Annotated in this window: 45 protein-coding genes (1 of these 45 running past the window's edge); 21 read left to right on the forward strand and 24 right to left on the reverse strand. The window is 71.5% G+C overall.

What is annotated here, in order from left to right:
- Both AB0N81_RS35075 and AB0N81_RS35080 read left to right on the forward strand, forming a co-directional pair.
- Positions 1 to 158 carry the 3' portion of an amino acid adenylation domain-containing protein gene (locus AB0N81_RS35075; protein WP_365365670.1) on the forward strand. Its footprint begins 9,829 nt before the window's first position, so only the last 158 of its 9,987 coding nucleotides appear in the window; its start codon lies beyond the left edge, outside the window; the stop codon is at positions 156 to 158.
- Positions 155 to 1,555 carry an MDR family MFS transporter gene (locus AB0N81_RS35080; protein WP_365365672.1) on the forward strand — a complete coding sequence of 467 codons (1,401 nt, stop codon included), beginning with the start codon at positions 155 to 157 and terminating at the stop codon, positions 1,553 to 1,555. Before AB0N81_RS35075 ends, AB0N81_RS35080 begins: the two co-directional genes overlap by 4 nt.
- 34 nt (positions 1,556 to 1,589) lie before the next feature.
- On the opposite strand, the gene AB0N81_RS35085 is transcribed toward AB0N81_RS35080, so the two are convergent.
- From AB0N81_RS35085 to AB0N81_RS35100, 4 genes are all read right to left on the reverse strand, one after another.
- The gene (locus AB0N81_RS35085; protein WP_365365674.1) at positions 1,590 to 3,110 is read right to left on the reverse strand and encodes a catalase; all 1,521 of its coding nucleotides are present in this window, start codon (positions 3,108 to 3,110) and stop codon (positions 1,590 to 1,592) included.
- 194 nt (positions 3,111 to 3,304) lie between these two features.
- Positions 3,305 to 4,888, reverse strand: coding sequence for an FMN-binding glutamate synthase family protein (locus tag AB0N81_RS35090; protein ID WP_365365676.1), 1,584 nt, complete (start codon positions 4,886 to 4,888; stop codon positions 3,305 to 3,307).
- A complete protein-coding gene (locus AB0N81_RS35095; RefSeq protein WP_365365678.1) occupies positions 4,885 to 5,469 on the reverse strand; it encodes an isochorismatase family cysteine hydrolase in 585 nt (194 codons plus the stop codon). The genes AB0N81_RS35090 and AB0N81_RS35095 overlap by 4 nt, the downstream gene beginning before the upstream one ends.
- A complete protein-coding gene (locus AB0N81_RS35100) occupies positions 5,466 to 6,650 on the reverse strand; it encodes an alcohol dehydrogenase catalytic domain-containing protein (protein WP_365365680.1) in 1,185 nt (394 codons plus the stop codon). The genes AB0N81_RS35095 and AB0N81_RS35100 overlap by 4 nt, the downstream gene beginning before the upstream one ends.
- 348 nt (positions 6,651 to 6,998) lie before the next feature.
- Here AB0N81_RS35100 and AB0N81_RS35105 point away from each other — a divergent pair, with 348 nt between their 5' ends.
- Both AB0N81_RS35105 and AB0N81_RS35110 read left to right on the forward strand, forming a co-directional pair.
- The gene (locus tag AB0N81_RS35105) at positions 6,999 to 8,375 is read left to right on the forward strand and encodes an FAD-dependent monooxygenase (protein ID WP_365365682.1); all 1,377 of its coding nucleotides are present in this window, start codon (positions 6,999 to 7,001) and stop codon (positions 8,373 to 8,375) included.
- A gap of 133 nt (positions 8,376 to 8,508) precedes the next feature.
- Positions 8,509 to 12,216: an ABC transporter ATP-binding protein gene (locus AB0N81_RS35110; RefSeq protein ID WP_365365684.1), complete on the forward strand. Its 3,708-nt coding sequence runs from the start codon at positions 8,509 to 8,511 to the stop codon at positions 12,214 to 12,216.
- A gap of 94 nt (positions 12,217 to 12,310) precedes the next feature.
- Here the strand turns inward: AB0N81_RS35110 and AB0N81_RS35115 are convergent, their stop codons facing one another.
- Both AB0N81_RS35115 and AB0N81_RS35120 read right to left on the reverse strand, forming a co-directional pair.
- The gene (locus AB0N81_RS35115) at positions 12,311 to 12,913 is read right to left on the reverse strand and encodes a hypothetical protein (protein ID WP_365365686.1); all 603 of its coding nucleotides are present in this window, start codon (positions 12,911 to 12,913) and stop codon (positions 12,311 to 12,313) included.
- Positions 12,910 to 13,560, reverse strand: coding sequence for a hypothetical protein (locus AB0N81_RS35120; protein ID WP_365365688.1), 651 nt, complete (start codon positions 13,558 to 13,560; stop codon positions 12,910 to 12,912). Before AB0N81_RS35120 ends, AB0N81_RS35115 begins: the two co-directional genes overlap by 4 nt.
- A 291-nt stretch (positions 13,561 to 13,851) precedes the next feature.
- Here AB0N81_RS35120 and AB0N81_RS35125 point away from each other — a divergent pair, with 291 nt between their 5' ends.
- Entirely contained in the window at positions 13,852 to 15,285 is a 1,434-nt protein-coding gene (locus AB0N81_RS35125; RefSeq protein WP_365365690.1) for a helix-turn-helix transcriptional regulator, read from the forward strand.
- Positions 15,286 to 15,298: 13 nt separating this feature from the next.
- Here AB0N81_RS35125 and AB0N81_RS35130 read toward each other — a convergent pair whose 3' ends face one another.
- The gene (locus AB0N81_RS35130; RefSeq protein WP_365365692.1) at positions 15,299 to 15,928 is read right to left on the reverse strand and encodes an alpha-ketoglutarate-dependent dioxygenase AlkB; all 630 of its coding nucleotides are present in this window, start codon (positions 15,926 to 15,928) and stop codon (positions 15,299 to 15,301) included.
- A gap of 98 nt (positions 15,929 to 16,026) precedes the next feature.
- The gene (locus AB0N81_RS35135) at positions 16,027 to 16,287 is read right to left on the reverse strand and encodes a GlsB/YeaQ/YmgE family stress response membrane protein (RefSeq protein ID WP_365365694.1); all 261 of its coding nucleotides are present in this window, start codon (positions 16,285 to 16,287) and stop codon (positions 16,027 to 16,029) included.
- Positions 16,288 to 16,475: 188 nt separating this feature from the next.
- On the opposite strand from AB0N81_RS35135, the gene AB0N81_RS35140 reads away from it, so the two are divergent.
- The 5 genes from AB0N81_RS35140 (at position 16,476) to AB0N81_RS35160 (ending at position 22,333) form a co-directional block, all read left to right on the forward strand.
- Entirely contained in the window at positions 16,476 to 18,530 is a 2,055-nt protein-coding gene (locus AB0N81_RS35140; protein ID WP_365365696.1) for a SpoIIE family protein phosphatase, read from the forward strand.
- A 41-nt stretch (positions 18,531 to 18,571) separates the two neighbouring features.
- The gene (locus tag AB0N81_RS35145; protein WP_365365698.1) at positions 18,572 to 18,928 is read left to right on the forward strand and encodes a hypothetical protein; all 357 of its coding nucleotides are present in this window, start codon (positions 18,572 to 18,574) and stop codon (positions 18,926 to 18,928) included.
- Positions 18,929 to 19,108: 180 nt separating this feature from the next.
- The gene (locus AB0N81_RS35150) at positions 19,109 to 19,705 is read left to right on the forward strand and encodes an NAD(P)H-dependent oxidoreductase (RefSeq protein ID WP_365365700.1); all 597 of its coding nucleotides are present in this window, start codon (positions 19,109 to 19,111) and stop codon (positions 19,703 to 19,705) included.
- Between the two features lie 156 nt (positions 19,706 to 19,861).
- Entirely contained in the window at positions 19,862 to 20,869 is a 1,008-nt protein-coding gene (locus AB0N81_RS35155; protein ID WP_365365702.1) for a phospholipase, read from the forward strand.
- Positions 20,870 to 20,941: 72 nt separating this feature from the next.
- The gene (locus AB0N81_RS35160; RefSeq protein WP_365365703.1) at positions 20,942 to 22,333 is read left to right on the forward strand and encodes a hydrolase; all 1,392 of its coding nucleotides are present in this window, start codon (positions 20,942 to 20,944) and stop codon (positions 22,331 to 22,333) included.
- 35 nt (positions 22,334 to 22,368) lie between these two features.
- On the opposite strand, the gene AB0N81_RS35165 is transcribed toward AB0N81_RS35160, so the two are convergent.
- The 7 genes from AB0N81_RS35165 to AB0N81_RS35195 all read right to left on the reverse strand — a co-directional run bounded on the left by AB0N81_RS35165 (position 22,369) and on the right by AB0N81_RS35195 (position 30,376).
- A complete protein-coding gene (locus AB0N81_RS35165) occupies positions 22,369 to 23,019 on the reverse strand; it encodes a response regulator transcription factor (RefSeq protein ID WP_365365705.1) in 651 nt (216 codons plus the stop codon).
- Positions 23,020 to 23,110: 91 nt separating this feature from the next.
- A complete protein-coding gene (locus AB0N81_RS35170; protein WP_365365707.1) occupies positions 23,111 to 23,857 on the reverse strand; it encodes a VCBS repeat-containing protein in 747 nt (248 codons plus the stop codon).
- 424 nt (positions 23,858 to 24,281) lie between these two features.
- Positions 24,282 to 25,697 (reverse strand): cellulose binding domain-containing protein, encoded by a 1,416-nt coding sequence (locus tag AB0N81_RS35175; protein ID WP_365365709.1) that lies wholly within the window; start codon positions 25,695 to 25,697, stop codon positions 24,282 to 24,284.
- Positions 25,694 to 27,259: a beta-N-acetylhexosaminidase gene (locus AB0N81_RS35180; protein WP_365365711.1), complete on the reverse strand. Its 1,566-nt coding sequence runs from the start codon at positions 27,257 to 27,259 to the stop codon at positions 25,694 to 25,696. The genes AB0N81_RS35175 and AB0N81_RS35180 overlap by 4 nt, the downstream gene beginning before the upstream one ends.
- Before the next feature lie 46 nt (positions 27,260 to 27,305).
- Entirely contained in the window at positions 27,306 to 28,142 is an 837-nt protein-coding gene (locus tag AB0N81_RS35185) for a carbohydrate ABC transporter permease (protein ID WP_365365713.1), read from the reverse strand.
- Positions 28,139 to 29,104 carry a sugar ABC transporter permease gene (locus tag AB0N81_RS35190; protein WP_365365715.1) on the reverse strand — a complete coding sequence of 322 codons (966 nt, stop codon included), beginning with the start codon at positions 29,102 to 29,104 and terminating at the stop codon, positions 28,139 to 28,141. Before AB0N81_RS35190 ends, AB0N81_RS35185 begins: the two co-directional genes overlap by 4 nt.
- A gap of 12 nt (positions 29,105 to 29,116) precedes the next feature.
- Complete coding sequence (locus tag AB0N81_RS35195) at positions 29,117 to 30,376, reverse strand: extracellular solute-binding protein (RefSeq protein ID WP_365365717.1); 1,260 nt, start codon at positions 30,374 to 30,376, stop codon at positions 29,117 to 29,119.
- A gap of 186 nt (positions 30,377 to 30,562) precedes the next feature.
- On the opposite strand from AB0N81_RS35195, the gene AB0N81_RS35200 reads away from it, so the two are divergent.
- Both AB0N81_RS35200 and AB0N81_RS35205 read left to right on the forward strand, forming a co-directional pair.
- Complete coding sequence (locus tag AB0N81_RS35200) at positions 30,563 to 31,414, forward strand: GntR family transcriptional regulator (RefSeq protein ID WP_365365719.1); 852 nt, start codon at positions 30,563 to 30,565, stop codon at positions 31,412 to 31,414.
- A gap of 35 nt (positions 31,415 to 31,449) precedes the next feature.
- Complete coding sequence (locus tag AB0N81_RS35205; RefSeq protein WP_365365721.1) at positions 31,450 to 31,890, forward strand: OsmC family protein; 441 nt, start codon at positions 31,450 to 31,452, stop codon at positions 31,888 to 31,890.
- A gap of 14 nt (positions 31,891 to 31,904) precedes the next feature.
- On the opposite strand, the gene AB0N81_RS35210 is transcribed toward AB0N81_RS35205, so the two are convergent.
- Positions 31,905 to 34,913 (reverse strand): family 16 glycoside hydrolase, encoded by a 3,009-nt coding sequence (locus AB0N81_RS35210; protein WP_365365763.1) that lies wholly within the window; start codon positions 34,911 to 34,913, stop codon positions 31,905 to 31,907.
- Positions 34,914 to 35,165: 252 nt separating this feature from the next.
- On the opposite strand from AB0N81_RS35210, the gene AB0N81_RS35215 reads away from it, so the two are divergent.
- Positions 35,166 to 35,837: a M15 family metallopeptidase gene (locus tag AB0N81_RS35215; protein WP_365365723.1), complete on the forward strand. Its 672-nt coding sequence runs from the start codon at positions 35,166 to 35,168 to the stop codon at positions 35,835 to 35,837.
- 15 nt (positions 35,838 to 35,852) lie between these two features.
- On the opposite strand, the gene AB0N81_RS35220 is transcribed toward AB0N81_RS35215, so the two are convergent.
- From AB0N81_RS35220 to AB0N81_RS35230, 3 genes are all read right to left on the reverse strand, one after another.
- Complete coding sequence (locus AB0N81_RS35220; RefSeq protein ID WP_365365725.1) at positions 35,853 to 36,992, reverse strand: PQQ-dependent sugar dehydrogenase; 1,140 nt, start codon at positions 36,990 to 36,992, stop codon at positions 35,853 to 35,855.
- Positions 36,993 to 37,162: 170 nt separating this feature from the next.
- Complete coding sequence (locus AB0N81_RS35225) at positions 37,163 to 37,387, reverse strand: DUF5133 domain-containing protein (RefSeq protein WP_365365765.1); 225 nt, start codon at positions 37,385 to 37,387, stop codon at positions 37,163 to 37,165.
- A 91-nt stretch (positions 37,388 to 37,478) separates the two neighbouring features.
- On the reverse strand, positions 37,479 to 38,024 hold the full coding sequence (locus AB0N81_RS35230) for a DUF1360 domain-containing protein (protein WP_365365727.1): 546 nt from the start codon (positions 38,022 to 38,024) through the stop codon (positions 37,479 to 37,481).
- 305 nt (positions 38,025 to 38,329) lie between these two features.
- Between AB0N81_RS35230 and AB0N81_RS35235 the strand changes: the two genes are divergently transcribed.
- Positions 38,330 to 39,970, forward strand: a complete 1,641-nt coding sequence (locus AB0N81_RS35235) for a catalase (protein WP_365365767.1) — start codon at positions 38,330 to 38,332, stop codon at positions 39,968 to 39,970.
- On the opposite strand, the gene AB0N81_RS35240 is transcribed toward AB0N81_RS35235, so the two are convergent.
- Positions 39,960 to 40,715: a TetR/AcrR family transcriptional regulator gene (locus AB0N81_RS35240; RefSeq protein ID WP_365365729.1), complete on the reverse strand. Its 756-nt coding sequence runs from the start codon at positions 40,713 to 40,715 to the stop codon at positions 39,960 to 39,962. The genes AB0N81_RS35235 and AB0N81_RS35240 overlap by 11 nt on opposite strands.
- Positions 40,716 to 40,856: 141 nt before the next feature.
- Here AB0N81_RS35240 and AB0N81_RS35245 point away from each other — a divergent pair, with 141 nt between their 5' ends.
- Positions 40,857 to 43,088 (forward strand): MMPL family transporter, encoded by a 2,232-nt coding sequence (locus tag AB0N81_RS35245; protein WP_365365731.1) that lies wholly within the window; start codon positions 40,857 to 40,859, stop codon positions 43,086 to 43,088.
- A 34-nt stretch (positions 43,089 to 43,122) separates the two neighbouring features.
- On the opposite strand, the gene AB0N81_RS35250 is transcribed toward AB0N81_RS35245, so the two are convergent.
- Positions 43,123 to 43,914, reverse strand: coding sequence for a restriction endonuclease (locus AB0N81_RS35250; protein ID WP_365365733.1), 792 nt, complete (start codon positions 43,912 to 43,914; stop codon positions 43,123 to 43,125).
- A gap of 64 nt (positions 43,915 to 43,978) precedes the next feature.
- Positions 43,979 to 46,447 carry a SpoIIE family protein phosphatase gene (locus AB0N81_RS35255; protein ID WP_365365735.1) on the reverse strand — a complete coding sequence of 823 codons (2,469 nt, stop codon included), beginning with the start codon at positions 46,445 to 46,447 and terminating at the stop codon, positions 43,979 to 43,981.
- A 231-nt stretch (positions 46,448 to 46,678) separates the two neighbouring features.
- Here AB0N81_RS35255 and AB0N81_RS35260 point away from each other — a divergent pair, with 231 nt between their 5' ends.
- The 3 genes from AB0N81_RS35260 to AB0N81_RS35270 all read left to right on the forward strand — a co-directional run bounded on the left by AB0N81_RS35260 (position 46,679) and on the right by AB0N81_RS35270 (position 49,291).
- Positions 46,679 to 47,896, forward strand: a complete 1,218-nt coding sequence (locus tag AB0N81_RS35260) for a S1 family peptidase (RefSeq protein ID WP_365365737.1) — start codon at positions 46,679 to 46,681, stop codon at positions 47,894 to 47,896.
- 103 nt (positions 47,897 to 47,999) lie between these two features.
- On the forward strand, positions 48,000 to 48,362 hold the full coding sequence (locus tag AB0N81_RS35265; protein ID WP_365365739.1) for an STAS domain-containing protein: 363 nt from the start codon (positions 48,000 to 48,002) through the stop codon (positions 48,360 to 48,362).
- A complete protein-coding gene (locus AB0N81_RS35270) occupies positions 48,359 to 49,291 on the forward strand; it encodes an anti-sigma factor RsbA family regulatory protein (protein ID WP_365365741.1) in 933 nt (310 codons plus the stop codon). The genes AB0N81_RS35265 and AB0N81_RS35270 overlap by 4 nt, the downstream gene beginning before the upstream one ends.
- A gap of 142 nt (positions 49,292 to 49,433) precedes the next feature.
- Here AB0N81_RS35270 and AB0N81_RS35275 read toward each other — a convergent pair whose 3' ends face one another.
- Positions 49,434 to 49,937 (reverse strand): metallophosphoesterase, encoded by a 504-nt coding sequence (locus AB0N81_RS35275; protein WP_365365743.1) that lies wholly within the window; start codon positions 49,935 to 49,937, stop codon positions 49,434 to 49,436.
- A 72-nt stretch (positions 49,938 to 50,009) separates the two neighbouring features.
- A complete protein-coding gene (locus AB0N81_RS35280) occupies positions 50,010 to 50,480 on the reverse strand; it encodes an MSMEG_6728 family protein (protein WP_365365745.1) in 471 nt (156 codons plus the stop codon).
- A gap of 629 nt (positions 50,481 to 51,109) precedes the next feature.
- Between AB0N81_RS35280 and AB0N81_RS35285 the strand changes: the two genes are divergently transcribed.
- The 3 genes from AB0N81_RS35285 to AB0N81_RS35295 all read left to right on the forward strand — a co-directional run.
- Complete coding sequence (locus tag AB0N81_RS35285; RefSeq protein WP_365365747.1) at positions 51,110 to 52,081, forward strand: ACP S-malonyltransferase; 972 nt, start codon at positions 51,110 to 51,112, stop codon at positions 52,079 to 52,081.
- Position 52,082: 1 nt separating this feature from the next.
- Positions 52,083 to 53,189 (forward strand): arylcarboxylate reductase, encoded by a 1,107-nt coding sequence (locus tag AB0N81_RS35290; RefSeq protein ID WP_365365749.1) that lies wholly within the window; start codon positions 52,083 to 52,085, stop codon positions 53,187 to 53,189.
- Between the two features lie 152 nt (positions 53,190 to 53,341).
- The coding region (locus AB0N81_RS35295) for a beta-ketoacyl synthase N-terminal-like domain-containing protein (protein ID WP_365365751.1) at positions 53,342 to 56,083 on the forward strand (2,742 nt) is incomplete at its 3' end.

Raw genomic sequence — 56,083 nt, forward strand, 5'->3', positions numbered from 1 at the left:
CCCTGACGGTCATGCCGGACGGCGACGGCTGGACCGGTGTGCTCGCGCACCGGGCCGGGGTGGCCGTCGACGGACTCGCCGACGAACTCGTCGATCTGCTCCGCTCCCTGGGCAAGCGCCTCGACGACGACGTCCGCGACCTCCTGGAGGGCCGATGACCAACGACGTCGCGCCGCCCGCCGAGCGGGTGGACGGACAGCTGCTGCGCATCGCGTTCATCCTGGTGCTCGGCACCTTCATGGCCACACTGGACGCCACCATCGTCAGCGTCGGCATCGACCGTCTCACCGACGAGTTCGACGCCTCCGTCGCCGACATCCAGTGGGTGAGCACCGCCTACCTGCTGGCCGTCGTCGCCGCCGTGCCCGCGTCCGGCTGGCTGGCCGACCGGTTCGGCGGCCGGCGGACGTGGCTCGCCGCCGTGGGCGTGTTCCTGCTCGGCTCGGTGCTCTGCGCACTTGCCTGGTCGGCGACCAGCCTCATCGTGTTCCGGGTGGTCCAGGGCCTCGGCGGCGGGCTCCTGCCCGCGACCGGCCAGGCGCTGCTCGCCCGCATCGCGGGACGCGACAGGACGGGCCGCGTGATCAGCGTCGTCGCGGTCGTCCCGCTCCTGTCGCCGGTGTTCGGCCCGCTCGTCGGCGGCTCCATCCTCGGCGTGGCGTCCTGGCAGTGGCTGTTCCTGGTCAATCTGCCGATCGGCGCGGTCGCGGTGCTGCTGGCCCGCCGCCACGTGCCCGTCGTGCCGCCGTCGGCCCGGCGGACCGCGTTCGACCTGCGGGGAGCCGCCCTGCTCTCGCCCGGCCTCGCCGTGCTGGTGTACGGGCTGACGGAGGTCGCGCACGGCCGTACCCTGCCGGCCGTGCTCGGTGTGGCGGCGGGCGTCGCGATGCTGGCCGGCTTCACCGTGCACGGGCTGCGCACCCGCGGCACGCCGCTGGTGGACCCGCGCCTGTTCACCCGGCCGCCCTTCGGGGCGGCCGCCCTCGCCCTGCTCGTCCTCGGCGCTTCGGTGTTCGGCACGACGTTCCTGCTGCCGCTGTACTTCCAGACCGGCCGCGGCCTCACGGCATGGGAGGCCGGGCTGCTGCTCGCGCCGCAGGGCCTGGGGGCGGCGGCCGGCTCGGTGCTGGTCAACCGCACCATCGACAAGGTGGCGCCGCGGACCCTGGTCGTCACCGGCATCGCGCTGATCCTCGCGGGCACGGTCCCGTTCACCCAGCTCGGCCACGAGCCGCCGGACGCGCTGATCATCGCCGCGCTCGCGGTCCGCGGCGTCGGCATGGCGATGATCGGCGCGCCCGTGATGAACATCGTCTACAGCCGCATCGAGCCCGAACACCTCCCCCGTGCGTCAGGAGCGCTCAACCTGCTCAACACGGTGGGAGGTTCGGTCGGCACGGCCATCCTCGCGGTGGTCCTCCAGGACCGGCTGTCCGCCCGGGGCCCGGACATCCCCTCGGCGTTCGCCGATACCTTCTGGTGGGTGCTCGGCTTCTGCCTGCTCGCCGCCGCGGGCGCGACGAGGCTGCCCAGGACCCGGGCGAAGAGGCCGTGACAGGGGAGGAGGCCAGGCCTCCTCCCGCATGGGATCAGGCCTTCTCCTGCATGCTGCTCCGGGCCGGGTTGGCCTGCTCCGCGGCCTTCGGGTCCTTCTCGTTCGCCTTGGCGCGCACGCCCTGCTCGATGCGTTCACCGATCGACTTGTCGATGTTCGACCAGTACTCGAAGGCCCTGACGAGCACGGGTTCGCTCACGCCGTTGAGCAGGTGCCCGACGACGTTGTCCACGAGCCGGTCGCGGGCGGCGTCGTCGAGGACCTCGCGCACCATCGTGCCCGGCTGGCCCCAGTCGTCGTCCTCGGCGTGGTCGACGTAGGCGGCGCGGGTGATGTCGCCGTCCGCGTGCCAGCTGGGCGGGGCGTAGCGGCTCGTGTCGGCTGCCGGGCCGCCCTTGGAGTTCGGCGCGTAGACCGGATCCACCGTCTTGCGGATGGCCATGGCCCCGTCCTTGGAGTACGTGTGGACGGGCACGACGGGAGCGTTGACGGGCAGCTGCTGGTAGTTGGCGCCGATCCGGTAGCGGTGGGAGTCGGCGTAGGAGAACAGGCGCGCCAGCAGCATCCGGTCGGGGCTGGGGCCGATGCCGGGGACGAGGTTGTTCGGCTGGAACGCGGCCTGCTCGATCTCGGCGTGGTTGTCCGTGGGATTGCGGTCCAGGGTCATCCTGCCGACCTTGATCAGCGGGTAGTCGCCGTGCGGCCACACCTTGGTCAGGTCGAAGGGGTTGAAGCGGTAGGTGGCCGCGTCCTCGTACGGCATGATCTGCACGTACAGCGTCCAGCTCGGGTAGTCCCCGTCACGGATGTGCTCGAAGAGGTCCCGGGTGTGGTAGTCCGTGTCGGCCGCGGCCATCTGGTCGGCCTCGTGCTGCGTGAAGTTCTCGACGCCCTGGTCGGTCTTGAAGTGGTACTTCACCCAGCACTTCTCGCCCTGCGCGTTGATCCACATGTAGGTGTGCGAGGTGTAGCCGTTCATGTGGCGCCAGGTGCGCGGGATGCCCCGGTCGCCCATGAGCCAGGTGACCTGGTGGGCGGACTCGGGGGAGAGGGTCCAGAAGTCCCACTGCATGTCGTGGTCGCGGAGGTTGTTGTCCGCGCGGCGTTTCTGGGAGCGGATGAAGTGCTGGAACTTCATCGGGTCCTTCACGAAGAAGACCGGGGTGTTGTTCCCGACCATGTCGTAGTTGCCCTCACTGGTGTAGAACTTCACCGCGAAGCCGCGCGGGTCGCGCCAGGTGTCCGGGCTCCCGCGCTCACCGGCGACGGTGGAGAACCGGATGAGGAGATCGGTCCGCGTGCCGGGCTGGAAGACCGCGGCCTTCGTGTAGGCACTGACGTCCTCGGTGACTTCGAAGTGGCCGAAGGCGCCGCTGCCCTTGGCGTGCGGCTGCCGTTCGGGGATGCGTTCCCGGTTGAACTGCGCCATCTGTTCGATCAGGTACGAGTCCTGGAGGAGGATCGGTCCACCGGCGCCAACCGTGAGCGAGTGTTCGTCGCTCTCGACCGGAACGCCGGCATCGTTGGTGGTCGCCTTACGCGTGACGTCGTCCATGAGCTGTGTATGCCTTTCGGTGAGTGACGTTCCGGTATGAAGCCTCAAGGCCATCCTGCGCTCTCTTCCCCGAGGCGGCTGTTCGATCGTCGTCGTTCGAAGTCCGGGTGCCCTGCCCGGCACCGGCGATACGTGGCGAGCCTCCTGTTTCCGGCGGCACGGCTTCCAAACACGCCGGGCGGACATGGCGGCCGTCAGCCGGTGAAGGTGTCCGGATCCGCCGCGTGCCAGTCGGCGGCCCAGCTCGGGGGCGGCGCCGCGAGCAGTTCGCCTGGGGAGAGCCACTCGTACAGGTCGGCGTAGGAGCGGAACCTGCCGCGGTCCTCGCGCCGCCGCAGCAGGTGCGGGCCCAGCTCGGAGGTGTCGCGCACCCCCATTGCGGCCATGATCTGCAGCGCGCTGTGGACCGTGGCCTTCTGGAAGCGCGTGACGCGCGCGGCCTTGTCCACGACGTCGAGGGCGCGGGCCCGGTGCGGGTCCTGGGTGGTGACACCGGTCGGGCAGCGGTTGGTGTGGCAGCGCTGGGCCTGGATGCAGCCGACGGCGAACATCATCGCGCGGGCCGCGTTGGTGTAGTCGGCGCCCATGGCGAGCCGCTTGACGATGTCGGAGCCGGTCGCCACCTTGCCGCTGGCACCGAGGCGGATGCGGTCCCGCAGCCCCGCGCCGGTCAGGGCGCTGTGCACGGTGACGAGGCCGTCGGTGAGCGGCATGCCGAGGTGGTCGGCGAACTCCAGCGGTGCCGCGCCCGTGCCGCCCTCCGCGCCGTCCACCACGATGAAGTCGGGGGTGATCCCTTCCGCCGTCATCGCCTTGCACACGGCGAGGAACTGGACGCGGGACCCGGGGCACAATTTGAAGCCGACCGGCTTGCCGCCGGTCAGCTCCCGCAGCCGGGCGAGGAACCGGACGAGTTCGCGAGGGGTGGAGAAGACGCGGTGGTACGGCGGTGAGACGACGGTCTCGCCCTGCGGTACGCCGCGTACGGAGGCGATCTCGTCGTTGACCTTGCTGCCGGGCAGCACACCCCCGATGCCGGGTTTCGCGCCCTGCGACAGTTTCAGCGACACGCAGCGCACGGCGGGGTGGGCGGCCTTCTCGGCGAACTGCCGTGCGTCGAAGTCGCCGTCCCGGGTGCGGCAGCCGAAGTAGCCGGTGCCGATCTCCCAGACCAGATCGCCGCCGGGCCGCAGGTGGTAGTCGGACAGGCCGCCCTCCCCGGTGTCGTGCGCGAAACCGCCCCTGGCCGCTCCTTCGTTGAGAGCCAGGACGGCGTTGGCGGAGAGGGAGCCGAAACTCATCGCGGAGACGTTGAGGAGGGCCATGTCGTACGGCTCGGCGCAGTCGGGGCCGCCGACGCGGACCCGCGGCGGTTCGTCGCGCACCTCCACCGGCGCCATGGACGGCACGAGGAACTCGTAACCGCGGTCGTCCATGTCGCGCTCGCTGCCGAAGGGCTCCTCGGCGGCGACGCCCTTGGCCCGTTCGTAGACGATGCTGCGGGTGTCACGGTCGTAGGGCCTGCCGTCGTAGTTGCGCTCCACGAAGTACTGCTGCAGTTCGGGGCGCAGCGCTTCCATGAGGAACCGCAGATGGCCGAGAACGGGGTAGTTGCGAAGCACCGAGTGCCGCCTCTGGACGAGGTCGTACACACCGGTCAGCGCCACGGCCGCCAGCGGGGCCGCGGCGAACCACCACCATGGGGACACCAGGAGGGCGAGCAGCACACCGCCCGCCGCGCAGGCCGTCAGCAGGCCCACCGTTGCGTAACGCGTCATGATCCTTTTACTTGCGTGGGCCGTCGGGGGAACACGACCTCGCTGCCACGGGAGATGCGGGCGCCCAGATTGATCCGCATCATCTCCAGGGCGGCCTCGGCGAGGTGCGGATGGATGTGGGCGACCGCGTCCTCCACCACCGTCACGTCGAGATGCCGGATGTGGGCGTCCAGCGCGGAGTACAGCACGCACTGCTCGGTCACCTGGCCGCACAGCGTCACGTGCTGGACTCCCAGCTCCCACAGGAGATAGGCGAGCGGGGTCTCGTAGAAGATCGAATGGCGGGCCTTCACCACGAACAGCGAGTCGTCGTCCGGACGGATCGGCTCGACCAGGTCCGCGTGCGGACCCGCCATGGCGGCGTCGACCAGTTCTCCGTGGTGGGAGCGCCACTGGCCGAAGTTGTCGTTGACGTAGATCACCGGGACGCCGTGCGCGCGGGCCGCGGTGAGCAGGTCCGCCACCACCGGCACGGCCTTGCGTGCCGAGGGCAGCAGAAGCTCCGCGTCCCGGTGGTCGTACGTATTGATCATGTCGATCACGACCAGGGCACAGGGCGTGTCGTCGCGCCCCTCGGTCATGGCTTCAACAGCGTCTTGATCATGCCGTCCTCCTTGGCCTGGAACGTCGCGTAGGCCGCGGGCGCCTCCTGGAGCGGCAGGTGGTGCGTGGCGAAGGTGTCGACGCCCAGCGGATCGTCGTCCGTGAGGTGGGGGCGGATGTCCTCGACCCAGCGCCACACGTTGGCCTGTCCCATGCGCAGCTGGATCTGCTTGTCGAACATCGTCAGCAGCGGCATCGGGCTTGCCGCGCCGCCGTAGACACCGCTGATCGAGAGGGTGCCGCCGCGCCGGACCGCGTCGATCCCCGCGAGCAGTGCGCCGAGGCGGTCGACGCCTGCCTTCTCCATCAGCGGGCGGGCGAGTTTGTCGGGCAGGAGTCCGGTCGCCCACTGGGCGGCCTTCGCCACAGGGGCGCCGTGCGCCTCGAGGCCGACCGCGTCGATCACGGCGTCCGTGCCGCGGCCCTGGGTGAGCTCGCGTACGGCGTCTCCCAGGTCCTTCTCGTGGTGGCGCAGATCGATGACGGTGGTGCCGTTCCGCCGGGCGCGGTCGAGGCGGGCGTCCACGAGGTCGACGCCGATGACCAGCTCCGCCCCGCGCAGCCGCGCGATGCGGGTGGCCATGTCGCCGATGGGGCCGAGGCCGAGCACGGTGACGCTGCCGCCGGGCGGGATGTCGGCGTACTCCACGGCCTGCCAGGCCGTGGGCAGCACGTCGGACAGGTACACGAACCGGTCGTCCGGAGGCCCCTCGGGCACCTTGATGGGCAAGGTGTTACCGAAGGGAACACGCAGGAGCTCGGCCTGCCCGCCGGGCACCTGCCCGTACAGCTTGGTGTAGCCGAACAGGGAGGCTCCGCTGCCCATGGACGTGACCTGCGTCGTCTCGCACTGCGACTGCAGCCCCTTGCGGCACATCCAGCACGTGTTGCACGAGACGTTGAACGGAATCACCACGCGGTCGCCTACGGCCAACTCGGTGACGTCGGGGCCCTTCTCCGCCACGACACCCATGGCCTCGTGGCCCAGGATGTCACCGGCGTCGAGGAACGGCCCGAACACCTCGTAGAGGTGGAGGTCCGAGCCGCAGATGCCCGTCGACGTGACCTGGACGATCACGTCGTCCGGCTTCTCGATACGGGGATCGGGGACTTCGTCGACGCGTACGTCGCGTTTCCCTTGCCATGTCAGAGCGCGCATGGAGACGTACCTTCCTTGCTGGGTGAACGGCCGCGTCGGCTCAGCGCTCGCCGCCGCGCCGGGAGGCGGACCTCGGGTCCTTGCGATTCGGTCCTGCGGGCATGATGTGCTCTCTCGTCCGGCCTGCTTCTGGCGGTGCGGGCTGCTCCCAGGCTGCCCACACAGTGCGCCGGCCCGCCACATGGGCGGCGGCCCGTGACGTGTACCCGAGATCGCCGGCGTAAGACCCGGGGCACTGGATCAGTGCCGGACACGTGCTTCCGTGCGCTCCCCGGAGGGCCTTGAGAATCGCGGTGGCACCCGGTGGAGTGACGTGGACCTGAGCTTGCCGAGAGGAATGGGACGGCCATGACCGAGAAGCAGCACAGCCCGTCGCCAGGGGCCCGCTGGGAGCGTGCCGTCGTCGTCGGTGGCGGGTACGCCGGGCTCGTGACGGCGCGGGTCCTGGCCGATCACTTCACGGAGGTGCTGGTCCTCGAACGCGACCCGGTGCGCCCGGACACCGGCGTGCACCCCCACATTCCGCAGGGCCACCACGCGCACGCACTGCTCGCCCGGGGCGGCGACGTGCTGGAGAAGCTCTTCCCGGGGCTCCGCGCGGAGCTCGCGGACCTGGGCGCACCCGTCTTCGACTACGGCGAACGCATCAACTTCCTGCTGCCGACCGGCTACGCGCCCGCGGCCCGGGTCGGCGTCGCCGTCCAGACGTTCACGCGCGACGAGCTCGAACGACGGCTGCGACAGCGGGTGTCGGCCCTCCCGTCCGTGCGCGTGCTCGCGTCGACCCGCTGCGAGACCGTGACGGGGAGCGCCCCCGGCCGTCTGGACCGGGTCCGCTACCGCACCGAGGGCGCCGACGAGCCCGTCGAGGTCACCGCCGACCTGGTCGTCGACTCCTCGGGCCGCACCACGTCCGTCGACCGCTGGCTCACCGAGGCCAGGCTGCCGCCGTCCGCCAAGACCGTCATCAAGGCGAAGATCACCTACACCTCCGCCTGCTACGAACGCCCGCCCCAGGACCGCCAGGACTTCGACGTCGCCTACCAGATGGCCTTCGCCCCCGACGTCACCCGCGGCGGTGTCGTGCTGGCCGTGGAACACCATCGCTGGATGTGCTCGCTGTTCGGCGTCGACGAGCACGTGCCGCCCACCGACGACGACGGCTACCTCGACTTCGCCCACACCCTCGGCAACCCCCGCCTCGCCGAACAGATCAAGCGCGGCACCCGGCAAGGCCAGGTGCACCGCTACACCAACCCCGGCAACGAATGGCGCCTGCACCACAAGAACCCCCGCTGGCCCGAACGCCTGGTCGCGGTCGGCGACGCGCTCTGCGTGTTCAACCCGGTGTACGGACAAGGACTCACGGTCGCCGCGCTCGAAGCGGAGCTGCTCGGCCGGCTGCTGGGCCGCCACCGCGCCGAGGCGTCCGGACTCGACGGCCTCAGCCGTGCCTACCAACGCGCCGCGGCCCGTGCCATCCAGGTCCCCTGGACCATGGCCACCAGCTCGGACCTCATGTGGGCGCCCGCCGGGCAGCCGCTGCCCGCGCGCTTCGCCCACTGGTACAACCAGCACGTATTCGCGCTCGCCGTGCACGACCCGGACGTGTGGGCACGGTTCGTACGGGTCCTGAACATGACGGCCCCGCCCTCGCTGCTGTTCCGTCCGGCCCTGCTCGCCAAGGTGGCACGCCGCGTGCTCACACGCCGCCGCACCGCCTGAGACGCCCGCCGCAGCGCTGATACGGGCACCGCGACCGGCACTGTCCGGTCGCGGCCGGGACCGTCACCCGGCCGCCCGCCTCCTCTGTGAGCATCGGCCCCCCAACGGTGGGGCGCGGGTCGAGGAGGCCGGTATGCGTACGTGGCAGGAGTGGGCGGCAGCGGTACGGCTGCTGTGGCGAGCCGGCCCCCGGCACACGGTCGTCCTCGCGGTGGTCATCGTCTGCGAGGCGCTCACCGGCCCGTTCGTCGTGGTCGCCACCGGGCGGCTGGTGGGCGCGCTGCCCGGAGCCGTGGCGGCGGGAGCCGGGTCCCCCGAGGCCCGCCGCGTCCTGTCCGCCCTCACCGCGTTCGGCGCGCTGATCCTTCTCCGCACGGGACTGCGCGCCCTGGACAGCGGACTCGCGGCGGTGCTGAGGCTGCGCGCGGCCAGTGCGGTTCAGGACAGGGCCGTCGCGGCCGGGACCGGCCCGGACGGCGTCGGACACCTCGAAGAACCGGGCTACGCCGATACGTTGCGGCTGGTCACCGAGCCGGGCACCCGGCCGGACCAGCTCGCCACCCTGCTCCCCGGGATCGTGCGCCCCAGGCTCGAAGGACTCGGCCTGCTCGTCCTGCTGGCGCCGCTGGCATGGTGGGCGCCACCGCTGCTCGCACTCGCGGCGGTGCTGACCTACCGCTCCTACCTGCGCCTGGCGCGGAACGTGCACGGCAGCATGGAGGCGGCGAGCGCGGTGATCCGCGAGGCGGCCTATCTGCGTTCCCTGGCCGTGGACCCCGAACCCGCCAAGGAGACAAGGGTGTTCGGGCTCGGCGACTGGCTCGCCGACCGCATGACGGCCGTCTGGCGGTCGGGCATGGCCGGGGTCTGGGCCACGCGCGGCAGAGCGGCGCGCCGGGCCGGTGGCGCGGTGGCGTTCGTGGTGCTCGCCGAGGGTGCGGTCCTCGGATACGCGGCCTTCGCCGCCGCACACGGCGACCTGGACCTCACCCGGCTCGTGATCAGCGCCCAGGCGGCGCTCGCCGTGCCCGCCCTCGGCTGGGTCGGCGACGACGACCTCATGGTGCGGGACGCACTGCTGGGGCTGCGGTCGCTCACCGCGCTGGAACTGCGGGGCACCGCGGGCGACGACGGGAGGCCGGCACCGGAGGTCCGCCGCGGCATCGCCTTCGAATCCGTGGACTTCACCTATCCCGGCACGGACGACCCCGTCCTGCGCGGACTCGATCTGGAGATCCCCGCGGGCACGTCCGTGGCGCTCGTCGGCGCGAACGGTTCCGGCAAGACGACACTGATCAAACTCCTGACGCGCCTGTACGAGCCGGACGCCGGGCGCGTGACGGCGGACGGCACGGATGTGCGGGAGTGCGGCGCGCGGCAGTGGCGGCGCCACATCTCCGTCGTCTTCCAGGACTTCGTGAAGTACCCCCTGACACTGCGCGACAACGTGGCGATCGGCGCACCGGACCTCGGCGACGACTCCCGCGAACCGGAGCGCGCCCTGGAACACGCCCTGGAACACGCCCTGGAACTGGCCGACGGTACCGAGCTGCTCCGTACGCTCCCGGCGGGCTGGGACACCGTGCTCTCCCGGCAGTTCACGGGCGGCGCCGACCTGTCCGCGGGCCAGTGGCAGCGGGTCGCGCTCGCCCGCGCGCTGCTCGCCGCGCGGGCGGGGTCCGTGCTCGTCCTGGACGAACCCACCGCCCACCTCGACGCACGGGCGGAGGCCGCCTTCTTCGACCGGTTCCTGACGGTGAGCGGGGGCGCCACCACGCTCCTGGTCTCGCACCGCTTCTCGGGCGTGCGCAGGGCAGACCTCATCCATGTCCTGGACGGCGGACGGATCGTGGAGAGCGGTACGCACGACGCGCTGATGGCGCTGGGCGGCACGTACGCCCGGATGTACCGGCTACAGGCGGACCGCTTCAGCGACGTGGGCGTAGAGGCTGATCCGGACACGGCGGCCCAGCTTGCCGTGCCCGCCGACGACACACGGCCGCCAAGGCGCGAAGCTCCGCAGAGCCCGGCCGAGGCCGACACCCCAGGGACTCCCGGACGCGGCGGGCGCGGAGTGCCCGGCGCGCTGCGCACCCTCGTCGTCGGGTCCTTCCGGGAGTCCTGGCGGCTCGCCGTGCTCGGGCTGCTGCTCGTGCCCGCCGCGGCAGGACTCGCGGCCCTGCAGGCCCTCTGGCTGCGGTCCATGGCCGAAGGCGCGCAAGAAGGCATCCTGGGGACCACGATGACGGCGGCGCTCCTGCTCGTCGTGAGCCTCGGAGTGTGGGAGGCCGTCGAACTGGCGGCCGTCGGGGCCAGGATCGGGCTCAGTGAGCGGGTGGGTTTCGCCTTCGACCGGCTGCTGGCCCGGCTCGCCGCCGGCATCCCCGGACTGCGCCACCAGGAGTCGCCCGCGTTCCAGGACCGGCTCCACCTGCTGCGCGACCGCACCCTGGCCATGGGCGCCCTGCTCAACTGGGTGCTCAACCTGCTCGAACAGCTCGGCGGTTTCCTGGTGACCGCCGTGCTCCTCGCCACCGTCCACCCCGCCCTGCTGGTCCTGCCGCTCGTCGGGGCACTCGCCATGCGCCTTCAGATCTCCGCCCGCGGCGTCATCGCCCGCTCCCAGGACGCCACGGCCGCCGACTACCGCCTCGCCGCGCGCCTCGCCGACCTGGCCACCTCACCGGCGGCGGGCAAGGAGCTGCGTGTCTACGACGCCGGGCCCGAACTGCGCTCCAGGGTAGGCGTGTTACGGCATCGCGCGGACCTGGTGAAGACACGGGCGCAGTGGCGGGTCGCCGCGATCGGCGGCGCGGCCGGGCTGCTCAACTCGCTCGGCCTGATCGGCGCGGTCGCCTTCGTCGCGCACCTCGCGGTGACCGGCCGTACCGGTCTCGGCGCGGTCCTGCTCGCCGTCGTCCTGGCCGGGCGTTTCGCCGGGCACGTCGCCGGACTCGTACAGGCGACGGGAGCTGTCGTCGAACTCCTGCAGAGCGCCGAACGGCTGCGGTGGCTGCAGGCGTACGCGGAACGGGCGGGACTCACCGCCACGGCGGCAGTGCCCTCGGAGCTGCGGCAGGGCATCGCCGTCGAGGGGCTCTCCTTCCGCTACCCGGGCACCACCGCGGCCGCGCTGCACGACGTCGAGCTGCGGCTGCCGGCCCGGGGAGTGGTGGCCCTGGTCGGCGAGAACGGTTCCGGGAAGTCCACGCTGGTCAAGCTGTTGTGCCGGATGTACGAGCCGACAAGGGGCCGGATCGCCGTCGACGGGACCGGCCTCGACACCCTGGACCCGGACCGGTGGCGCGAACGGCTCGGCGCCGCGTTCGAGGACTTCGTACGCTTCGAGTTCACGGTGCGCGAGACGGTCGGCGTCGGCGACCTGCCGCGGCTCGCCGACGAGCGGGCGGTCCTCGGAGCCCTGGGCCGGGCCGGCGCCGCCGACCTGCCCGGAGCGCTGCCGGGCGGCCTCGGCACCCGATTGGGCAGCCGCTGGGAGCACGGGACGGACCTGTCGACGGGGCAGTGGCAGAAGCTGGCGGTCGCGCGGGCCCTGATGCGTCCGGCGCCCCTGCTGCGCATCCTGGACGAGCCGACCGCGTCCCTCGACGCGGAGACCGAGCACCTCGTCTTCGAGCGGTACATCGAGGCCGCGCGCCGCCCCGGCCCCGGCACTGTCACACTGCTGGTCTCGCACCGCTTCTCGACCGTGCGCGGCGCCGACCTCATCGTCGTCCTCGACCACGGACGGGTCGCCGAGACCGGCAGCCACGAGGAACTGCTCGCCCGGCGCGGCCTCTACGCGCAGATGTACGGACTCCAGGCGCGCGCCTACCGGTGACCTCGCCGACCGGTGACGAGAACGCGGAAGGAGCGCCGGCCCGGGGCCGGCGCTCCTTCGTTCTGCTGACGGACGGTGTGCCGCGTACGGACGGCTACGCGGCGGAGCCCGGCGGCACCAGCCACGCCGGGTCCCGCGGCTCCACCTTGTTGGCGAAGGCCACGAACTGGGCGTACGCGGCCAGGTCGGCCATCGCGGACTGGATTCGCAGCAACGCGGAGTCCGACTCCGGGCCGTCCACCCGCTCCAGCCAGTCACCGATGAGAGAGGCCACGGCCACGGTGCGGCCGCGCATGTCGCGGCAGATGCCGGCCGGGCCGCCCTTCGCGGCCTGCCGGGCGAACGCCTGCCACAGTTCGGCCGCGTGCGGCACCTGACCCAGGCCGGTGCCCGACCGGTAGAGCCGGTCGTAGTCGAGCCTGCGGTACCACGAGGCGGACTCCTCGGTGAGGGTGCCCGTGGCGAGGATGTCGCCCACCTGGGCCAGCATCCGGGCGGCGTTGTCGAGCCGGTCCCGCGCCGCCGCGGCGTACACCGCGGAGCCGGCCATGGCGTCGCCGTGCTCGGCGAGTTCGAGCGCCCGGCACAGCTCGCTGGTGGCCGCGGTCAGCTCGGTGCCCGCGGTCCGCGCGAGGTCCTTCTTGTCGCGCAGATCGTCCTCGCCGAGGGCGAGCATCTTGTTGCAGACGGCGCTCATGTCCGGTTGCTCCTTCCGTGTCCGGCGCCGGCGACGGCACTGGGGGTCGTACCGAGGATGTTGATGACAGCCAGCGCCTGACCGTAGATCCGGATGCGGTCGAAGGCGGTGAGGAACTGCCAGGCCAGGCGCTGCCAGTCGGCCGGGTGCGCTTCCGCGGCCCGGGCCGAGAAGTCGTCGAGATCCGCGGAGAACCCCGTCAGCGCGGTCACGAAGTGGCCGTACGCCGCCTCGTCCCCGCCCGCTTCGTAACGCAGCGCCAGGGTCTCGACGTCGGTCTCGTCCAGCTGGACGAGGTCGGACTCCCGGGCGGCGCCGAGCGTCTCGCGCACCGGGGCGGTCCCGCCGCCCGCGACCCGCAGCCGCTCGTCGTGGACCGGGTAGAAGCCCAGCTCCTGGGCGATGCGGTGCGAGGTGCGGTACTCCACCAGCGCGGCCCGGACCGCGGCGGCGGCGCAGCGTACCCGCAGGGCGGCCTGGCGCTGGTCGTTCAGCTCCAGGTCGGCGTGCATCAGGTGCAGCTCGCCGCCCGCCCGCATGAAGTGGGCCGAACCGGTGGCGATGGGGCCGTCCACGCGCTCGTAGAGGGACTGTTCGGCGATGCTGCCGTCAGGCAGGCCGGGTGCTTTGTTGCAGACCCTGCTCATATAGGTCGTGTCTCCTTCGTGCTCCGATGTGGGTCGTGCGGTGTATCGGTCGTGCCGTGTTCGACGCCCGGTGTGGTGTTCCGGTGGGAAACCCGGGGAACCGCACCAAACCGGCGGGCGGCATTCCACGAATGCCGTAGTGACGGCCGATGCGGTGCCCGGTCGCCGGACCGCGGGACCCGGGCGGTAGCTGGATGCTCGCAACGCGTTCCTGAGGCGGCCCTCGAAATCGGGCACCACCGGACAGATCCGGATGACCTCGGCCAGGCGACGGTCAGGAGGCAGCGAAGAGTGACGGGGGCAACGGGGGTTGCGGGGGCGGCGGGACATCCGCCGGACGGGGAACCGAGGGAGGCGGCGGCAGGCGTCGGCCCGCTCGATTCCGTGGACACGGCCGACGCGCTGGCCGCGCTGCTGCGGCAGCTGCGCCGACGGGCCGCGCGCAGGAACGGGGGAGCGCAGCTCACCTACCGGCAGCTGTCGGCGCGGACGGGCTGGGCGCACGGGGTCATCGGCGACTACTTCGCGGGCAAGACGCTGCCGCCGACGGACCGCTTCGACACACTGGTCCAGCTGCTGGGCGCCACCGGCCGCGAGCTGCGCCTCCTCGCGACTGCCCGCGACCGGGTGGAGGAGGCGCGCCGCTCCCGCCCGGTGGCCCACGGCCGCACGGACGACACCGGCCCCGCGCCGCCCGTGCCCCGCCAGTTGCCACCGGACATCGCCGAACTGCCGGGACGCGCCGGGGAGTTGGCGGCGCTCGACGTGCTCCGTCCCGGACCGCGGGGCGGCGGGCCCGTCGTGGTCGCGCTCGACGGCCCCGGTGGTGTCGGCAAGTCGGCGCTCGCCGTGCACGCGGCCCATCGGCTCGGCGAGCGGTTCCCCGACGGCCAGCTCTACGCCGACCTGCGGGGCTCGCACCGCGACGAGCGACCCGTGCCGCCGGCCGTCGTGCTGCGGCGGTTCCTCGGTGCGCTCGGCGCCCCGAGGCCGTACACGGGCAGCGCGGCGGACGCGGCGGCGGCCTACCGGACCCTGCTCACCGAACGGCGGGTGCTGATCGTCCTGGACAACGCCGCGGACGCGGCCCAGGTGCGGCCCCTGCTGCCCGCGGCGCACGGCTGCGCGGTCCTCGTCACCAGCCTCGGCGTCCTCGCCACCCTGAACGGCGCGGTCCACCTCCACCTCGCGCCCCTCGCAATCCCGGCCTCCGTCGCGGTGCTCGGCCTCTGGGCCGGGCCCGGGCGGCTCGCCGCCGAACGGGGCGCCGCCGAGTCGATCGCGCGCCACTGCGGGCACCTGCCGCTGGCCCTGCGCATCGCGGGCGCCCGGCTGGCGGCACGGCCGCGGTGGCCGGTGCGGGAACTCGCCGACCGGCTGGCCGACCCCGCGCGGCGGCTGGCGGAACTGTCCTTCGCCGACCTGGACATGCACGCGGCCCTGGAGGCGGGCCACCGGGATCTGCTGGCGCGCGGCGCCACCGGCCGGGCGGCGGCTCTCGCGCTTCCCCTGCTGGCCGCGGAGCAGGGCGAGCTGACGGTGGCGGAGGCGGCGGCGACGACCGGCGGGGCGGTGCCGGCGACCGAGGTGATCCTGGAACAGCTGGTCGACGTGCAGCTCCTGGAGTCACGCGCCCCGGGCCGCTACCGCTTCCACCCGCTCACCCGGCTGTTCGCCCTCGGGGTGTCGCCGGGGAAGACGGCCGGCGCCCGCGTGTGCCGCTGACGTGCGCCGCGCGTCAGCGCACCCCGTGCGGCCGGAACTGGATGCTGATGCGCCCGCCGGTCGCGCGGGCCGACTTGGGAATGGCGTGCTCCCAGGTGCGCTGGCAGGACCCGCCCATCACGATGAGGTCGCCGTGTCCGAGCGGGTGTCGCACGGTCTCGCCGCCCCGGCGCGGGCGCAGCAGCAGGTCGCGGGGTGCTCCCACGGAGAGGATGGCGACCATCGTGTTCTCGCGGGCGCCCCGGCCGATGCGGTCGCCGTGCCAGGCCACGCTGTCGCGCCCGTCGCGGTAGTGGCACAGGCCCGCCGTCGTGAACGCTTCGCCGAGCTCGGCGGCGTAGTGCGCGGAGAGGGCCTGCCGGGCCTCGTCGAGCACGGGGTGGGGCAGTGGTTCGCCGGACCGGTAGAAGGCGAGCAGGCGCGGGACGTCCACGACCCTCTCGTACATCTGGCGGCGTTCGGCCTTCCACGGGACGTCCACGGCCAGCCGTTCGAACAGGACGTCGGCGCCGCCGAGCCAGCCCGGCAGGAGGTCGATCCACGCGCCGTCGCCGAGGACCGTCCTGCGGATTTTGTCGAGGGAGCCCAGGCGCACGTCGTCGCCCTGATCGAAGAGCGATCCCTGGAGCTGGTGCGTTGCCATGCGGCCACTGTACCCGCGATTCGAACGCTTGAGCTAATGCGAAAAAACGGGAGTGCGCCCCGTGCTGGGGCGCACTCCCGTTGCCGTCGCCGTCGCTGTCACCGCTTCCCGGTGAACAGGCGGTAGGCGAACAGAACGATCACAGAGCCGATGATGGCGGCGATCCAGGTCGACAGGTGGAAGAACCCGTTGATCGAATGGACGCCGAAGATCACCTTGCCCAGCCAGCCACCGATCAGCCCGCCCACGATGCCGATCACCATGGTCACCAGGCAGCCCCCCGGGTCCCTGCCGGGAGTGAGGGCCTTGGCGATGGCTCCCGCGATCAGACCGATCAGGATCCAGGCGATGATGCCCACGAGACGTTCCTTTCCTTGTGCGCGGATCGGCTCTGGATGATCAGGCCGACACCAGAGCGAATGTCCCTTGGAGGGCGTCTCACACAGGACCAAGGTCATGTTTGGCCGGGACGAAAGGCGGGAGCGGGTCCGGCGGGCGAGTGGCGCGCACGGAGCTTATGGTGGCCGAGCGGCCAACGGAGACAGCCATGACGTCAGCCAAGAAGCCCCCCGTCGACAAGCCCCCCGTCGACCTGGAACAGCGCCTGCTCCTGACCGGCGTGGGCAGCTTCGACTGGGACCTGGAGACCGGCGCGCTCACCCTCGACGCCGGCTCCCTCGCGGTGCTCGACCTGCGTCCCGACGAATTCGACGGCCGCGTCACCTCGCTGCAGGGACGTATCCCGCCCGAGGAGGCCGTACGCATCAACTACGCGGTCACGGAGGCCGCCGCCAACGGCGAGGACCTGTACGGCGTCTACTTCCGGGCCCGGCACCGCGACGGCACGATCCACCTCGGTCACGCACGTGGACACATCCGCCGCGACGACGAGGGCCGGGCCGTGCGCGTACTCGGCATCCTGCGGACGGCCTCGGACGACGGATCGGAACTCGCGGCCATAGACCCCAGGGAGGAACGCCGTCAGGGCATCGCCCTGATGGTGCAGGGCACCACGGAAGCCCTCTCCCGGGCGGTCACGGTCGACGACGTGGTCGCCGTGCTGTCCGGCGCGAGCGGCCTCGACCGGTTCGCCGCCGACGGCCTCGTCCTCGGCCTGGTCGAGGGCGAGAACCTGAAGCTGATCGCGCTCGTGGGCCAGACGATGCAGGCCCTCGACGAACTCAAGCTGCACAAGTTCGACCAGTCGCTGCCGCTGGCCGAGGCCGTCATGACCCGCCAGCCCCGCTTCGTCGGCTCGCTGCCCGACCTCGCGCGGCACTTCACCCGTCTGCGGCCCTACATGGAGCACATGAGACTGGACTCGGCGGCGTTCCTGCCGCTGGTCGCCCAGGACCGCGCCATCGGCGGGCTCGCGCTCTTCTACCGAGGCCGCAAGGACTTCACCGACGCCGACCGCAACCTCTGCATCGGCCTGTCCGGGATCGTCGCCCAGTCGCTGCAGCGCGCCATGCTCTTCGACGAGGAACGCGACCTCGCCAAGAGCCTCCAGGCCACGATGCTGCCGCGCGGCATCCCCGACGTCCCGGACTCCGAGGTCGCCGTCCGCTACCACGCGGCCTGGGGCGGACGGGAGGTCGGCGGCGACTTCTACGACGTGGTCACCCTGCCCCGCGGGCGCATCGGCCTGGTCGTCGGCGACGTACAGGGCCACGACACCCACGCCGCGGCCATCATGGGCCAGCTGCGCATCGCCCTGCGGGCCTTCGCCGGCGAGGGCCACCCGCCCGGCACCGTGCTCTCCCGCGCCTCCCGGTTCCTCGCCGAGCTGGACACCGAACGGTTCGCCACCTGCACCTACGCGCAGTTCGACCCGGCCACCGGCATCGTGCGCGCCGTCCGGGCCGGACACCTGCCCCCGCTCGTGCGGCACGTGGACCGCAGAGTGGGCGTGCCACGGGTCCCCGGCGGGCTGCCGCTCGGGATCGCCACCGACTTCGGCATGGAGGACTACCCCGAAGTGCGGCTCGACCTCGTGCCGGGCGAGACCATGGTGATCTGCACGGACGGGCTCGTGGAGGACGCCGGCCTCGACCTCGACACCGGCATCCGGAACCTCGCCGAGGTGATGCGCACCGGCCCCGAGACGGCCGAGGAGCTGGCGGACCATCTCTCACGCGCGCTGTGGGAGAGATGGGGCACCGGTGACGACGTGGCGCTCCTGGTGCTGCGCCGCCTCCCCGACCCCGGCACCCCCCAGGAGCCGCGCATCCACAGGTACGTCCACCAGGCCGACCCCGAAGGACTCGCCGACGCGCGCGCGGCGCTGCGGGAACACCTCGCGGCGTGGGAATTCGGCGAGATCGCCGACAACGTCGAGGTGGCGGCCGGCGAACTCCTCGTCAACGCCCTCGTCCACACCGACGCGGGCGCCATCCTGACGCTCGAAGTGCTCTCTGGCCCGCCACGCCGCGTCCGCCTGTCGGTGAGCGACCGCTCCAGCGCCCGCCCCCGCAAGAGAGCCCCGGGGGAGACCGCCACCTCAGGCCGCGGACTGCTCCTGGTGGAGGCGGTCGCCTCGCGCTGGGGCGTCGAGCCGCGCGGCGAGGGCAAAGCCGTCTGGTGCGACTTCGCCGCGCCGTGAACCTGACCGACCCGGCAGCTCCTGCGTCTAGGCTTCGCCGTATGGAGCAGCGCGAGATCATTCAACGAGTCGTCGGGATCCTGACCGAGTCCCTCGAGATGCGCCGGCAGGTACGCGAGAACCCGGACGGGGAGATCGAGAACAGCGGCGCGGTCGGCGCGATGCTCGAGGAGATGCTGCCGCGCATCGAACTCCCCGCCGAAGCGACACCCATCGAGGTCGCCGCGGTGGTGGGCCAGGAACTGGGGCCCGTCATCGAGCAGATCACGTCCGCCTTCGCCTTCTCCTTCGCGCAGCTCGCCGAAGTCCATGACGAGGGCCGCACCGACGTGTCGACCGCGGACGTGCTGAGGTCCATCGCCCTGCACTTCGAGAGCGAGGAAGAGCAAGAGGACTAGAGGACTAGAGGCAGAGGAGAAGAGGAGGGGGAGAAGAGGAGGAGAAGAGCGGGCGCATCACGGGTGGGTCGCGGGGTACCCGGGGTGATCTCCGCCCCGGGCGGCCACATGGCGGCAGCGCCGACTGTGTGCGCAGCCTGGTGGCAGGTCATCTGAAGCCACTCGGAAGAAAGAAACACGATGCGCGCCCTTTCCTTGGTCTGCACCCTCAACGCGTCCCCCGAGCCCTCCAGCAGCCAGCTGCTCTCGGACCAGGTGATGCGCGAGTTCGAGAAGCTCGGCGTCTCCACCGAAACCGTCCGCGTGGCCGATCACAACGTGCTCCCCGGCGTCTCCGTCGATCTGGGCGGCGACGACGCCTGGCCCCAGCTGAGGGAGAAGGTCCTCCAGGCCGACATCCTCCTCCTCGCCACACCCATCTGGCTGGGCCACCCCTCCAGCATCTGCCAGCGGGTCCTCGAACGGCTCAACGCCGAGTCGGAAACCGACGACCAGGGGCGGCCGCTCATCTTCGGGAAGGTCGCGGCGGTCGCCGTCGTCGGCAACGAGGACGGTGCGCACAAGGTCAGCGCCGACACGTTCCAGGGCCTCAACGACATCGGCTTCTCCCTCGCCCCGAACGCCGTCACCTACTGGGTGGGTGAAGCGCAGCACGGCACCGACTACAAGGACCTCGAAGCCACCCCCGAAGAGGTCGCCGAGACCACCCGGACCCTCGCCGTCAACGCCGTCCACCTCGCCACCCTGCTCAACGACCATCCCTACCCCGCCTCCTGACCGGGAAGGCGGCGGTGCGTTTCGCCTGTCACGGCGTGGGCAGGCGGTGCAGCTGAGGCCGGGTGCGGATTCGCGCACCCGGCGCGCTGCCGCTGCGGTGCCGCCTCCCCGTGGCGCGCCCGGCCCGAGCGCACCGGAACGGATGGAGAGACAACCGTGATACGTCGAGCCCGCGCCCGCTCGCACGCCAGAGCCGCCACGTTCGCCGCCGCGTGCGGTGCCCTGCTGGTGAGCGGCCTGGCCGCCCCGCCGGCCGGCGCCGCCACCGGCGAGGCGGCCGGGTCCGGCGCGCAGCAGCCGCGGACCGAGCGGCCGGTCTGGGCCGTCGCGCACCGGGTGCTGACCGTCGACGGCGTCGACAAGGCGCTCGCACACGGGGCCAACGCCGTGGAGATCGACGCCACCGCCTGGAAGAAGGGCTGGTGGGCCGATCACGACGGGTCCCCCACCAGCGCGGGCGACACCATGGCGGACATGTTCGACCGCATCGCGCAGCAGCGCCGGGCGGGCAAGAACATCAGTTTCGTCTGGCTGGACATCAAGAACCCCGACTACTGCGACAGCGGCGACACGAAGTGGCGCCACTGCTCGGCCGCCGCCCTGCGCGACCTGGCGCGCGCCAAGCTGGAGAGCGCCGGGGTGCGGGTCCTCTACGGCTTCTACGGCACCGCGGGCGGAGCCGGCTGGAAGGACGTCGGCGGCGACCTCACCGACCTCGAAGGCGTGGACATCAGCGGCGACGCCGACGAGGTCCGACGGCAGTACGGCGAGTTCGGCGGGGCCATCGCGCAGAACCAACGCGTCATGGACAAGGGCTTGTTCAACCTCGGTCTGCCGACCGTCCTCGGGAAGGTGCGGGAGCAGCTCCGGCTCGGCTCGCAGGCGCGGGACCGCGGGGAGCTGGCGCGGGTCTTCGGCTGGACCACCGCGGCGGGCGACGGCGACGCGACACGCCAACTCCTCGACGAGTCGGGCGGCGACGCCGACGGGCTGATCTACGGCCACCGCGCCTCCTGCTACCCCGACGGCAACTCCGGCGTCCGCGGCTGCGGCAAGGACGAGTCGCACGCGAAGCAGGCCCTCGCCCACATCCACGAGTTCGTCGAGGCCCACCGAGAGACCCGCCGCATGGCCACCACGGACGACGTCCCCTTCGGCAACTGAGTGCCTCATCGGGCAACCGAGTGTGCCCGGTGGGCTCCTGACAGGCGCCGCTGGCCCTCCTAGCGTCGTGACGTGAGCCTTTGGACCTCCCTGGAACCCGCATCCACGACCGTCGACCCCGGCAGCGGCACCACCGTGCGGCTGCGGGTGCGCAACACCGGCGACGTCGTCGACGCGTACCGCTTCGAACCGGTCGGTGATCTCGTCCCATGGACCACGGTGGAGCCGCAGTCGCTGCGGCTCTACCCGGGGACGACCGGCACGGTCGAGCTGACGTTCGCGCCACCGCGTACGCCGGACGCGGCCGCGGGACCGCACCCGTACGCGGTGCGGATCACGCCGACGGAGCATCCCGGAGCCGTCTGCGTCCCCGAGGGGAACGTCACCGTCACCCCGTTCACCGAGGTGCGCGCCGAACTGGTGCCGCCGACGGTGAAGGGGTGGTTCCGGGGGCGGTCCCGGCTGGCCGTGGACAACATCGGCAACACCCCGGTCACCGCTTCCCTCAGCGGCAGTGACACCGGCGACCGGCTGGGGTACGAGCTGGAGCCGGGCAACGTCCGGATCGAGCCGGGCCGGGCCGCGTTCGTGGACGCGACGCTGCGGCCCCAGCAGATCATCTGGTTCGGGGCCAAGCAGGAGCAGCCCTACTCGCTGGCTGTGCGGCGCTCCGGCGCCGAGCCGCTCGGTGTCGACGGGACCTTCCTGCAGCGCGGACTCCTGCCGAGCTGGCTGGCCGGCACCCTGGGGCTGCTTCTCGCGGTGGCCATCGCGTGCGTGACGATCTGGCTGACGTACCGTCCGCAGATGCAGACCGCGGCACGGGAGAAGCCGCAGGCAGCCGGCAAGGTCGTACCTGCGCAGCCGCCCCCTCCGTCCGAGAGCGCGCCGCCCGCGCAGAAGGAGAAGCCGAAGGAGCCGCCGAAGAAGCCCGACGAAAGCGCCCCGGAGGAGGACGCGGGCGGTGGAGACGGCGGCGGGGGAGAGGAGCCCGAGGAGACGACGGCGGCCACCGCGGTGCGCGACCTCGCCGGCAGCAGCGAGGGCCGCCACATCTGCTACCGCGCCTACGTCGACGGCGACGGCTGGCAGGACCCCGTGTGCGACGGGGAGGAGGCCGGAACCGCCGGTGGAGGCAAGGCGATCAAGGCCCTCGACGTCGCGGTGTCCGACACCCAGGGCGTCACCGGAAGCGGCGCCTATGTGGGCGAAGGCTGGCGCGAGGGCATCCCGTGGTCGGACGCGGACGACGAGGAGGACATGGTCATCGGCTCCACCGAGGACGCGGACCCCGCCATGCAGGGCTTCACCATGAAGGTCTTCGACGGCTCCGTGTGCCACGACGCCTACGTGCGGGACAGGCAGTGGATGGGCGAGGTGTGCACCGACCCCGGCGGCTGGAAGTACGGTGGCAGCCCGATGGAGCTGAACCTCCCACTGGAGGCGGTCCGCTTCACCGTGTGAGGCGCAGCGGCCCGGGGTGAGACGGAGCGGCCCGGTCAGATGTATCCCTCACGCAGCGCGTACGCCACCACGTGCGCCCGGTTGCGCAGGTGCAAGCGGGTGGTCAGGCCGTACATCACGTTCTTGACGGTGCGTTCGGAGTACGACAGTTTCGTGGCGATCTCCGCCGTGTCGAACCCCTCGGCGACCAGCCGGACCACGTCCACCTCACGCTTGGCGAAACTCGTGAGGTATCCCGGCTCCTCGGCGCCGCCCCGGTGGAGGCGCCGCACCTGGCCGATGAGCTGGCCCAGCAGGTCGGCGGGCAGATCACCGCCTCCCTCTGCGGCGGTGAGCACCGCCTGTGACAGGCGGTGCGCGGTCGCCTCGCGGCGCCAGACGATGGCCGCGACGCCGCACTCGATGACGTCCAGGAGTTCGTGCTCACGGAGGGTGCCGGTGATCAGCACCGCGCGCGTGCCCTCACTGCGCACCGCGCGTCTGAGCCGGCTGAGCGCCGCCTCGTCGAGGGTGTCCTCGACGAGCAGGGCGACGGTGGCCGGGCCGGAGTCCCCGGACACCTCGACCTCCGGGTGCCGGCGCAGCAGGCTGAGGACGCCCTCGCGGCTGATCGGGTCGGGAGCGGTGACGGCGACCCGTACCCGGTGGGTCTGCGGGGACCGGGCGGGCCTGGGGGAGCTGGACAAGCGGATCTTCCTCACTTCTGCGACGGGTTGCCTCACGCATGCCGGGGGCGCCGCCGCGTCCCTGAGGACCGGCGGCGCCCGGTGGTGTCGGTCAGGAGCAGGACTTGTAGAAGTGCTTCCAGCCGTCGGTGGGCATGGCGGGCGGCTCGGCGGGGGTGCCCCAGTCGCCGTACTTCTCCTCGTGCTCCTGGTTGTACTTCCCCGGACCGCTGCCGGGCTTCGACAGGCGGACGTTCCGCTCCAGCACCCCGTCGCCGGCGTTGCTCAGAACGGCGAGGTCCGGGTAGGCGTCGTCGCCGTAGTTGGCGACGCGGAGCTCCTTGGCCTCGCCGGCGTCGCCGATGTCCAGGTGCCTGGCGCCGGACGAGGCCAGGTTCGAGCGCTTGAGCGGGCCGGGCCGGTAGTCGGCGACGCGGGCCGTCGCGGGGTCGTCCACGCCCGAGGGCTCGACGATGTTGAGGGCCATGTCCAGCTTTCCGTCGTTCTGGAGATCGGCGACCGCGGCCGTGGTGACCTCGCCCGGCTTGGTGCCGAGCAGCTTGCTGACGGTGTGCTTCGTGCCGAACGTGCCGTCGGCGGCCCCCCATTGGACCGTCATCCTGGTGCCGGTGTGGCCGGGGTTCGTGATCTTGTCGGGGCGGCCGTCACCGTCGAGGTCGCCGACCAGCGTCGTGGCCCCGGCCAGGCACGGGGCCGCCGCGCGGGCGGTCTTGCCGGAGCGTCCCGCGTCGTCCGATGAGGACGATCCGGCCGCACCGGCCTGGTGGCCGGCGACCGTCAGGGTCAGGGCGACGGCCGCGACCGGCACGGCGATCAGACGTGAGCGCTTGCGAAGCATGTGCGGACTCCCAAGGTCGTTGCTGCGAAACGGTGCTCGCGACCGGGTCATGGCTGACCGCCCGGTGAGCAGGGGTCCACCTTGCGGTCAGCCCCGTCCCGGAAGCCACGAATGCCGGGGAAGCGGGGACGCTGGAACGCAGAAATCGGCCCTGACCTGGGGAAACGCAAGCTGCCTGGAATGCGGGAGTGGGACGCTCCGGATCGCTGAAACAGGTCCGCCGAGTTCATGCGTGAAGACCGCGGGACAGGGGACTCGGTGGAAAGGGCGGGTTCAGCGGCGATCCCTTGGGGGCTGAACCGGCCCAGGTTTCCCTGGTTCGGCCATGAGCCGGGGAAGCCGCACCCCCTGGTTCACGGCCGTGACCCATCCGCTTCTACGGCACCGAGCCCTCGGACCTCTACGGCACCGCGCCCTCGGACCTCTACGGCACCGTGTCCTCGAACGCGGTGCCCGCGGCCCGGTACCCGGCCACCTTCGCCGACACCTGCGCCGGGGTCAGCGCCTGGTCCTTGACGTGCAGGACGTAGTCGACCTGCTGGTCGTACGAGCGCGGCGCGGTGCTGGGCCGGCCCGCCAGGTCGATCAGCCACTGGTTGAAGTTGATCGACATCGGCCGCTCGGGCAGATAGGCGGCGTCGTGCGTACCGAACAGCCGGCCGTCGACGTAGTAGCGGATGGAACTGTCGTCGATGGTCAGCACCAGGTCGTGCCAGCCCGCGTGGCTCTGCCTGCTCTCCGTGTGCTGGTTGACCGCCTGCCACGGGTCGGGGTTGTACGTCTCCCACGAGGTCGTGTAGAGGATGTTCGACGGCTCGCCCCAGCCGCCATTGGGCAGGTACTCGAAGTCGTACTCGGCGTAGTCGTCGGCCATCGGCGCCTTGAGGTCGTTGATGGTGAAGAACGTCTGCACCAGCCGGTCGCCGTCGGGGCCGCTGCGCGGGGCGTCGCTGAACCTCACGCGCGCCGCGTACGTCCCGTTCCTGAACTTCATCGCCTTGGTGAGGACCTCGGTCTGCTCGGTGGTCGCGGCCGTGCCCGCCGTCGACGTCTCCAGGTTCATCACCGTGTTGCCGCCCGACGACGCGAACGTCACGTTCTGCGGCACCCAGGACGCGCCGGGCACGCCGGGGCCACCGGCGTTGGACCGCACGCTCCAGCCGTTGGCGGAGATCCTCGGGTCGTCGTACGCGGTGTAGGTGAAGTCGTCGAAGAGCGTGGCCCCGTCGCCGGGCGGGTCCGTCGGGTCCGGGGGGTCGGTCGGATCGTTGCCCTCGGGAGCCGTGCCCCAGACCGTCGTTCCTTCGAGCTGCGCGGTGACCTTCGACCAGTTCGCGTACGTGGACTGAGTGGCGCCGAAGGAGTAGTCGTCGGCCTGGTTCAGCGCCTGCCAGTCGGAGCGGTGGAAGCGCAGCTGGAGATCGCCGGTGTCGGCGCCCGCCGCGAGCGATCCGGCGCCGGACGTGAAGCCGATCTCCAGGTAGCGGTCGGCGGTGGCCGTCGGCCGGGCGAGCGTCCCGAACGTACCGACGATGTTGCCGCACCCCTTCACCGCCCACGAGCAGGCGAAGCGGTAACCCGGGTTCCCGGCGTCCGACTTGAAGTAGTAGCGGATCTTGACTTCGCTGAGCGCGACACTGGAGTCACCGGTGTTCTTCACCTTCAGCCACGGCTCGGCCTGGTCGCTTCCGGTGGCACCCGCGTGGTACTGCACGGCCAGGTCACCCGTGGCCGCCGCGGCGGCCGGCGGGAGCGCGAGCAGGCCCGCGCAGCCGAGGGAGGCGGCGACGGCACAGGTGAGGGACCGCTTCGCCGACCTGCTGAGGGTCGTCCTTCTCATGGCTGTTCCTTTCCGGAACGGTGGGGGAGGGGCATGTACGGGTCGAGTGGGCCGTGCCGCACGCCCAGCGCCGCGAGGCGCGCGGAATGGGCGCGGAGCCGGGCGTGGACGGCGGGCCAGGGCGCGGCGCCGTGCCAGGCACGGTCGGCCAGGGCGCACAGCCGGGGAAACACCATGCGGTCGACGTGCTCCGCCGTGGGAGCGAACTCGGTCCACAGCTGCGCCTGCATCCCGAGCAGTTCCCCGGAGGTCTCGGTGTCGTCGGGCAGCTCGTGACCGTGCACCGTGCGCAGATCGACCGGCGGGCCCGGCTGGGCCGGCGGTTCGGCCGGGGCGGACGACTGGGCGTAGTCCAGATAGGCGGCCCGATGGTGGCAGCTGACGACCGCGTGGCCCCGCTTCAGCGCGAGGCGGGTGTGCTCGGGGTCGCGCCACGCCATGACGGTGAACTCCGGGGGCAGCCCCTCGCCGCTCTCCGCCCACGCCGTCGGGACGCGGCCCCGCTCGACGAGGTGTGCCCCGATCCGGCCGAGGAACCAGCCGCGCAGCGCGTCCGTGCCGGGCAGGCCCTCCGCGGCGGCGCGGGCGCGCGCCGCCGGGCTCGCGGCCCACTCCGTGGTGGGGCACTCGTCGCCGCCGATGTGCACGTGGGGTGAGGGGAAGACGTCGAGGACCTCGTCGAGGACGGTGCGGCAGAAGTCGAGCGCAGGATCGTCGGCCGAGAGGACCGTGTCGCACACGCCCCAGTCCGTCCACACGTCCAGCTGCCGCCCCGGCACATTGCCGAGCTCCGGGTGAGCGGCGAGGGCGGCCCGGGTGTGGCCGGGCATCTCCACCTCGGGCAGGACCGTGACCCCGCGCGCGGCGGCGTACGCGACGAGGCCGGTCAACTCGGCGCGCGTATAGGCGCCGTGGTGCGGAACCCCGTCGCGGACGCCGCTGCCGGCCGGACCCACCATCGACTCGGCGCGCCGGCCCCCCACCTCGGTGAGGCGTGGATACGCGGCGACCGGCATCCGCCACCCCTGGTCGTCGGTGAGGTGCAGATGCAGCACGTTGAGTTTGTGCAGGGCGAGCAGATCCACGTACCGGCGCAGGAGGGAGGCCGGCTGGAAGTGCCGTGCCACGTCGAGCATGAAACCGCGCCAGGCGTTCCGCGGCACGTCGGTGATCTCCACGCAGGGCAGCCGCCACGGCGTTCCGTGCCGGGGCCGGGCCGACAGGGCCTCGGACGGCAGCAGTTGACGGAGCGTCTGGCCGCCCCGGAGCAGCCCGGTGAGGTGGGCCGCGCGCAGCAGCACCGCGTCCGGCCCGACCGTCAGGCCGTACCCCTCCTCGCCCAGACCGCGCAGCTGAGGGTCGAGTGCCAGCACGAAGGGCCCGGTGGGCGAGAGCGGCAGCGGCAGTCCGGTGGCCGGCGCGAGCAGCGTGCGGAGGAGGGAGGCGGCGGGCTCGGCCCCCGGGGCCGGACGGACCGCGGTGGCGGTGTCGAGGGTGAAGTGGCCCGGCCGCCACGAGAGTTGGCGGGGCAGCGGGACCAGGGCGGGGCGGTGTGCGGGCACTGCGGGCCTCCGGTGGTGAGCGGAACGGTCCTGTGCGGCGGTGGGTTCAGCCCTTCACGGCGCCGGACGCGAAGCCCGACGTCACCTGCCGTTGCAGCAGCAGGAAGATGGCGAGGGCGGGCAGCGCGAACAGCGTGGAGGCGGCCATCGTGGCGCCCCAGTCGGTGCCGAACGTGTTGTGGAACGAGGACAGCCACACCGGCAGCGTCCGGTGGTCCTGCTGCTTGATGATCAGGAAGTTGGCGTACGCGAACTCGTTCCACGCCGTGATGTAGCCGAACAGCGACGTCGCCATCAGGCCGGGCGCGAGGAGCGGGAACGCCACGTGCCGGAACGCGCCGGACCGCGTACAGCCGTCGACCTGCGCCGACTCCTCCAGCTCCGGCGGGATCGTCGCGATGAAACCGCGCAGCACGACGATCGTGAACGGCAGCGTCATCATGAAGTACACCAGCGTCAGCGTCGGCAGCCGGTCCAGCATGTCGGTGTCCCGCGCGATGATGTACATGGGGATGATCAGCGATTCCCACGGCGCCATCTGCGCGATGAACACCATCAGCATGAACTGCCGCCGCCCCCGCCACCGCATCCGTGCCACCGCGTACGACGCGCCGAGCGCCACGAGCAGGGCGAGGAGCACCGCCCCGAGCGTGACGAGCACGCTGTTGCGCCAGAACAGAGCGAACCCGTCGGCGTCGACCGCCCGCCGAAAGTGGTCGAGCGTCCAGCTCTGCGGCAGCACACGCGGCTGGTCCGACTGGATGTCCCGGGACGGTTTGAAGGCCGTGGTCACCATCCAGTAGACGGGGAAGAGACACACGATCACCGTGCAGGTCGCGGCGGCCCGCAGCGGCAGGCGGCGCAGTGCGCGCGAGGCCCTCACAGCTCGGCCTCCTGTCGGAACATCTGCCGGAAGTAGAGGAGGAGGACACCCGACATCAGCAGCACCGTCACCATCGAGGCCGCGGAGCCGAGGTCGTAGTGCTGGCCCGAGAGGGCGGTCTGCACCGCGTACACCGGCAGGATCGTCGTCGCGTCACCGGGGCCGCCGCGCGTCATCACCCAGATCTGCACGAACGCCTTGAACGTCCAGATCACTTCGAGGGACAGCACCAGCATGAAGATGGGGCGCACGATGGGCAGCGTCACCGACCGGAAGACGCGCGACGCGGACGCGCCGTCGATGCGCGCCGCCTCGTACAGCTCGCTCGGCACGGTGGTCAGCGCCGAGTACAGGGTGACGGCGGCGAACGGCACCGACTGCCACACCACGAGGACCACCAGGATCGTGAAGGCCGCCGGGCCGTGCGCAAGCCAGGGATACCCGTCGAACGACGTGAAGCCGAGGCCGGTGAGCGCGTGGTTGACGATCCCGAACTCCGAGTGGAACAGCCATTGGAAGACCGTCGTCGCCGCGACCACCGGCATGGCCCAGGCCAGGACGAGCGCACTGAGCACGGCCGCCCGCCCGAAGCGGCCGAGCCGCTCCACCATCAGGGCGACCAGCGTCGAAAGCACCATGATCAGTACGACGTTGACCGTCATGAAGAGGAAGGTGCGGCGCACCACCGTCCAGAAGCGGGGGTCGGACAGCAGCGTCGTGTAGTTGTCGAAACCGGTGAACCGGGCGTCGCCGAGAATGAGCTGACGCAGCTCGAAGTCCTGGAAGGAGATCAGGACGGCCCGCGCCAACGGGTAGAGCAGCAGGTACAGCATGCCGAGCACGGCGGGCGCCACCAGCAGGTACGGCCACGCGCCGGACGTGGTGCCCCGCCGGGGCGGACGAGGGCGCCGGGGCGGCCGAGTGAGGGGGCGGGGTTCGGTCCGCTCGCGGACGACCGACACGGCACGCCCTCCCTACTTCATCGCCGCGGTGATCGCGTCGGACGCCTTCGCGGCCTCCCGCGCCGGATCGCCGCCGGTCAGGACGGCCGTCATGTAGTCCTTGACGGGGTTCTTCGCCTCGACGGCGGCCCAGCCGGGCGTGTTCGGAGTGGCGTGCCCCTCGGCCGCGCCGACCGCCATCGCCGACGCGCCGGGGTCCTCGGCGACGGCGCCGGCGAGCGTCGTCTTGTTGGGCACGTAGCTCATCGCCACGGCGAGCTTCTTCTGCCAGGCGTCGCCGGTGAGCTCCTTGACGAAGGTGTACGCGGCGTCGTGGTGCTTCGACATGACGGGGATCACCAGGTCGGAGCCGCCGGTGAAGACGGCGCCCGGTGTGCCGGCCGTCCTGCCGGGAATCGGGAAGAACCCCAGCTTGTCCTTGAGTCCGGCGTTGTTCTGCGCGATGACGTCGGCGCCCCCGGGTGTGCTGACGATCTGCGCCACCTGTCCCTTGGCCATCACCTCGGCCTGGGGCGGCCGTGCCTCGTCGGAGTCCTCGGGCCCCTTCCCGAGGGCCTGCAGCTTCTTGTAGAAGGCCATGGCACGCAGCGCCTCGGGTGTGTCCAGGGCGCCCCGCCAGGTTCCGTCGGACTCGGTGGCGAGGTCGCCGCCCTCGTCCCAGATGAAGCCCGAGAGGGTGTACCAGTTCTGGCCGGGCAGGTAGATCCCCTGCTGCTCGCCCTTGTCGAGCTTCTTCGTCGCGGCGATCCACTGGTCGCGCGTCTTGATCGCGTCGGCGTCGACGCCCGCCTTCGCGAACAGATCGGTGCGGTAGACGACGACGCGGTTCGCCGCGTAGTACGGGATGCCGTACTGCTTGCCCTCGTGCGCGCCCGGTTCGGCGAGGCCCTTGAGCCAGTCCTTGCCGCCGAGCTCGTCCACCTTGTCGCTGAGGTCCAGCAGGCCGCCGCTCTGCGCGAGCTGGGCGACCTGCGTGTTGCCGGTCTCGATGACGTCGGGTGCGTCGTTGCCGGCGAGCGCGGCGGTGACCTTCTCGCCGATGCCCTCCCACTCCTGGATCTGCACCCGTACGTCGATGTCCGGGTGCGCGGCCTCGAAGCCCTTCTCGAACTTCTTCTGGAAGTCGGCCGAGACGCTGTCGCGCATCAGCCACACGTCGAGCGTCGTCCGCCCGCCGTCCCCGGCGACGTCGTCGGAGCCGGACGAGCTGCAGGCGCTGAGCCCGGCGGCCGCGACGAGCGCGGGCAGGGCGGTGAGCAGGCGGAGCTTCACGGGTCACCTCTGGGAGCCGGACCTGACCAGTCGGCAACTGGTCAGGTGACCTCTGGTGATGGAGAAAGGTGGCATGGACCAATTGACGCGTCAACCCCCTTGATAATGCTGGTCGGTTGTCGATCTCCGTGACCTTGTGGTCAACTGGTCAGGCAACTGGTCGTATGGCGTGGAAGGGGGCGGACGGTGGACGCCGACGCGGACAGGAAGGCGCCGGGCGCGGTGCTCAAGCGGGAGCGCGTACGCGACCACATCCTCGAACTCATCGAGTCACAGCGCCCAGGTGACCCCATCCCCTCCGAGCGAGCCCTCTGCGCGGCGCTCGGAGTCTCCCGGCCCACCCTGCGCGCCGCCGTCGACGAACTCGTCGCCGCAGGACTTCTCGTCCGCGAACACGGACGCGGCATGTTCGTCGCCCCCGAGAAGATCACGCAGGAACTCGTCGCCCGGGAACAGGCGCTGACGGTCCCACCGGCCGCCGGAGCCTGGTCCAGCAGGCTCCTGGAGTTCGCCACCATCCAGGCCGGCGCCCGCGTCGGCCGCAAGCTGCGCCTGTCACCCGCCGCGGAGATCGTCTACGTCGCCAGACTCCGGCTCGTCGACGGCGCGCCGATGGCCATCGAGCACCTGCACATCCGAGCCGATCTCGTGCCAGGACTGAGCGCGGGAGAACTGGAGAGCGGCGACCTCTACCAGCACCTGCGCGAACACCACGACGTTCACGTCCGCGAAGCAGTGCAGGCCATCGAGCCCACGGTGGTCACCCGCGCCGAGGCCGCGCTCCTCGACGTGCCGGAGCTGTCCCCCGCGCTCCTCTTCGAACGGCTCACCTCGGACACGTCCGGTCAGCCCGTCGAGTACGTGCACTCCCTCTACCGCGGCGACCGCTACCGCATCGTCTCGCGCCTCACCCTGGGCCCCGCCGCGACGCCCGCCGCACCCCTGCCCGGCCACCACCCCGGCATCCCGCCCGGCGACTTCGCGCACCGCGACACGGTCGCCTCCTCCACCCGGGGCGACGTCCAGCAGGCGCCCTGACGCGTTTTCGGCACGCCCCCGGTTACCGTTCCGCCATGGCCGACTACCGCATCGAGACCGTACGCAACGGCGAACGCGACTGGAGCGCCCGCAACGACCGCGGCGCCGAGGTCCGCGTCGCCGCCGCCGACAACCCCGACGCCCAGCCCTCCTTCACCCCCGTCGAACTCCTCCTCGCCGCGCTCGGCGGCTGCGGCGGACTCGTCGTGGACCGCACGGCCCGCACCGTCGACCACGACGGTCTGCGCATCGTCGTGGAGTCGGTGTCACGGCCCGAGGACGAGGGCCGCGTCGGTGTCGTCCGGGTCGCCTACGAACTCGACGTGCCCGAGGGCGACACCCGCGCGGCCGAAACGCTGGAGCGCGCGATCCGGCTCACGCACGAGAAGTACTGCACGGTCAGCCGCACCGTGGAGCACGGCGCCCGCGTCGAGGCACTCGGCCCCGACGGGACCACGCTCTTCATGGGCGGCTGACCGCCTCGGCCCGCTCAGGACAGCGGCTCCACCCACACATCACGGAAACGGACCTTGTTGCCGTGGTCCTGCAACCGGATGGCGCCGGCCGCCGCCGACTCCGGGTCGCCCGCGCCCGTCGGACCGTCGACGGCCACGTCGTCGTGGACCTTCTTGCCGTTCCAGACCACCGTGATCCTTGCGTCCGACGTCTTCTCGCCGTCCGCGCCGAAGCGGGCGGCCCGGAACGTGATGTCGTACGTCTGCCAGGTCTCCGGCGCCTTCGAGGCGTTGAGGTCGGCGGCCTTCTTCTGGTAGATCGCCCCCGCCTCGTTGTCCGCGAGCTTCGGCACGCCGTACGAGTCCAGGATCTGCACCTCGTAACGGTCCTGGAGGTAGACACCGCTGTTGCCGCGGTCCTGCCCGGTGACGTCGTCCGGCAGCTTCGGGACACGGAACTCGACGTGCAGCCTGAAGTCCTCGAAGTGCTGCTTCGTGCGCAGGTCGCCGCAGCAGACCTCCATGGACCTCTCCGCGGTGTGCGGCCATTCGGCGCTGCGGCCGTCGGTGTGCTGCCAGGCGGTGGAGACACTGCCGCCGGAGAACAGGTCGATCCTGGCGCCGGGCCGGCGCACCTCGAGCGCGTCGAGGTTCACATGACCGCTGTCGTCGGCGCCGACGGCGTACGTGATGGTGTTGTGGCCCTTGCGCAGGGAGAGCCGCTCGGTCTTCGTGGACCAGCGGTTCCACTCGCCCGTGGACGGCAGGCTCGTCTGTCTCGCCGTGCCGCCGTTGACGCTGACGCCGACCGTCTTGGTGCCGGGGGCCGGGTGCGGGCCGTTCGCGTAGCGCAGCCCCACGTCGTACGCGCCCTTCTTGTCGACCACGACGTCGAAGCTCGCCTTCGCGCCCTTGTCGCCGAAGCCGTCGACGAAGCCGCCGCCGGTGAAGCCGGCGTGCTCGTTGTCGATGCCGGCGCCGCCGGACAGCTTCGCGGACTCGGCGTCGTACGTGGTGACCGGCTCCTGCGGGCCCGGCTTGGCGTTCAGCGTGTACCAGGCCTCGGTGGACCACAGCTGCTCGCCCCCGGAGGACGAGAACGGGCGGGGCGACCGCACGTGCACCACCCGGTCCGGCTTCAGGCCGGGGATGGTGAGCCGCACCTTCCGGCGGTCGGCTGAGAGCTTCGCCGACGTGACGGGCAGCGCCTCCTCGTCGACCTTGGGGCCGCCGTAGGCCGGCGTCGGCACGTAGCGCCACTGCTCCACGGAGTACGCGCCCTTCGCCAGCTTGGCCGCCGTCTCCTCCGACAGGGGCTTGGTGTAGGAGAGTTCGAAGCCGTCGGGGGTCGCGCGCATCGTCTTGACGTCGAAGGCGGTCTTCCCGTTCGGCGTCAGCTTCTGCAGGCCGAAGCGGAGCTTGCCCTCCTGGCCCCAGTTGCCGTCCGCGCCCAGGCCGCCGGTGTAGATCGCGCCGTCCGGCCCCTCGCTGATGCGGGAGACGCCGGCTTCGAGTCCCTGCGTGTGCCGGAACACCGCGCCCTGGTACTCACCTCCGACCTTCTCCAGGTCCGCGCGCTGGAGCCCGCCGTACGTGACGTCGCCGAAGACCATCTGCCCGGCGAACGGGCCCTTCTTCAACCGCATCGGCGTGCTCGGCGAGTTGGCTATCTCGTTCTGCGGGAGCCAGAGCACCGGCTTGGTGACGGGCTTGTCGTCGTAGGGCCCGTCGGGGTTCATGTAGTGGTTGAAGAACCGGTCCTGTTCGACGTGGACCAGCTTGGACGCGGGAAGCCAGCCGCCCTGGTTGTCCGTGACGAACAGGTCGCCGCCCGGACCGCGCCCGATGCCGTTCGGGGTGCGCAGGCCCCCGGCCAGGTAACTGACCTTGCCCGTCGCCTTGTTGACCTTGATGGTCGTGCCGCGGTTCGGCGCGGGCTGCGGATCGGTGGTGGCGCCGCCGTAGTTGATGGCGACGGAGAGGTTCAGATAGAAGTCGCCCTTGTCGTAGAGCAGCCCGAACGCGAACTCGTGGAAGTTCTTGCCGTACGGCCACTCGGCGATCTTCCGCTTGTCGTCGGTGACGTCGTCGCCGTTCGTGTCGTTCAACTCGGTCAGCTGGTGCTTCTCCGACACATACAGCTTCCCGTCCACGTACTTGATGCCCATCGGCTCCCTGAGCCCGTCGGCGATCTTCTTGTACGTGACCTTCTCGGGGCTCGTGTCACCGGTGACGTGGTCGAGCAGGTACACCTCGCCCTTCGTCTCCTCGCTCCCGCCCCACGTGGAGATCGCGAGCCGCCCGTCGGGCAGCCAGTCCATCGCCGAAACCTGCGGCTCGAAGCCCTTCGGGCGCAGGTCGGTCAGCTCGTACCCGGGGTTGACCTCGGTGAGCGGCAAGCCGTCCCCGGGGGTGTCGTACGTCCCCTCGCACTCCTTGCGGCCGGGCGCCGTGACCCGTACGACATCGGCGTCCGTGCTCAGCACCGAGTTCGGCACGACCTCGAACTCCTCGGCCCCCGGCGGCTTCCACTGCAGGGTGACCCGCTGGTCGCCGCCCGCGTCGAAGTGGTCGATGCGCAGCGACTGGTGGCCGGCGTTCAGCGTGATCCTGCCGTCCTTCGGCTCGGCGCCGTGCAGCCCGTCGTGGTCGATGACCTGCTGGCCGCCGAGGGAGAGCCGCGAACCGTCGTCGCTGATCAGCCGGAAGTCGTACGCGCCCGCCTCGGGCACGTTCAGATTGCCGATGATCTGCGACACGAAGTTGTCGCCGAACCCGAAGCCCTCGGTGGAGGTCCAGTCGGCGGTCGGGATCAGCTTGTCGACATTGGGCGTCTGGGCGGGCTTGAGGTCGCACAGCTTCTTCAGCGGGGTCCGGACGTCGAACACCCGCAGGGTGACGCCCGGTTCCTGTGGCGGCAGGTCGGCGAACGGGCGCCGCTCGTCGTCCGCGGCCGCGGACGGCGTCAGCAGGCCGCCGCCCAGAAGGGCGGTGAGCAGCAACCCGGTGGATCTTCGGGCTCTGCGGCGGGGTCGGCCGGACAGCGGCCTGGGGCGTGGCTTCACTCTTCCTCCTGCGTTGTTCCGGGGTGGTGGTTCCGGCGTGGGTTACGCAGATCTCTGTGGCAGAGCGACGCTCAGCGTAGGGACGGTGTCGAAGGACGTCCACACTTTGTCCAGAGAAAGGAAAAACTGCTTCCGCCGTCGTGCGCCGCCCGGCGGACCAATCGGGGGAATGACGGCCGATGGTCGGCTTTTCGGACAGGCGGGCCCGTGGGGGCGCGTTATGTCTGGGGGGTGATCAAGTTCCGCACCCGTACGTTCCTCGCGCTCACCACCCCGGCCGTGCTCCTGCTCACCACCCTCTGTCCGGCCCCGGCCGCCGCCGGCGCGCCACAGCCGCCCGCACTCGACGCGCGCGTCACAACCGTCTCCGCGCGCGACCTGGGCCGCAGCTGGCACCCGGGCTGCCCGGTCGCGCCCGCCGAGCTCCGGCGTATCCGGATGAACCACTGGGGGTTCGACGGCCGCGTCCACACCGGCGAACTCGTCGTGCGCCGACAGGCCGTGCGACCGCTCCTGTACGTGTTCGGCAAGGCCTTCGCGGCCCGCTTCCCCATCCGGCAGATGCGGACGATGGCGGAGTTCGGCGGCAGCGATGTGGCGGCCATGAAGGCCGACAACACGTCGGCCTTCAACTGCCGTCGCGTCACGGGAGATCCGTCCAAGGTCTCCCAGCACTCGTACGGGGACGCGGTGGACATCAACACCGTGGAGAACCCGTACGTGGACAGGAACGGACGTGTCTACCCCGCCTCGGGAGCCGCCCACCTCGACCGGCGCCGCACCGCCCAGGGCATGATCAGGGCGGGCGACGCCGTCACCACGGCGATGCGCGCGGTGGGCTGGCAGTGGGGCGGTCGCTGGCCCGCCCCGGACTACCAGCACTTCTCGGCCAACGGGCGGTGACCGTCATGGTGACCGCTATGCGGGGTCCAGGCGGGCGACGCTGCCGCCGATGTCGAGCACGTACAGCTCGCCCCTGCCGCCCTCCACGAACGAGACGACCTGGCCGCCGTTGACCCCGAGGTCCGCCACGCCGGTCACCTTGCCGTTCTTCATCCGCAGCGCGCGCAGGGTGCCGTCGCAGTAGTCGCTGAACACGTACTGGCCCCGGAGCTGCGGGATCGCCCTGCCCCGGTAGACGTATCCGCCGGTCACCGAGCAGCCGAGGCCGCTGCGGTCGTACTCGTGAACCGGCGGGACGTGGTCCGCGGGCTCGGTGCCGCCCCGGAAGGGATGGCTGCCCTCCATCCGGGACCAGCCGTAGTTCTCACCGCCGTCGCTGTCCGCCGGGGCCCAGTCGATCTCCTCCCAGGAGCTCTGGCCGACGTCGCCGATCAGCAGGTCGCCCGTGCCCGCGTCGAAGGAGAACCGCCACGGGTTGCGCAGCCCGTACGCCCAGATCTCGTCCCTCGCCTTCGGGTCGCCCACGAACGGGTTGTCCCGCGGGACCGCGTACGGCTTGCCGCCGCGCGGGTCGATCCGCAGCAGTTTGCCGAGGAGTGTGTCGAGGTTCTGTCCGTAGCCGTGCGGGTCGCCGCCCGCGCCGCCGTCGCCGAACGCGATGTAGAGGTAGCCGTCGGGGCCGAACTTGATGTCGCCGCCGTTGTGGTTCGCATACGGCTGCGTCTGGGTGAGGACGGTGCGCCGGGTCTCGGGCCGGATTTTGCCGTTCCGCACCGTGAACTCGTCCACGGTGCTGGTGCCTTCGAGGTCCGTGAACGAGATGTACAGGTGGGCGAACTTCTTGTCGAACGCGATGCCCAGCAGGCCGCGTTCCCCGTCGGTGGTGGTCTCCTCGGAGATGTCGAGGACGGGCTTGCCGAGGCCGTGACGGTCCAAGACCCGTACGGTGCCCGCGCGTTCGGCGATCCAGACCGTGCCACCCGGACCGGCGGTGCCGGCGGACGGATTGCGGGCCGTGGCCACCTGCTTGAGCGCGACCTCGGCCGCTGCCTGACGTGGGGCGCCGGACTCGTCTGCGGACGCCGTGGTGAAGGCGAGGGACGCGACGAGACACATGCTGCCGATGATCGCCGAGCTTCTGGTGCGAACGTTCACCGTGATCCTCCTGGAGGCGGCGAATGGGGGGGGAGGTCACCATGGTGTGCTGCCGGCCGGCCACGGATGAGAATACTGGGACTCACCCCGTTGGCGTAGACCAAGGAGCCACCCAACTTCATCCGCCGCACCATCCGCCTCCCCCTCACGCCCGTTCGCGCGCCAGGGGCTCAGGCGGCGAGAAGGGGCTCGCTTCCCGTGCGGACCGCGCGCAGCCGGAAGCGGGCGACGGCGAGAGCGGCGTCGATGCTTCCCGTGCCGGTCGACACGCAGAGGGTGTAGGCGACGTCCTCCATCTGCCGGCGCGTCGCCGCGCTGCCCGTCTCCGCGTGCAGGGCGCGCAGCCCCTCGTACTGCTCGACCAGGTTCTTCAGGACGAGATGGGCCATGAGCATGGGTCGGGTCTCCCTCATATCCGCTGTTTACAGGGGTGCACACGGGGTGCACGGCCTCTGGTGTCCCGCCTCTCGGCCGACATGCCTGTGCTCACTCGCCGTTCTTCTGCACCAGGCTGTCGTAGCCCACTTGCATGGCGTCGGCGATCGCCAGGGCGGAGAGGCCGCCCGTCACGGTCCGGGTGGCACGCGGCCACAGCAGCTGGGCCCCGGTGATGGTGGTCGTCAGCCAGACGCTCAGGCAGAAGGGGCAGGTCACGAGCTCGCCCACGGTCGACCTGACGCGCCCTCCGCGGGGGCTCTCATGGACCTCCGCGGGGCCGGACCCCGACTCGTAGCTCGTGAACGGTGCCCGCAGGGGGCTGGTGACGGTCCCCTTGCTCAGCAGCCGGCTGAGCCGGAAGGTGGCCGTCGCCGCTAGCAGGACGTCCCAGGGCTCGGGGCGTTCCGGCAGCCGGACCCCCCGTCCGCGGACCGCCGCGCCCCAGGCCGCCGTGTACGCGCCGAACGTGACCACGGCTCCGAAGTGACCGCCGAGCCCGCGTTCCTCCCCGGAGGAGTAGGCCCTGCCCGCACGCCGAAAGGCTGCCTTGATCCGCTGCACGCCGGTGCCTTTCCCAGGGGTGTCTTCAACCACTACTGCCTCCACTGAAGCGCGTCGGCGGCCTTCGCGCCTCAGGGGCGGGGCCGCCCAGGCGAGCACATCCGGGTCAACAGGTAACCCGTCGGCGCCGACGGAAACAGCCCGGGTGGTGGTGGTGGACGTCTGAACGGCGGAACCCCCGCGGCCCGGCACGGCGCCGCGGTCGTATCTGTGTGATCGTGAACGGGGCGGGGTGCCGGGGCGCAGCCAGCCAGCCAGCCCGCGCGCGTGCCGGTACGCAGGGCTCACGCACCAGGTCACTCGTCAAGGAGCCGATGGTCATGACTGACGTATCCAGCATGGGTTCACCCGCGGACGACCCCCGGCCGGTACTCACCGACCGGCAGGGCCATCCCGTCTACGACAACCAGAACCAGCGGACGGTGGGCGCGCGAGGCCCGGCCACGCTGGAGAACTACCACTTCCTGGAGAAGATCAGCCACTTCGACCGGGAGCGAATTCCGGAGCGCGTCGTCCACGCCCGGGGCGCCACCGCCTTCGGCTACTTCGAGGCGTACGGGAAGTGGGGCGACGAGCCGATCAGCCGCTACACCCGCGCCAAGCTGTTCCAGGAGCACGGAAAGCGCACCGACGTCGCGCTGCGCTTCTCCACCGTCATCGGAGGCCGTGACTCCTCCGAGGCCGCCCGTGACCCGCGCGGTTTCGCCGTGAAGTTCTACACGGAGGACGGCAACTGGGACCTGGTCGGCAACAACCTCGGCGTCTTCTTCATCCGGGACGCCGTGAAGTTCCCCGACGTCATCCACGCGCTGAAGCCCGACCCCGTCTCGCACGAGCAGAAGCCCTCCCGGATTTTCGACTTCATGTCGCAGACGCCGGAGAGCATGCACATGCTGGTCAACCTCTTCAGTCCGCGCGGCATCCCCGCGGACTACCGGCACATGCAGGGCTTCGGCGTGAACACCTACAAGTGGGTCAACGCCGAGGGCGGCTCCGTCCTCGTCAAGTACCACTGGATGCCCAAGCAGGGCGTGCGCAGCATGACGGAGGAGGACGCGGCGAACGTGCAGGCCGGCGAGCTCGGCCATGCCACCAAGGACCTGTACGAGGCGATCCGCCGGGGCGACCACCCCGAGTGGGAACTGCTCGTGCAGATCATGGAGGACAGCGAGCACCCGGAGCTGGACTTCGACCCGCTGGACGACACCAAGACCTGGCCGGAGCAGGACTTCCCGCCCAGGGCCGTCGGCCGCATGGTGCTCGACCGCACGGTCGACAACTACTTCGCCGAGAACGAGCAGATCGCCTTCGGCACCGGTGTCCTGGTCGACGGCCTCGACTTCTCCGACGACAAGATGCTCGTCGGGCGGACCTTCTCCTACAGCGACACGCAGCGCTACCGCGTCGGCCCGAACTACCTCCAGCTGCCGGTGAACCAGGCCAAGAACGCGGAAGTGCGTACCAACCAGCGCGACGGCTCGATGGCGTACGACAACCGCGCGGCGAACGACAACCCTGAGGTCAACTACGAACCGTCGATCACGGGCGGGCTGCGTGAGGGCCAGTACCCGACGCATGACGAGCAGGGTCCGGAGATCCGGGGTCGTCTGACCCGCAAGCGGATCCCGCGCACCAACGACTACATGCAGGCCGGCCAGCGCTATCTGCTCCTGGAGAACTGGGAGCGCGACGACCTCGTACGCAACTTCGTGGACCTGATCTCCCAGTGCGACCGGAAGGTGCAGGAGCGCATGGTCTGGCACTTCCTGCTGGTCGAGAACGACCTCGGGCTGCGCGTCGGCGAGGGCCTGGGCATCGGCCCCGGCGACGTGCGCCACCTGGAGCCGCTCCAGGGCCAGACGCTGACGGAGGAGGACCGCAAGCGGCTCGGGCAGCTGGGCGACAATCCGCCGCGCGACGTCTCGGGCCTGACCATGACCCACTGCGTGCCCGACGAACGCCACGTGGTCACCCGCTGACGGACCCGGAGGGCGGCGGCGGGCCGACCCGTCGGCGCACGTCCTCGTACAGATTCCGCATCGCCATGCGGTAGAGCTCGGCCTGGTGGACGCCGAGGAATCCGGTGTGCCCGAACACCTCCAGGGCGACCATGCCGTGCACGTATCCCCACACGCTCAGCAGCAGAGCGGCCGCGGGCGGTGGCAGATCGTCGCCGCTCAGGGACGGCAGTCGGCCCAGGTGCGCCAGGAAGCCGGGGGAGAGCGAGCGGGTGTCGGCGGCGGCCAGCCGGTCGGGCGTGAACCCGCGGAAGAGCTCGCGCTGGAAGACCGCGCTCATCCGGCGGTTCGCCTCGGTGGTGGGGCCGTCGACCGGCGCGTGATAGTGCCGCAGCGGGGCTCCGTAGAGGAGTTGGAACCGCTCGGGGTTGTCGATGGCCCAGCTGCGGTAGCCCTCGGCCGCGACGACGAGCCCGGGCAGGTCCGGGGCGCCCGGCGCGGTGTCGGTGGCGGCCTGCACCGCGTTCGCGAGGTCGTCGTACGCCTTTGTGACGAGCGCCGTGACGAGGTCGTCCCGGCTCGGGAAGTAGTGGTACAGCGCCTGCACGGTCATGCCGAGGCTCCGTGCCACCGCGCGCAGGGACAGGGCGTGCGGGCCGTGTTCGACGATCTGGAACTCGGCCGCGCTCACGATCTCCTGGACGGCTACGGCCCGGCGCCGCTCACGCAGGGACGGTCTGACCACAGGGGCTTCTTCTCGGGACATGCGGCGACCGTACGACGGTCACGCCTCGCACGGCAGCGAAACGGCCGAGCTGTGAAGAAAATCTAACACTGCTCAATCAAGTTGATCCTCGCTAGGTTCGGCGGCATTCCCTTCCCCCGCACGAACCAGAGGAGAACGCGCGTGTTCGAACGGATAGCCGAACTCACGATTCGACGGTCCAGGCTGGTGCTCCTTGTCGCCGCCGCGATCGTGGTCCTCATGGGCGCCCTGGGCGTCGGGGCGTTCGGGAAGCTGCTGGGGGGCGGTTTCGACGATCCGGCCTCCCCGTCCTCCCGGGCCAGGGCCGTCATCGACGAGAAGTTCGGCGGAGAGACGAACCTGGTGCTGCTGGTCCGCTCCACGGAGGGCCGCGTAGACGCTCCGGCCGCCGAGCGCACGGGCCGGGCCCTGGTGGCCGAGCTCAAGAAGGAGCGGGACCTCGGCAACGTGGTCTCGTACTGGGACACGGACAACCCCGGCCTGCGCTCGAAGGACGGCCGCGAGGCCCTCGTGCTCGCCCGCGTGAAGGGGCACGACGCGGAGCAGCAGGAGAACGCCAAGGGCGTCATCGACGCCTACGCCGGAACGTACGAAGGCATGCTCACGGTCAAGGCAGGCGGCAGCGCCGGCGTGAGTCATGAAATGGGCCCGCAGACCGAGGAGGATCTCGTCCTGGCCGAGACCATCGCCGTGCCGCTGATCCTCCTGCTCCTCCTGGTCGTCTTCGGCACCGTGGTCTCCGCGCTGCTGCCGCTGGCCATCGCCCTCATCGCCATCGTGGGCGTGTTCGCCGAGCTCTACGTCGTCGGCAGCGTCACCGACGTCTCCGTCTTCGCCGTCAACCTGACCACGGCCCTCGGCCTCGGACTCGGCGTCGACTACGCGCTGTTGATGATCAGCCGGTTCCGGGAACAGCTCGCGGCGGGGGCGGGCGTGGAGGACGCCGTCCGCACGACGATGAGCACCGCGGGCCGCACGGTCGCGTTCTCCGCCGCCACCGTGGCGGCCGCGCTCGCGGCGCTCATGGTGTTCCCCCAGTACTTCCTCCGCTCGTTCGGCTACTCTGGAGTCGGCGTCGTCGTCATCGCGGCCCTCGCCACCCTGTTCGTGATGCCGGCCCTGCTCACCGTCCTGGGCCACCGGGTCAACAGCGGCCGGATGCCGTGGGCGAAGCCGGGCCGTCCCCGGGCCGGCTCCGGTACGTCCCTGTGGGGGCGGACGGCCCGCACCGTCATGCGGCGGCCCGCGCTCACCGCGCTGCCCGTCCTCGCGGTCCTGCTCCTCGCGGCGAGCCCCCTCCTCGGCATCACCTTCGGCACGGCCGACGAACGGGTGCTCCCCGAGGACGCCAAGAGCCGCCAGGTCTCGACGGCGCTGCGGGAGAACTTCGACGGCAACGACGCGGCGGCCCTGCACGTCGTCATCGACAAGCCCGTGGGCAGGGCCCCGCTGGCGGCGTACGCGGCCCGGCTGTCCGGGCTCGGAGGCGTCGCCCGCGTCGAGACCAGCACAGGCGTCCACACCGAAGGACGGGCCGAGGCGACAGGACCCGGCAACGCGGCGCTCGGTCGCCCCGCCGCGCAGCGGCTCAACGTGGTGAGCACCCTGACGCCGAAGTCGGACGAGGCCAAGGAGCTGGTCGAGAAGGTCAGGACGGCCGCCCCGCCCTCGGGGACGCGCCCCCTGGTCGGCGGAGCCGACGCCGAACTGGTCGACTCCAACGACTCCATCGGCAGCAGGCTCCCGCTCGCCGCGGGCCTGATCGCCGTCACGACCTTCCTGCTGCTCTTCCTGTTCACCGGCAGCGTCGTGCAGCCGCTCCGCGCGCTGGTGCTCAACATGATCAGCCTGGCGGCGACCCTCGGCGTCATGACCTGGATCTTCCAGGACGGCCACCTCTCCGGCCTGCTCGGTTTCACCGCGCAGCCCATGGAGACGTCGATGACCGTGCTGATGTTCTGCGTCGCCTTCGGCCTCTCGATGGACTACGAGGTGTTCGTCACCAGCCGGATCAAGGAACTCCACGAGCTGGGCGAGGACAACGAGTCCGCCGTGGTCGACGGCCTCGGGCACACCGGACGCATCGTCAGCGCCGCGGCCGCCCTGATCGCGGTGAGCTTCTTCGCCTTCGGGACGGCGGAGATCAGCTTCATGCAGCTGTTCGGCCTCGGCAGCGGACTCGCGATCCTCATCGACGCCATCGCCGTACGAGGCGTCCTGGTCCCGGCCGCGATGCGGCTCCTCGGCCGCTCGGCCTGGTACGCGCCGAGGCCGCTGCGCGCGTTCCACGACCGGTTCGGCCTGAGCGAGAACGCCCCCGCGCCCGAGCCGGTGGCCACGCACCGGCAGGAGAAAAACTCGGCGGGAGTCTGACCGGCCCGACCGTGCCCGGCGCCGCCCGGCACGGTCAGGCCTCGGCGGCCGTGAGCTCCCAAGGGCTGGGCCCGGTGCCCTCGCACCAGGCCTGCAGATCCGCCCCGTTCACGCAGACTATGCCGCACTGCCGGGCGTATTCGAGGGCGGGAGCGGTGAAGTCGCTCGTCGTCACGAGTGCCGCTGTGTCGGCCTCGTGGACGGTGAAGCACGTGCCCCCGAAGCGTTGCAGGTCCTGTGAGCCGACCTTGTTGTCCACGCCGTAGCGCTTGCACTGGATGACGACCCGGCGTCCGTCGGGGGCCACCGCCAGGACGTCCGCGCCCAAGTCGTTGGCACCGCCCACGACTTCCACCTCCAGGCACGCGTCGCGGGCGCACAGGTCGGCTATGGCCTGCTCGAAGCCGTCCGCGTCGAGTTCGGTGCAGTCGACCGGGGCGTCGAGCACGACGGTGGCCTCCGCGCCGCCGTCCACCGCGGGCTCAAGGATCACCGGCTCCTGGCTCTCCGCCTCGACGCTCCTCGTCTCGAGGCTCTCCGAGGCCCGCTCGGCGGCCTCCTCCAGCGCCGCGGCCGTACGACGCGCGTACTTCGCCGCGGAGAAGCGGCGCCACCTGGACCGGCACAGGAAGGCGGCCGCGAGCCCCACCATGACGAGCGAACCGATCCACAGCGGGCGGCGCTCGGCGATGTGGGCCGCGGTGCGCACCAGGAACACCGTGCCGCACAGGACGATCGCGACGAGAACGAAGAACAGGGCGGTCGCGCGCAGATCGAAGCGCCGCTCACGGTTCATCGGCCGAACCGGGCGCGAGGGTACGGTCATGCCACTCCCCAACGGTGGACGCAAACGAAGATCACTGGTCTCCGCCTGCCCAAGATCGGCACCGCTAAGACAGACCGGGGAGAGCCCGTCCTGTCGTGGGAAAGGTCTGTTCGGTCCAGATGGTCTTGCCGGAGCGGGTGTAGCGCGTCCCCCACCGCTGGACGAGCTGCGCGACGATGAACAGGCCGCGCCCGCCCTCGTCGTCCTCGCCGCTGTGCCGCAGGTGCGGTGAGGTGTGCCCCCGGTCCGCGACCTCGCACAGCAGGGTGCGGTCACGGATGAGGCGCACCTGGATCGGCCCTTCGGCGTACCTGACCGCGTTGGTCACCAACTCGCTGACGACGAGTTCGGTCGCGAACGACAGCTCGCCGAGTCCCCATCGGTGCAGCTGCCGGGTGGCCAGCTCCCGGGCCCGGCCCGCGGCGACCGGCTCCGCGGGCAGTTCCCACTCGGCGACCTGCGACGTGTCGAGTTCCCGGGTGCGCACGAGCAGCAGGGCGGTGTCGTCGGCCGTCGAGCCGCCCGGCAGGAGTTCCGCCACCGCCCGGTCGCACAGCTCTTCGAGTGAGGCGTGCCGGTCGCTGAGCACCCGGCCCAGGGTGTCGAGTCCGTGGTCGATGTCGCGGTCCCTGGCCTCGACCAGACCGTCGGTGAAGAGAGCCAGCAGGCTGCCCACCGGCAGTTCGATCTCCAGGGACTCGAACGGCAGGCCACCGAGGCCGAGAGGTGGCCCGGCCGGCAGATCGGGGAAGGACAATCGGCCGTCCGGGTCGACGACCGCGGGCGGCAGGTGCCCGGCCCTGGCCATGACGCAACGCCGCGAGACCGGGTCGTAGACGGCGTACAGACAGGTCGCCCCGGTGGTCACATCGGCGTAGGCGCCGCCGGGCGTGCCCGGCTCGCCCGCCTGCTCGTCCGCCGACTGGGCCACCAGATCGTCGAGCCGCGACAGCAGCTCCACCGGGTCCATGTCCATCTGGGCGAACGCGCGGACGGTCGTACGCAGCCGCCCCATGGTGGCAGCCGCCTGCAGACCGTGGCCGACCACGTCCCCGACCACGAGCCCGACCCGGGTCCCGGACAGCGGGATGACGTCGAACCAGTCACCGCCGACCCCCGTCACGTCGTCCGTGGGCAGATAGCGGTAGGCCAGGTCGACCGCCGACTGTTCCGGCACCTGGCGCGGCAGCAGCTGACGTTGCAGGGCGAGGGCGGCGGTGCGCTCGCGGGTGAAGCGGCGGGCGTTGTCGATGGACACGGCCGTACGGGCGACCAGTTCGTCGGCCAGCGCCACCTCACCGCTGTCGAAGCCGGCCGAACCGGCGCCGCGCGTGAAGGTGACGAGCCCCAGGATGCTGTTCCCGGCCCGCAGCGGCACGACCAGGGCCGTGTCGTCCAGCACGAGGCCGCCCGAACAGAGACTGCGGTCCTGCGGCGAACCGACCGGGTACACCACGGACGGATAGGCGGCGGACGGGTGCTCCGCGGGGGCCTGCCGCTCCTGCCGTTCCTGCCGCTCCGTCTCCTGCCGCTCCGCCTCCTCCCGGCCGGCTGCCGCGGCCGGGCAGCGGGCGACCCGCACCAGGGACGTCGCCGCCGAGCCGCTGGTGGCAGGCACCTCGCCCTCCAGCACCGCTCTCGCGAGGTCGACCGTCGCCGACGCGGCGAACTCCGGTACGGCCACTTCGGTGATCTTCTCGGCCGTGACCGTCACGTCGAGGGCGGTCCCGATCCCGCGGCCCGCCTCGACGAGCAGGGCCAGCCGCCGCTGGGCCCTGTAACGGTCGGAGATGTCGAACGCGTCCTCACACACTCCGAACACATGTCCGTCGGCGTCCTGGAGCCGGTAGTAGGCACAGGACCAGAGGTGGTCGGTGTCGGGGTCGCTGGGCGGCCGGCCCTGAAAGTGCAGGTCGAGAAAGGGCTCACCCGTGTCGAGCACGTGCCGCATGACGGCGTCGAGAGTGGGCGGATGTCCCTTGCTCACGAATTTTCCCTCGGAGTACAGCTCATCGGCCCGAGCGCCGCGGAACTCCTCGAACGGCCGCCCCATCTCCCCTTCGTACGCCGCGTTGCACCAGGTCAGACGCAGGTCGGTGTCGTAGATGGCGAGGCCGACGGGCGACTGGGTGGCCAGGCCGTGCAACAGGGCCAGACGGGACTCCCAGAGCCGCAGGTCCCGCAGCTCCGTGGCGACGACGACGCGCACCGGGGCCCCGGCGCCCGCCAGGGGGCACACCGCGGTGGCGACGACCAGCTCGTGCCCGTCCCGGTGCCGGGCGACGCGGATCTCGTTCCCCCGGAACCCCGGAGCGAGGGGAGGGGCCGAGAGCGCGGGCGCCGGACCGGGTGACAGCAGGAACGTGGACAAGGGCCGGCCGACGATCTCCTCCGCCCGGTATCCGAAGAGCCGCTCCGCCGCCGGGCTCCACCCGACGACCGAGTCCCGGGCGTCGACGACCGCCGTGGCCGCCCTGCTGACGTCGAGGGGACCACGGAAGTCAGCACTCCGCTCCACGTTCCATGCCGTCATGACGCCACACCAGCCCCGTTCATTCCCTACAGAATCCGTCGTCCCCGGGACCGGCACAACCGCGGTTCACCCACACACGCGGCATCCGTGGCCACTACAGACGGAGTGGCGCCCTCTGCGGCGTCCGTCGTCCCGGTGAACGCGACTCCCGTCGCATCCGTATCCAGGAGCCGAACGTGCACCCGGCTTCGGCCGCCGGTCGAACCCGGTATCCCCACAGGAGGCGACGAGTTGAGGCACAAGCGAATACCCAGGCGAAAGGCCGTTCTGGCCGGAGCCGCGGTGATGGCCATGGCCACAGCGGGTGTCCTGCTGCAGCAGGCCGGAGCCGCGCAGCCCGGCCAGTCCGACCGGTCCGGTAGGTCCGATCAGGCCGGTCGGTCCGATCAGGCCGGTCGGTCCGGGGCGGAGGGCGCCGCAGAGCCCGCGGCCCGGCGGATCAGCGCGGCATCGGCGTCGAGGCTCGTCGACCGGCTGGCCCCGCGGCTCGGCGATGCCTACGGCGGGGCGTACTACGACAAGGCCGAGAAGCGGCTCGTCGTGAACGTCGTGGGCGATGACGAGGAGGTGAACGCCAAGGTCAGGAAGGCAGGAGCGGTGGCCCGCAGCGTCCGCAACAGCACGGGGGAACTGGGAGCCGCCGAGCGGACGTTGGCCCGCCGGGCCGGCATGGCCGGAACCGCGTGGGCCACCGACCCCAGGACCAACCAGATCCGGGTCACGGCCGACCGCACGGTCACCGGTGAGCGGTGGGACAAGCTGGAGGCGACCGTGGCGTCCCTCGGAGCGGGAATGGCCCACGTGCAGAAGTCCACGGGAGAGTTCAGACTCCTCGCCTCGGGCGGCGACGCGATCTTCGGGGGCGGCGCCCGCTGCTCGCTCGGGTTCAACGTGACGGCCGGGGACGGGCGCCCCGGCTTCCTCACCGCGGGACACTGCGGGGTCGCCGCCCAGCAGTGGTCCGCGGACCCGGACGGCGCGCCGATCGGCACCGTACAGGCGGCGACGTTCCCCGGGGACGGTGACTTCGCGCTGGTCACGTACGACGATCCGGCGGCGGACGCCCCGGGCGTGGTCGACACGGGTGACGGCGCGACCACACCGATCGTGCGGGCCGCCGAGGCGGCGGTCGGTCTCGAAGTGTCCCGGATGGGCAGCACCACGGGGCTCCGCGAGGGAGTGGTCACCGGTCTGGACGCCACGGTGAACTACCCGGAGGGCACGGTGACCGGTCTCGTCCAGACCGATGTCTGCGCCGAGCCCGGGGACAGCGGGGGCCCGCTGTTCACCCGTGACGGGAGCGCGATCGGCCTCACTTCGGGCGGCAGCGGAGACTGCACAGCGGGCGGCGAGACCTTCTTCCAACCCGTGACCACGGCGCTGGCCGCGGTCGGCGCGGAGATCAGTGCCGATGGGGAGGCCGGTGGGGAGGTCGGAGGGGAGGGCTGACTGCGGATGAGCGGCGGCGCCGTGATCTACTCCAACTCGCCCTGATTTCAAGCCAGGGGAGGGATAATGGCGCCGGAGCCTCAAAGGGAAGCGGGAGGGCGATGTGGAATACCCGGACAAGGGGTACCCGACAGCAGATGAAGCAAAGCCCTTGAACGCCTGGCTGACGGTCCGCCCACTGAAGGGCCGGGCCGGTCTGGAAGTGGCCGGGGAGGTCTGCTTGCCCACACAGCCGGTGTGGGAGCGGGCTCTGGAGCAGGTGCCCCGGCAGCAGCGGGCTCCGTACCACTTGGAGCTCTCGGCGTTGACCTTCATCGATGTGGCCGGGGCCACAGCTTTGGCGGTGGCCGCCCAGAACCTGGGCGGCGGCCAGTGGCTTGTACTGGACAGCCCGCCGCCCGCACTGACCCGTCTGCTCGAGCTGTTCTGGCCCGATCTGTCCGCAATCGAGGTGTCCGCCCCATGAGTGCCACAGCTCAGACCGAATCCTTCGTCCACCCGGCGCTGTTCTACCGAGGCGAGGAGGAGTACCTGGCGGGTACTGTGCCGTTCGTCCTCGAAGGGCTTGACGCGGGCGAGGCCGTGGCGGTGGCGGTCCCCGAGGCCAATCTCGACCTCATCCGCACCGGACTGGGCGAGCGGGCCGCCCAGGTGCGGCTCCTCGACATGACGAAGGCGGGGCGCAACCCCGGCCGGATCATCCCGCGGGTGCTGCGCGCCTTCGCCGACGAGCACCCCGACGGCCGGGTGCGGATCATCGGCGAGCCGATCTGGGCCGGACGCACCCCCACGGAATACCCGGCCTGCGTGCAGCACGAGGCACTCATCAACCTGGCGTTCCAGGGCCGTGAAGCAACGATCCTCTGCCCCTACGACGAGCTGCGTCTGGAAGAGACCGTCCTGGCCGACGCCCATGCCACCCACCCCACAGTCATCCGGGCCGGCAGGCAGGACCTGAGCACGGCCTACGCTCCCGAAGCGGTGGTCTCCCGCTACAACCAGCCCCTGACGGCCCCCGACGGCGTGCCGCGGGTGTCCTACACGGCGACGTCACTGTCCGACGTACGGCATCACGCCATACTCCGGGCGACCGAGCTCGGCCTGCCCGAGGCCCGTCTCCAGGACTTCGCCCTCGCCGTGGCCGAACTGACGACCAACAGCGTCGTGCACGGCGGAGGTTCGGGCGCGCTGCGGCTCTGGACCCAGGACGGCCACGTCATCTGCGAGGTCCGTGACGCAGGTGTCCTCGCCGACCCCCTCGCGGGCCGCTGTCCTCCTCCCAGAGCGCAGAGCGGGGGACGAGGGCTCCTGCTGGTGCACGTGATCGCCGACCTCGTCCGAGTCCACACCGACCCGGCCGAGGGCACGACCACACACTGCTACTTCCACTGCTGAAACCGCCGACAACCGCCGACGGCGGCGGCAGGACCCGGCTCCCGTCCTCCACCCCGTCGGCCATCACGGTCGGCGCGACCAACAGCCGGGACGCCCGCGCCACCGGCTGGTCCAACGGCCAGGGCGGCGCCCGAAGGCATGCTCAGCGTTTTGGCGGCAGCCGGTGCAAGGTCACGTCGTGCAGCGCGCCGTCCGAGACGGTCAGGGTGAGGAACGTGCAGTACGGCTGGCGTCTGCGGTCCGTCGGCGAGCCGGGGTTGAGGAGCCGCAGACCGCCGGGGGCCTCCGTGTCCCACGGGATGTGGGAGTGCCCGAAGACGAGCACGTCCAGGTCCGGGAAGCGTTCCGCGCACCGGCGTTCGCGCCCGGTGGCCGCTCCCGTCTCGTGGACGACGCCGAATCGCAGCCCCGCCAGCTCGGCCCGCTCGACCTCGGCGAGCCTGCGCCGCAACGGCGGCCCGTCGTTGTTGCCGTAAACGGCGATCAGCCGCCGCGACCTGGACTCGAACAGATCGAGCGTGGCCTCGTCGATCCAGTCCCCGGCATGGATCACGACGTCCGCCCGGTCGATCCCCGCGAGCAGATCGTCCGGCAGACGCTTCGCCCGCGCCGGCACATGTGTGTCGGAGGTCAGCAGCAGCCGCATGGGCCAAGCGTAGGCCGGTGCGCAATCCCTCGCGCCCCGGAGAGGGGCGGGCGCGGCAGGGTGGAAGAAGGGTTACGAGGGGCTCCGGTCCGAGGCCGGCCAGAGGTAGGGCAGGTCGTCGGGGACGTCCGGGAAGAGCGGGGAGTAGACCTCCGGCGCCTTGCGCACCAGTGCCGACCGGTGGCTGCGGTGGAAGGCCGGGTCCCCCAGCCAGGGAGGGAGCTCGCCGTCGTCGGCGAGCTGCGACTGTTCGCGCACCGAGGCGCCGGGACGGTGCCGGGTGTAGTCGGTGACCAGGGTGGTGGCGCAGGTGTCGGTGCGCCCCTCGGCCACCCACACCGCGCACACGTCGAGGCCGTAGCGGACCAGGGCCTCCTCGTAGCCGGTCCACATGCGCACCGCGGGGTGATGCCGCCATCCGTAGCCGGGCACGGTCAGGCCGCGCAGCACCTGAAGGGCCTCGACCCGCTGTTTGCCCAGGCGGGCCCGGTCGAGGACGGCGGCGGACCGCGTGAAGTCGGAGTACGGGAGGAAGGTCTGCACGCGGAATCCCTACCGCGGCGGACCCGATCCCACCCCTTACCGCACGGGCGATATGGCCGCAGACGCGCCAACTCCGCAGCACGATGAGGACGGCCGGAAGCGGTCTTCTGTTCGGAGGTACACGCTCGCGCGGGGGATCTGTCGAACAGCTGACTAAGGCTTCGCGCCACTTCCGGCGGGCCGGTTGCGTACGGGCATGTTGCGGTGACGTGTCGTCCTGCCCGAACGGCAACCCCGTGCGGCACCTGCCACAGGCGCGTTCCCGACCCCGCGGGAACGCGCCTGTGGCCTGCGGAATGTATTCGGGTGGCCCGGTCTGCGGGGCGTTCGGTACTGGCTTGTTTGTGCCTTTCCTGTGTGGCAGCCCTGCCCGCATAAACGGTGGCTGGATCGAGAAGGTGCCGTTCTGCCGCAGCGGCCCCGATGTTAGGCTCGCCTGTGTCTCATTCCCGTACCTTTCGGCGTGCCAATACAGCCACCTGATTTCGGCCTCGCGTTAATGGCGTGTGGCATATTTAAGGGTGTTGTAGATTTTTAATGTCGAAGCATGGGAAGGTCTTCATCGGTGGTTCGGACTCGGCGCTGAGTTCGTGCGGCAAGAGCTTTTCTGAAGTGTGACAGGAGTAGGCATGCCCCTGGGGTACTTATTCGGCGGTGGCGTCGGGACCGAACCGCACGGGATCGAACTGTATGAGGCGTCACCGCTCGTAAGGCAGCTTTATGAAGAGATATCCGGGTGGACCGGCCTGACGGCCGAGCAGATTCTGCGCGGCGAACTCCCCGAGGAGCGGGAGCGCCGGCAGAGCGCCGGAACCATACGTGAAGCGGCGCTCGCCGTCGCCGTGCACGACCTCCTGGCGGACGCGGGCCTGCGCCCGGACGTGGTCGGCGGACTCAGCCTGGGCGCGATGACCGCCAGCTGTCTGGCCGGCGCCCTGGACCGCAGGGAACTGTTCGCCATGCTGGCCCGCACGGCCGACGCCCCAGGTCCACGGCCCGACGCCGCCGACGAGGGCATGGCCCTCGCCTTCGTCCAGGAGGCGGACGCACAGGCCCCGCCACCCTGGGAGGGGCGCCCCGACGTCTACCTCGCCGGCGACTTCGGTCCCGTCGTGGACGGCTCCCGGCGCATCCTCATGCTCGCCGGCCACCGCACGGCGATCGAGCTCCTGGCCGCCGAATCCGCTCCCGGCACGATCGTCCCGCTGCCCGGCCGGAACATCGCCGTGCACTCGCCGCTGCGACAGCCCTTCCGCGACTTCATCACGCCCCACATGGCCCGGATGCCGTTCACCGCACCCCGCATTCCCCTGCTTTCCTGCCTGGAGCGCGGAGAGCTGAAAACGGCGGATGAAGTGCGCGAAATGTTCGAGCGGAACCCCACCGACCCGATCAGCCTCGTCGACATCTACGAGGGAATGCGGAGTCACGACGTGCGCCTCGGCCTCGTCATGGGGCCCGCCATTCCCGAAGGAATGCTCGCTTTCCCGTTCCCTGTTGTTCACGTGGAAACAACCGAGCATATACAACTCGCCGTCAGTACTGCCTACGATCTCGGAATCAGCTTCTCCGGAGGCGGCTCCGAAACGCGGGAACGCTGATATGTGGGGGGCCGAGAACGCGGCTGGACCCGGAGAATTCTACGTAACCGACCCCGACATACTCGTCAAGAAGTGGCTCGACACCGACATCGACGAATGGACCCGCAGAGTCGTGCGGCGCACCTTCGACCCCGATGACGGAAGCCCCTATTGGCTGAGCCGCCGCGAGCGGCTCGACTTCGACCCGTACGACATCACACGCCACGAGGAACTCGCCGCCTTCGGCCCCTTCCCGCTCGCCGACCTGCGCACCGTGGACCCGGCGGACCTGGTGCCGCGCGCCCTGCGCCGGCCGCTCGCCGGCCGCGTCTGGGACACCGGCGGCACCACCGGCGCCCCCTGCCGCGTCTTCTACACCCCCGCCATGCTCCGCCACCGCGCCGCCTGGCGCCGCTGGTCCTTCGTCCACGAAGGGTTCGAACCCGGCCGCGGCTGGCTCCAGGCGACCCCCACCGGACCCCACCTCATCGGACACGGCGCCTGGGAGGTCGCCGACCTGTACGCGGGCCTGGTGTACGCCATCGACATGGACCCCCGCTGGGTCAAGCGCCTCATCCGCGAAGGCCGCCCGGCCGAAGTCGAGCGCTACACCGACCACCTCCTCGACCAGATCACCGACACCCTCGACCGGCGCGGCATCGACTACATCAACACCACCCCCGCCCTCTTCGCCGCCCTGTGCAGACGCTCGCCCGAACACGTCGCGGCCCTCGCCGGGGCACGCCTGAGCGGCACCCAGATCAACGCCGCCATGCACCGCGACTTCCGCACCGCCCTCGACGGCGGGATCTGCGGCATCAGTTACGGCAACACCTTCGGCAACGCCGCCTTCCTCGGCGACCCGGAGGACGGCGGCCCGCTCCCGTACATGCCGAACTACCCGCAGGTGACCATGGCCGTGGTGCGCAAGGACGACTGGCGCTCGGTCGTCGCACCCGGCGCCACCGGCCAGGTCCGCCTCACCGTCCTGCACGACGACCTCTTCCTGCCCAACATCCTCGAACGCGACCAGGCGGCACGCCACATCGACACCGAGTGGCCCTGCGACGGCGTCGCCGACGTACGGCCGCTCCAGATCGCCAACACCGCGCCCGAGGGCCTGTACTGACGCCACGTCACCTCCGGAAGTCACCCGTCCCGAGGCGGGCCCCGGCTTGAGCAGTGCCCCCGCGCGCCGCCGCGCCCACGTGAGCCGTGCAACCGGCCCGCGCCCCGCAGTCCCTGTCCCGTAGTCCCCTGTGCGTGCTGAGGAGCCATGGCGTGAACGTGCCCGAATCCCCTGCCGGGACCTCCCTCCTGTGGGCCCTGTCCGGCGACAGCAGGGGCGCCCTCGCGGCGCAGGCGCGACGGCTGCGCGACCACCTGCGCACCCGGCCCGAGTGGAGCCCGGCGGACATCGGGCTCGCCCTCGCGCGCACCACGGCCGGCCAGGGGCGGCGCGCGGCCCTGGTCGCCCGGAGCCGCGAGGAGTTTCTGGAGCACCTCGACGCGCTCGCCCACGGCCGCGGCGCCCCCGGCCTCGTCGAGGGGCCGGGCGGCCCCGGCACCGGCGTCGCCTTCGTCTTCCCGGGGCAGGGCTCCCAGTGGCCCCGCATGGCCGCCGAACTCCTCGCCTCCGCACCAGGGTTCAGGAAGCGCGTGGACGCCTGCGCGCAGGCCCTCGAACCCTTCGTCGACTGGTCCCTCATGGACGTGCTGCGCGCCGCCGACGGCGCGCCCGCCCTGGAGCGCCCCGACGTCGTGCAGCCCGCCCTGTTCGCCGTCGGCGTCTCGCTGGCCGGACTCTGGCGCGACCACGGCGTGGAGCCCTCCGCGGTCCTCGGCCACAGCTGCGGCGAGATCTCCGCCGCGGCCGTCGCCGGCGCGCTCTCCCTCGACGACAGCGCCCGCGTCGTCGCCCTGTGGAGCCAGGCACAGGCCACCCTGTCCGGACGCGGAGACATGGTCTCCGTCATGGCCCCGGTCACCGATGTGGCGGCCCGACTGGAGGAGTACGGCGGCCGGTTGGGGGTCGCCGCCGTCAACGGGCCGAGCTCCGTGATCGTGTCGGGCGACACCGACGCCGCCACGGAGCTCGTCGCGCGGCTCACCGCCGAGGGCCTCCACGCACGCCGTATCGCCGTCGGCCTCGCCGCCCACTCCCCGCACATCGACGCCATCGTGCCGCGCCTCCACACCGACCTGGCCCCTGTCCGGCCGCTCCCCGGCGACCTCCCCTACTACTCCGGCCTCACCGGCGACCGCCTCCGGGAACCCGTCCTTGACGCCGACTACTGGGCCCGCAACCTGCGCAACACGGTCCGCTTCCACGAAGCCACCGCGGCCCTGCTGCGCGACGGCCACCACACCCTCCTGGAGATCAGTCCCCACCCGGTCCTCACCACCGCCCTCCAGGCGACCGCCGCCGAACAGAACATCACCGCCCACACCGGAGCGACCCTGCGCCGCGGTCACGGTGATCGCGCCCAGTTCCTCACCGCGCTCGGGGAGGCGTACGCGCACGGCGTCACCCCGGACCGCACGGCCGTCTTCGCCGGACTCGACGCCCGCCCCGCCGAACTGCCCGCCGACCTGTGGGAGGCCGACGACGACACGGACACAGCGGACCCCGGGGCCGCCCTCCGCGACGAACTGGCCCGCCTCACCACCGGCGGACAGCGCGAGCGGCTGCTGCGTGTCGTGGGCCAGGAGGTCGCCGCGGTGCTCGGCGACGCGCGGCCCGTCGACCCCGACGCCACGTTCACCGGTCTCGGCCTCGACTCCGTGACGGCGGTGGAGATCCGCAACCGAGTCGCCGCGGTCACCGGCGCCGGGGCGCTGCCCGTGACCGCCGTCTTCGACCACCCGACCCCGAGGGCGCTCGCCGAGGCCCTCAGGGACGAACTGCTCACCGACCGCTCCCGGGAGGACCGCCACGCGGACCAGGAGGGCCCGGAGGGGCACGGTACGACCGGCGCGGCCCCGGACGACGACCCCGTGGCGATCGTCGCGATGGGCTGCCGGTACCCCGGCGGCGCCGACAGTCCGGAGCGCCTGTGGCAGCTCCTGTCGGACGGCACCGACGCCGTGACGCCGTTCCCCGACAACCGCGGCTGGAGCGCCGAACGGGCCTGCGCCCCCGAGGACACCGCACCCGGCCGCCACTACCAGCGCGAGGCCGGCTTCCTGCACGAAGCCGACCGCTTCGACGCCGGGTTCTTCGGCATCTCGCCCCGCGAAGCCCTCGTCATGGACCCGCAGCAGCGGCTTCTCCTGGAGACGTCCTGGGAGACCCTCGAACGCGCCGGCATCGACCCGCACAGCCTGCGCGGCAGCCGCACCGGCGTCTACGTCGGCGCGATGACGATGGACTACGGCCCCCGCCTGCACGAGGCGACGGACGGCAACGGCCACCTCCTCACCGGCAACACCGGCAGTGTCGCCTCCGGCCGCATCGCCTACGCCCTCGGGCTCGAAGGCGCCGCCGTGACCGTCGACACGGCCTGTTCCTCGTCGCTCGTGGCCCTGCACCTCGCGGCACAGGCGCTGCGCCGCGGTGAGTGTGCCCTCGCGCTCGCGGGAGGCGCGACGGTGATGCCGACGCCGGGCATGTTCGTGGAGTTCAGCAGCCAGGGCGGCCTGGCGGCCGACGGCCGCTGCAAGGCGTTCTCCGCCCAGGCGGATGGATTCGGCCTGGCCGAGGGCGTGGGCGTCCTGCTCCTGGAGCGGTTGTCGGATGCCCGCCGCAACGGGCATCCGGTGCTGGCGGTGGTGCGTGGGAGCGCGGTGAACCAGGACGGTGCGAGCAATGGTCTGACGGCGCCGAACGGTCCGTCGCAGCAGCGGGTGATCCGTGCGGCGCTGGCTGATGCGGGGTTGTCGGCGAAGGATGTCGACGCGGTGGAGGCGCATGGGACGGGGACCACGCTGGGGGATCCGATCGAGGCGCAGGCGCTGCTGGCGACGTACGGCCAGGAGCGGTTGGAGGGGCGGCCGTTGTGGCTGGGCTCGCTGAAGTCCAAC

It is taken from the genome of Streptomyces sp. NPDC093510, assembly GCF_040683555.1.
In the GTDB taxonomy this organism is placed as follows: Bacteria; Actinomycetota; Actinomycetes; order Streptomycetales; family Streptomycetaceae; genus Streptomyces.

Excerpts from the sequence above, each read along its gene's own strand:
- AB0N81_RS35100 (WP_365365680.1), bottom strand. The coding sequence starts at position 6,650 with ATGCGCGCTCTGACATGGCAAGGGAAACGCGACGTACGCGTCGACGAA.
- AB0N81_RS35150 (WP_365365700.1), top strand. The coding sequence starts at position 19,109 with ATGCGCGCCCTTTCCTTGGTCTGCACCCTCAACGCGTCCCCCGAGCCC.
- AB0N81_RS35110 (WP_365365684.1), top strand. The coding sequence starts at position 8,509 with ATGCGTACGTGGCAGGAGTGGGCGGCAGCGGTACGGCTGCTGTGGCGA.
- AB0N81_RS35090 (WP_365365676.1), bottom strand. The coding sequence starts at position 4,888 with ATGACGCGTTACGCAACGGTGGGCCTGCTGACGGCCTGCGCGGCGGGC.
- AB0N81_RS35235 (WP_365365767.1), top strand. The coding sequence starts at position 38,330 with ATGGGTTCACCCGCGGACGACCCCCGGCCGGTACTCACCGACCGGCAG.
- AB0N81_RS35250 (WP_365365733.1), bottom strand. The coding sequence starts at position 43,914 with ATGACCGTACCCTCGCGCCCGGTTCGGCCGATGAACCGTGAGCGGCGC.
- AB0N81_RS35145 (WP_365365698.1), top strand. The coding sequence starts at position 18,572 with ATGGAGCAGCGCGAGATCATTCAACGAGTCGTCGGGATCCTGACCGAG.
- AB0N81_RS35115 (WP_365365686.1), bottom strand. The coding sequence starts at position 12,913 with ATGAGCGCCGTCTGCAACAAGATGCTCGCCCTCGGCGAGGACGATCTG.
- AB0N81_RS35175 (WP_365365709.1), bottom strand. The coding sequence starts at position 25,697 with ATGAGAAGGACGACCCTCAGCAGGTCGGCGAAGCGGTCCCTCACCTGT.
- AB0N81_RS35225 (WP_365365765.1), bottom strand. The coding sequence starts at position 37,387 with ATGCTCATGGCCCATCTCGTCCTGAAGAACCTGGTCGAGCAGTACGAG.
- AB0N81_RS35130 (WP_365365692.1), bottom strand. The coding sequence starts at position 15,928 with ATGGCAACGCACCAGCTCCAGGGATCGCTCTTCGATCAGGGCGACGAC.
- AB0N81_RS35085 (WP_365365674.1), bottom strand. The coding sequence starts at position 3,110 with ATGGACGACGTCACGCGTAAGGCGACCACCAACGATGCCGGCGTTCCG.
- AB0N81_RS35270 (WP_365365741.1), top strand. The coding sequence starts at position 48,359 with ATGAGTGCCACAGCTCAGACCGAATCCTTCGTCCACCCGGCGCTGTTC.
- AB0N81_RS35240 (WP_365365729.1), bottom strand. The coding sequence starts at position 40,715 with ATGTCCCGAGAAGAAGCCCCTGTGGTCAGACCGTCCCTGCGTGAGCGG.
- AB0N81_RS35105 (WP_365365682.1), top strand. The coding sequence starts at position 6,999 with ATGACCGAGAAGCAGCACAGCCCGTCGCCAGGGGCCCGCTGGGAGCGT.
- AB0N81_RS35080 (WP_365365672.1), top strand. The coding sequence starts at position 155 with ATGACCAACGACGTCGCGCCGCCCGCCGAGCGGGTGGACGGACAGCTG.
- AB0N81_RS35255 (WP_365365735.1), bottom strand. The coding sequence starts at position 46,447 with ATGACGGCATGGAACGTGGAGCGGAGTGCTGACTTCCGTGGTCCCCTC.
- AB0N81_RS35120 (WP_365365688.1), bottom strand. The coding sequence starts at position 13,560 with ATGAGCAGGGTCTGCAACAAAGCACCCGGCCTGCCTGACGGCAGCATC.
- AB0N81_RS35285 (WP_365365747.1), top strand. The coding sequence starts at position 51,110 with ATGCCCCTGGGGTACTTATTCGGCGGTGGCGTCGGGACCGAACCGCAC.
- AB0N81_RS35170 (WP_365365707.1), bottom strand. The coding sequence starts at position 23,857 with ATGCTTCGCAAGCGCTCACGTCTGATCGCCGTGCCGGTCGCGGCCGTC.
- AB0N81_RS35205 (WP_365365721.1), top strand. The coding sequence starts at position 31,450 with ATGGCCGACTACCGCATCGAGACCGTACGCAACGGCGAACGCGACTGG.
- AB0N81_RS35095 (WP_365365678.1), bottom strand. The coding sequence starts at position 5,469 with ATGACCGAGGGGCGCGACGACACGCCCTGTGCCCTGGTCGTGATCGAC.
- AB0N81_RS35140 (WP_365365696.1), top strand. The coding sequence starts at position 16,476 with ATGACGTCAGCCAAGAAGCCCCCCGTCGACAAGCCCCCCGTCGACCTG.
- AB0N81_RS35290 (WP_365365749.1), top strand. The coding sequence starts at position 52,083 with ATGTGGGGGGCCGAGAACGCGGCTGGACCCGGAGAATTCTACGTAACC.
- AB0N81_RS35275 (WP_365365743.1), bottom strand. The coding sequence starts at position 49,937 with ATGCGGCTGCTGCTGACCTCCGACACACATGTGCCGGCGCGGGCGAAG.